The following is a 57,671-nucleotide window of genomic DNA, read 5'->3' on the forward strand; positions in this document are numbered from 1 at the left end:
CGAGACTCGCACCTTCTCCCCCTCCGGGACGAAGTCGATCAGCTCGGCGTTCTCGGTGAAGCCGATCGTCGTATGTTCGCTCCGCTCCAGGTGTTCGAGTGCGCCCTCCATCGACCACAGGAAGTCGAACACGGGCGTCCACGACCACGGCGGGCTCAGGTCGGCCTCGTCGATCGTGAACGTAAGGTCGGACAGGAAGTAGTACCAGCGCAGGTCAACGCGGCTGACGACCGCGAGGTCCACTCCTTCACGGTTCTCCTGGCCTTGGTCCACATACGGGCCGGTCTGGCGATATTCGATCTTGATCATTGGACTCCCGTTGACGGGATCGCGACCGGACCTTCATAGTCCGCGCATGAGATCGGCGGAGCCTGACTCCTCACCGGACGCGGCTGGAACACGGCGCGCAGGCGGGCAGTCAGCGCGGGTACGTTGATCTGGACTTCACGCATCGACGCCGCCGTTTGCCCGGCCAGGCGCTACTCGAGCGGCTCATCGGCCGAGGCTCGGCACGTGGTCCGGTCTCGTCGTCGTAGCGGTCGAATTGGCGCAGCGCACGGTCGGCGTTCGGTTAAGGACGGTGCGTCACGTGGCCTGCTCCTCAGCGCTCTTCATCAGCCGACGCAGATGCTCGTCCGTCCATCCGGTAATGCGGGCGATGGCGGCCTGGGCACCACGCTCGTCGGTCTGACGGAGGAAAACAACAGCCTCGGCCTGCAGGTCTGCGCGGGCTGCGTCGAGCGCGGTCTCGGCTTCCCTGTAGCGCTGGGCTGCGAGTTCGAGCTTGGCGGTGTCCATGGGCGCGAGCTTCCCACACGACAACTCGGTCTGTGGTCCGCTCTGCATGATGGCGAGGCCGGCGACCACCGCGAGCCACTTCATCACGCGGTCCACCGCGGCTGCCGGAGACGCGTTCATCATCGCGGATGCCGCCCGGGCAATGCCTCACACCCTGCGGGTGATCGACGGCGAGGGCGAGACGATCGCCGAACTGGAGATGGTCGTCGGCCTCGACGACGACCTCGCCGGCGAAGCGACCCGGGTCGCCAACCGGCCCCACGACCTGCTGACCCAGATCCATCCGTCCCTGGAACGAGTGCTGGGGCCGCGGTTGCGCACCCGGCCGTCCTCACGTTGCTGGAACGGTTCGGATCACCGGCTCAGATTCGCAACGCCGGCCGGCGCCGCCTGGTGAAGCCGTTACGGCCGAAGGCGCCGAGGATGGCCGAGCGGCTGGTCGACGACATCTTCGCCGCCCTGGACGAGCAGACCGTCGCCGTTCCGGGCACCGAGGCAGCCGCTCTGATCGTCCCGAGCCTGGCCCAATCTCTGACCGCCGTCCTTGACCAGCGCAAACTCCTGGCCGGGCGGATCGAGGAACTCCTGGAGGCTTACTCTCTTTCCAAGACACCTCATGGTGCTAACTCGTCAAGGCGCCGGCTGCGGTGTTCGAACTACTGCAGGTAGAGGGCAGCCAGACGCGGCAGGCGGCGAGCCATCTCGTCTGAGTCGTCGAAGTCGAAGGCCCAGGCAGGGTCCAGCTGCGGGTAGCGGATGGTGGGTCCGCCCGCGGGAAGCTGGTCACCGGTCGCCGTGATGTGTGCGTTCCAGGCGATGACCAGCATGTCCTCACCTTCCAGGTCGTCGCCGTCTGCTGCGGCGGCTTGAACGATGGGCAGTTCTGCGAGGGCATCAGGATTAGCGACTGCGCGCTCGAAGACGTCACGCCCCTGGGCGATCAGCCAGCCGCGGAAGTAGTCGAAGCCATCGTCGGAGCATCCGCCGTTGGCGATGTAGGCAGCGGCCCACAGAGGGTTGGTGTACGACTCAACCATCAGGTCCCACAGCACCTGCTCAGCGGTGATGATGTCCTCGACCGGCCGGGCGGCCAGCAGCGAGGTCGCTTCGTGGGCGACCGCTTCGCTTTCGTGTGGGGTGATCGTTCGGTCGCGGGCCGCCGCGATGAGCTCCCAGAACTGCTCCTTGTTCATGGCGGGAGAGCATGCCACCTCGTACTGACAGAAGGAGTTCTCGACCGTTGGAGATCAGGCTGCCGCCTTCTCTGCCTCCAGGCTCGGGGTCGGAAAGGCGACCAGCTCATCGAAGGGCGTGTGCTCCTGGAGGCAGCGATAGAGCTGGCCGAGCATCCGGTTGAAGAGGTTGCGCAGGGCGGCCGCGTGCCAATCTCCGTGGACGTCGCGTCGGCGCCGTGGCGTCCTGCTGAGCGCGGGCCAGGACGGCGACGGCGCGGGCGAGATCGCTGTCCTGTGGCAGGGGTCGATGGGCGTGTATGTCGGTGCGGAGGATGTTCGCCAGGACTAGGGCGTCGCCGGGGTCGGATTTCTTGCGGGAGACGGAGTGGCGGTCGCGGTAGCGGGCGGCTGCCATCGGGTTGATCGCGAACACCTGGCGCCTGCCGGTCCGCAGCACGGCGACCAGCAGGCCGCGGGACGTCTCGATCGCGATCGGGATCGGGGCTTCTTCCGTGTCGCCGTACTCGGCGAGCAGGTCCATCAGCAGTTGGTAGCCGGCAGCGTCGTCGGTGATGCGGCGTTTGGCGAGCAGCTCGCCGCTGTCGTCGACCAGAGCGACGTCGTGGTGGCGTTCGGCCCAGTCGATACCACAGTAGATCAAGTTGTTCCCTCCCCATGGCGCGGATGTTGCGCTGGTCACGAGCGCATGCGGGCCACGCAGCGACCTAATTCCAGGGCTCAGCCGCCAGGGCTGGTCCGACACCTCATCAGCCGTGTTCGTGGCACCAGCTCACCCCACGGGCCTCGGTCTACTCGGGAGCTCGGGCTCGCGTCTATCAAGAGGTCACCGTGCGGAGGGCTCGCACCACCAACTCCAACGAGTGATCAAGCCGACGGTGTTGACGGGCCTGTGGCCGTAAGTGCTGCCGATCTTGGAAGAGGCATTCTGCGCCCGGTCCTGACGAGGCATCCAGCAACAGTCCACAGGCCCGCCAACGTCGGATGTGGTGGCGGTCGTGAAGACGTCGAGCGTCGCCGCTCTCTGCGACGCCCACAGGCTCGCCACCACTACAAACACCAGGACCGAGCACCGGTCTATCCGGAGGCTTCTATCAGCCGGAGTGGCAACAGAAGTCACGGTCCCCGTGTTCGAACAGGCCCAGCAAGACCCCATGCGTGGTGGGTGATGCTGGATCCGTCAGTAACGAATTAGGTCCTGACGTCCATGCCGGGAGTCGGCGTCAGGACCGGAGCCAGGATCCTCATTGAGGTCGGTGACGGCAGCACCTTCCCGACCGCAGGCCACCTCGCCGCTTACGCCAGGCTCGCACTGAGGACCCGCGGTTCGGGGTCCTCGATCCGAGGCGAACAGCCGTCTCGGAGGGAAACAAGCAGCTCAAACGGGCGTTCTTCCTCTCCGCGTTCGCTGCCCTGGGCGACCCTGCATCGCGGGCCTACTACGACAAGAAGATCGCCCAGCGAAAGCACCACGCGCAGGCCCTGCTCTGCCTCGCCAGACGACGGGCGGACGTACTCTTCGCCATGCTCCGCGGCGGAACTTCTACGAACCGCAACCTGTCAGGGCGGTCGCTTCGCAGACCTAGACCCAATGCCGTTGCTTTTACGGGTTCGCCGGTTGGGGTCTTATGACGAGAACGGCTTGCGTGCCGGTGCGGGTCGGCTGCGGCCAGGCACGATGCTCGGCTCGTCTGAGGTGGTAGTTGGACATCTTGCGTTTCACGACGCGGGGCTGGCTGCGGAGCCGTCTGACAGGCAGGAGTCGTTCCAGGAGGTCCTGCTCGAGCATCACCAGTGCTCTGACCAGGAGGTCAGGGGGAAAAACTGCCCGGCGTGACGGTCACGCTGCGCCGGGCAGAGCGCAGGGTCTCGGTGAAGGAAACCCGATCAGGGTCCAGGCCACGGGTGGCAGCCGTTCTCAGCATGAGCTCGCGCAGTGCGTGGTGGACCAGGAGGTGTGCCCAGATCTGCTGACGGACACCTTCGGGTGTCTTGCTGCTGAGGACGACGCGTGCGCCGCGCTGGTGTGTCTTGATCTCGGCGAAGACGGACTCAATCTCCCAGCGCTCGCGGTAGAGCGCGGCCAGTTGCCGGGCCGGATACCGTCGGGCGTCCAGCAAAGTGGTGACCAGGCGGTATCCGTCACCCCCGTCCGCGCCAGCCTGTTCTTTGACCCGGTAGGCCAGGACACGCACCACGACCGGTTCATCGCGGGCGGGGCCACTGCTCGCCCGGATATGAGAGAGCCACGACCCGTCACGGAACTGCCTGATCACCGGCAGGACGCGGTTGGCGGGCACTCGCCACACCAGGTCGGCGCCGGTCGCGGTGAACGCCTGCCACAACGGGACTCCGAGGAACTCACGATCGGCCAGGACGAGTTGGCCCGGGCCGACCGACCGGGGCAGGCGGGCGACCAGGGTGACTTCCCCGGTGCGGCAGCCGGCGAGTTCCGCGTCCAGCACCGCGTGACTGCCCACCTCCACCAACGCCGCCATCCGCACCTGCGGGAACGCACTCCTGCCCGACCCACGGCCACTGCCGGGACGTCCGAAAGCGGCTTCGTTCGCCTCGCTGTCCGCGACGTCCCAGCAGGTTCCGTCGACGGCCAGCAGCCGTAAGTCCCGCCAGAACGCACCGGGAGTCGCCTCGGTGGCCATGGGCTTCGCGGTGGTGGCGAACAGCACCCGCAAAGGCTCGGATCCCAGGCGCTCCCGAGCCCTGAACAGCGAGGACTTCGCCGGAACACGCCAGGTACCCAGCAGGCCCACACCCCGCAGTCCCTCGACGAGGTGCCGCATCACTTCCAGATACGGAGCAGGCGAGAACAGGGCCAGCCCCAGCACGAAGTACACCACCAACCGGGCGGGAAGCAGCCGCTGACGCTGCTCAGAACGCCCACACGCGGCCACCACCCGATCCACCAAACCTGGCGGATACACCCAGGTCAACAAGCCAAGACCCGATAAGTCAGACACACTCGCAGCCACCCGAACCACCCCCGAGACCCACTGCCAAGCAGACTACGCCCACAGCAAAGGCAACGGCATTGGACCTAGACCTTGGTCAGGAGGTGATCCGTGGGGGCGTAGTCGATCTTCCAGTCGGCATAGACCCCAACGGCGCCGTCCTTCCGGCACCGCAGCCCAACGGTCACCCAGCGGACCGATCCGTCGTCGGCCAGGGAGAAGGCGACCGCGATCTCGAACTCCTCGCTCCCGCACGGGCAGCATGCCTCGCCCGGATCCGCGTCCTCCCAGAACTCCTCGCTATCCGCGATGAACACGCGGCCTCCGCAACCACCGCACACCCGCTCGGCTCCGCCCTCGACATCGTCGACGAGCACGAAGAACACGCGCCCACCACATCCGCCGCAGACGGAAGCAACGATCTTCACCGGACGGCCGTCGGCAGCGTTCCCGAGAAACACCGCGAGCTCCGCAGAGACACCCTCGCCAACCTGATCATCAGCATGCACAGGCACATCGTTCCAGACGCCCGAACCAGCACCCATCCACCTTGACCAAAGACATTAGGGGCCCCCTAATCGTCGTCCGGTTGGCCTAGGCAATGCGTGTCCCGCCGAATCGCCCTTTCGCTGACGGATGTCAAACGTCAGCCGCCGCGGCCATCACGGGCCGAGGTCCTTCGGCGCGCATACCACCCGACCGGCCGACCTGACGTGCCGTCGGCTGCCGGGCCCGGAAGTCTAGACTCCGTCAGCAGCCACCGCGCCTGCCCATCCTTCCGGCACGGGCGCAAGGGCCCATGCACGACGGAGGAGGCGCCATGCTGCACCGCTCCGGCAGGACGTCCTGGAGACGCTTCGCCGTCGTCCTCGTCCCGTCCCTCGCCGCCGCGGCGGCCCTGGGTATCGGCATGGCCCAAGGAGCGCTGGCCGTGTCGTTCTTCATTTCCGGTCAGCGCTTCCAACTCGCCGCCGACACGCTGCGCGGCCGGGGCGTGAGCATCTACCCCATGGTCGACGTGACCCGCAAAGGCGCCCTCGTGCCGGTCGTGGTCCTGGGTTTCCGGCACGCGCAGATCAACAGACTGTGTCTGTCCGTGGTCATCCCCATCCCCGTCCTGGGCCCTTACACCCTGGTGGTGACCGGCGGCATCGGACGGCCGGTGGAGGCGGCGAACCTGTTCATCGACGCCACCTCCGTCGCGGCCGCCCAGGCCGACACCAACAACATCGACATCGGTATCGCGGCAGGCGCTGTCACCAAGGGACCGATCAACCCCCAAGACAGGAAATCGCGCTGGTTCGACCCCAACGTCTTCGCCCAACAGGCACAGTCCGTCGTACTCAAAAACGTACGCGTCATCACGGTCGCGAACTCCGCCGGCATCCTGAACATCCCCAACTTCAGGATGCGAGTCGAACAGGGCGACCAACCCTGCTTCTGACCCCCCACCGAGGCGCCCCCGCACCCCCTCCTTTCTGCGGCCGGTCTCTGTCCGCGGCGGGCGAGCACACCGTGTGCGGCTCGTCCCGCAGCACCCCCGCCCCCCTCTTCTTGTTCAGTCCTCACCTTCGCGAGAGACGTTTTCCTGGATCCGATGTCCGGCCCACGCCCGGCACGGCGCGCCACGACGGCGGTCGCCGGCGTATGGCGCGGGTTCGGATCCTGGCGGAGCGAACGGCCCTTCAGGGCAAAGTCCTTCACCATGACGGCGGGATTGCCCATCATCTACTTCCCCTACACGGACCTGGATCCGCAAGGCATCGTCCTGGCCCTGTTGACCACATCCGGGGCAGGGGTCCTCATCATCGGAGTACTGCTCGCCGTGCTGGGCCTGTCCCTGTGGTTCCAGCAGCAGCACCGCGTCTTCGCCGGGTTCACCACCCTGCTGCTCTCCCTGACCTCCTTCCCCCTCGCCAACTCCTGCGGACTGTTCACGTGGGGTTGACCTGTGGCCTGATCGGTGGCTCCCTCGCCTGCTCTTGGATGCCCGCACCCGACTCGCCCACAGCGGAGGAGGACCGCGAGAGCCCGCAGGACTGGGAGGAAGGGGCGGAGTTGGAAAACGTGCCGGACCCGGGTGGGCGAAAAGGGGAAGGACCAGCAGGAACAGCTGGAGGGCCTGGACGAGCGGAAGGACCGGAAAGGACGGGGGGACGCAGCACGCCGGACCGTGCCGTGAAGAAGGCCACGGGCCATGTCATTCCGCGGGCTGCTGGCCTGCGAACCGGGTTCACCACCTATCTCCTTCCGTCAACAGGACACTGCGACAGGCCTGACGCCCGAGGCCGCACAGTCCCGGGGCGTGACGTGCCTGCACGAGGGCTGCCGTAGCGGCAGTAGCACGCGACCCTTCTCCCAGAGACAAGAACTTTCCACGAGCACCTGCCCGCCCCGTCCAGGCCCGAACCGACCGGCCGACCGCACGGATTCAGCAGCGCGTCAGCCACCGCGACCTGGACAAGTCCGGAGATGGACGAACCGCCGCCCGCCGACACGGACAGCGGACAGTCACGACCGGCCGTCGGGTGCGGCCGCAGTACGCCCCGCGCGGCGCACGGCACGAGCGCGCGATCCCTCCCCCGGCCGGACACAACCGCTGATCCCCAGGGGCGAAGCCCGTCCGCGATACAACCGGGCTCAAGCGCACCCGAGTTCGGGAGGCGTCCGGCGAACCCGCACTGCTCGCTCGCTGGTTGGGGCACCCTTTAGAGCCTTGCAGCCTGACGTTCAGCGTGGGTGAGCCCACCCCGCGTGCCGGCCGGTGCACGTTCCGGCCACCCCTGAAGGTCTTCCGAGAGCCGCCGGGGGCAGACGGACCCACCCGACACGAACGTCCCAGCGGCCGCCCGGATCAAGTCACCGGCTTCCGGTGGGCATGCGAGCGCCCGGGAGCGCACGCGGGTGCGCGGGACGGCGGCGGCTGAGCCGCGGCCTACGCCGATGGGACGCCGGACTCATACCGTTCGGGCAGTGCGCCCCCGGGGTGCGGGCTCGTGCAGAACTGCCCGGGGGCGGGGCCGTTAGACTCATTGACAAGCGGCCGGTCGAGGGCGGGAAGAACCAGCGGTGCCCAACACACTGCAGGAACTGATCAAAAGCAAGCTGGATCAAAAAGGGTGGTCCTACAGCGATGTAGCGCGCCGTGGCGGCATCTCCCGCTCGACGGTCCACCATCTCGCGACGTCCGCGCGGCTGGCGCAGATGCCCCAGCAGGCCACCTTGGAAGGCCTGGCCCGGGGACTGGGAGTACCGGTGGCGCCGATCCACCGGGCCGCGGCCGAAGCCGCGGGCGTGCATGTCTACTTCGAGAACGCACCCGAGATCGCCGACCCCGAGGTGGAGATCCTCATCGCCAGCGTTCACAAACTCAGCCCCACCGACCGCCGGCACGTCGCCGTCCTCGTCGAATCCCTGCTCCGCGCCGGCGAATCCTGACCTCCCTCCCCTTCCACGGTTCCTCTTATTCCTCTCCTGCTCCCCGCCCGTGCGGGAGCCTTCGGGGCCGGGGCAAGCAGGCCCTGAGACGGGATCCAGGGGCGGGTGACGGCTTGCAATCGACCTGGGTCAGGGCCGCCGGGTCGCGGCAGTTGTGATCCAGTCGATGACGGCCTGCACAGTGGGGTAGTCCAACTGCGCCAGCCTGACGACCGCCTGCACGGCGGGCGGGTCCATCGGCACGCACCCTGCGTCCAGCGCGCAGTACAGCAGGACCTGGTGCGCCTGGGTCGCCGACAGAGGCCCGCCGTGATTCATCTCGCTCCGAAGTGTGGGGGCGATGGGCAAGGGTGGGGTGATGTCCATGTCTCTTCGTCATAGTTGGATCGGATGTGACGGGTCGAAGTACGAACGGGCGGGTCGGCGGCCGCCGAATCGTGGTCCGGGCGGATGTCTCATATGTGCGCCGGGCTCGGGGACGAGTGCGCTGCAGGGGTCAGTGGTGCAGGAGCGATGCCGAGTGCGGGTTTTGGCCGGGGGTGGGTGGTCAGGGTTGGCGGGTGAGGCGTTCGAGGGTGTCGAGGAGTGCCTGGCCGTGGTGGTCTGCTTCCGGCCGGGCGTGGTGGACGAGTTCGCGGCGCAGGGTGTGCCAGAACGCCTCGGTCAGGGAGTGCTCGTACCAGTCGCCGACCGTCCCGGAGCCGGGCGCGCGGCGCAGGGCGTGGGCGCGGGCGGTGAAGGAGCAGCCGGCCAGTTCACCGGCCGTGTCCGGGGCGGGGGGTGTGGCCGCTTCCTGGGCGATCGCCTGGTCCAGTGCCTGCTCGATGAGGTGGCCGGTGGGGCGCCTGCCGGTGGAGAAGGCGATAAGGCGGTGGGTGGTGGTGTCCAGGACGATCGCAGCCCACCAGACGGCGTAAGGATGATCGGGGCTGTCGACGTCGATGATCCAGCGCCGGCCCCCCACCCCACCAGCCGGCCCGCTGCCCGGACCGGTGGCCGGCCCGCCGGCCGGCCCGGGGCCGTGGTAGCCGACGCGTCCCGAACGGCCGCGCAGGCCCGCCTGGCCCATCAGGCGTTCCACGGTCTGATGGCTGACGTTGATGCCGTAGCGGTGACCGAGTTCCTGCCGGATACGGCGGTATCCGAAGACGGCCCCCGAGGAACGGTGGATGTCACCGATGATCCGGCTCAGCCACGCCTGGCGCAGCGAGCGCGCCGACGGAGTACGTTCCCGCCAGGCGTAGTAGCCGGACTCGGACACCCCCAGCAGGCCGATGGTCATCCGGGCGGTGAAACCCTCCCGGGCCATCACCGCGATCATCTCGTACCGTCTTTTGGGGGCACCACTTCCTTCATCAGGTCGATCAGATGCCGACAGGCCGCGACCTCACCCTCCAGCACCTCGATACGGGCGCGGGCCTGCATCAACTCCGACTGCGAGATACACGTGCGGTGCCAGCGATAGACGGTCTGCTGAGGCAGCCCCAGCTGCACCGCCACATCCCTGACGGAACGCCCCTGGAAAAGAAGCTGCAGAGCCTGATCGCGCACATTGGACGGATGAGAACTGCTCACCGGACCTCACACGGGAAAAGAAACAAACCACACCCGACCGCGCCCCGCACCCACTCACCCGCCCACGCCAGGCCGTGCCACCGAACACGACGGCACGAAACAGGGCGACGAAGGGGGCCGAGGGCGAAGCGGGGATGGGGCCGGTCGGGGTGCAGGAACGAAGGACAGAGGGGGTGCTCCCCTCCCGGGGGCTCAGGGCTGCGGTGGGAGTCCGCAGCCCTGAGCGCTTGAAAGGGGGCCTCAGCGCACGTGGCGGTACATCGTCACATGCGGAGCGAAATCGGCCAGCGGATCCGAACCGGTCGCCCTCGGCGCCCGCGCCATCTCACCGTCCAGCACGGCCTTGACCCGCCGCGCGAGCACGTCCGCCTGCCGGGTCACCTCCGCCACCGACACCCGCGAGGTCTTCAACGCCTCCACCTGGTCCTCGATGACGGCCAGTTCACGACGTGCGGCACTGCCCAGCGTGAACGCCCTCGGCGTGGCCACCACGAACTGATAGGCCCCGGAGAACGTCTGACACCCCGGACAGTGCTCATTGACCGCCTGACTGAGATTGGTCGCATTGATCAGCCGCGCATTGCTGCCCGCCGTGGTCACGATCTGGAACGACAGAGCAACCGACCGGCACGGCGCATGGACCGAACAGCCCACCGACTGGGCAACCGCCCGGTTGTAGGCGCTCACCGCGACCGACGGCCCGTACTCGTGAATCCGGAACGACTCATCGAACTGATTCACCCGCGTCCGATCCGCACGCGCCTGCGCCAGATCCACAGCGATCGCCGCACCACCCGACCGGCCCGCCACCGGACCCGCCGCCGCCGTACCCGTGGCCGCCACGAGAGACAACGTCGCACTCGCCGCAACCCCCAAACCAAGACCGACAGCCGACCGCGAACGACGACGCGTCGAAGGCTTGCGATGGTTCATGAAAATTTCCTCCTGCCATAAAGGCGGTAGAGCAGACGCCGGACAAGGCCAACGGCCCCACGACGCCCACACCGAAAATGACCTGCGTGAAGGCGAAGACGAAACGTCAGACAGGCCACCCCCGAAACCCCGGGGAACCCAGTGACCGGATGGATGCAGTGAAGGGGGGTGACCGGACAGCGGGGTCACCGGGCGAACGGAGTGGATGGGGTGACCGGGTGGATGGATGGGCGAACGCGAGAGGTGGCGGGATGGACAGGCGAGGGGGGTGGCGGGGGTGTTGGTCGTGGTTGGCGGTGGGGTCGGCTGTTGCCTGCGGTCCGCCGCGACCGAGCGGGCGTCAGGTGCCGCCGCGACCCGGCGGCCCCGGCAGCGACGGTGACGTGCCCGAGGGTGAGGGTGACCGTGTGGGCGAGGTGGAGGTGGACGGTGAAGGTGAGGGTGAGCCGGTGGGGGGTGTGCCGGTCACGGACGGGGTCGGGCTGCTCCCCGACGGATCCGGCGTGGGGTGGGTGCGCGTAGGGGACGCACTCGGCGTCCGGGAGACGCTGCCCGGACTCGAGGAGGCCGGGGCGGGGCTGGAGGCAGCGGACGACGGCACGGTGGCCGGCCGGCGGGACGGCGGAAGGGCGGGACGGCGGGAGGGGTGCGAGGGGGTGGGCGAGGGGCTGGCCGTGGAGGTGGTCGGTGCGGGGTGCGGGGCGGGCACACCGGGCTGCAGCACCGGGGTGACGGGCGCGGCCGCCGGGAGCGGCTTCGGTGTCAGCCCCCGCACCCAGGCCACCCCCAGCACCGCACACACGGCCACCACCGCCCCCGCCACTGCCAGCCGCATCACCGGCCGGCCCTCCGTGGCCCGCAGGCCCGCACGCCACACCCGCACCAAGATCCGGCCCGCCAGATAACAGCCGCCCGCCATCGGACACAGCAGCATCAGCGTGCCGACCACACCCACCAGCCCCGCCCACACCTGCAGATCGGCGAACGCCTCGAAGGTGCCCGACACCTGCGCGGCTAGCGCCCGGCCCGCGGTCGCCACCAGTCGGGGGAGGTTCCACAGCACATAGCCGACCTCGGCGAGCAGCAGCGGCACCATGACCGCCACCCACACCGTCACCACGATCCGCGCCGACCGCTTCAGCCCCAGCAGCGCGGCCGCCTCCCGCCGCCGCCCCGGCAACAGGCTCATCAGGATCGGCTTGACCTTGCCGTACAGATCCGGGACACCCGCCAGATCACCCAGAATGTAATAACCGTCCAGCCGAACCAACGGCATCAGCTGCTCCAGCACCTCGAAATGCGCCAGATACACCGCAGCTAAAAACAACGGCTGACCCGTCAACAGATAAAGGCCGGTCAGCACCAGCATGAAAATGACGTTGAAATACACGCCCCCCAACCCCGTCCGCAGCCGGCCCGCCCTCCCCACCCGGTATACATCCGTGACATCGGTATACATCGACGGCCAGATCAAGAAGATCCCGCAGCCGATCTTTCCCGGCACCGCGCCGCTGTAATGACACGCCGACGCATGCCCGAATTCATGAAACACCAACGATGCCACAGTCAACACAAACAGAATCAACATCCACAACGGCTGCTCCAACACCTGCAGCACCGCCGTGATCCCCCCGTGTACCCCGAACAACCAGCCATCCATCACCACCGCCGCCACCAACACCAACGCCACGATCAGCGGGGAATGCAGCCACCTCAGCGCCGCAGCAATACGAGCCACCCACCGCTCACCGAAAACGACCCGGTGACCCTTCAACGCCAACAACAAATCCGACCGTGGAGCCGCGCCGCCACCCCCAGCGGACGGGAGCGTCACCCCCATCGGAGTCAACTTCCGCTCCACCAAAAACACCACATCCTCGGCCGACACCTCCTGCCCATACCGGCCGCTCACCCGATGCGAAATCGCCTCCGCGTCCCGCGCACCATCCACAGACCCGGCCACCAGATACAAAAGCTGCGACACCTGAATGACCTGCCCATCCCCCCTCCGCAGCAGAAACTTCCGCACCACAGAGCCCGACCCTTGATACTCCCCCAGCAACTCCAGACCCTCGCACAGCTGCGGAACCATCACCCCCGCACCCGACGACACGGGCTCAGACGCACCGGAATCCGAAAACACAGCAGAGCCCGAAGGCACAGGCGTACTCAACGGCACAGCCGAAGGCACGGTGGAATGCGTGAATCCGACAGGATGCTCAGCTACAGAATGGTGCGAGGGGCCTGCGGACTGCCCAGGAACGGCCGTGCCCAGCGGCACGGTTGAGGGCGCGTCAGAGTAAGAGGGAGAGGCTGGGTGTGGGAACATGCCGGCACTCTCTGACATCGTCGAATCCGCGCTCCTCGACGCGTCCACCGCAAACGCCGCGTCCGCTCCCTGCACCGGGTACGCCGAAGGTGCCGGGTGCGTGGTAGACGCCGGGTGCGTGGAATGGGTCCCGTGCGCGGACGGCGCCGTGGGCGTCCTCGGCACGACACGCGCCTCGCCCACCGGCGGTGCCGAGTACGTGGCCGCACCCGAGACACCGGCCTCGACGGCGTCATGACGCACCGTCAACTGGTTCCAGATGTGGGCAGACTGACGGTGCCTTCCGCTACGACCACGGTTCCCATCGGACGCCGTCATTCACTACTCCAATACACGTACAGGGGAAGGCGATCCAGCCACCACCACGACCGTCCCCGGTCGACATGACCAACGAGGGCTGGCACGGCCGAAACGGCCGACGGGCTGTCGAAGCTGAACCGGCACAAGGGACAGGAACCGCGTCTGAGGGGTGCAAGCCCGGGCGGTGCACCGCATGTCGCGGCGGCAACCGCACGCGCCGAGCGACCACACGGCAGGCAGAGCAGGCGGCCTGGACAGAGAAGACAACGAGGCACAGGGTGGCTGGGATGGCGTCAGACCTGAAGCCCATGCCGATTCCGCACGAACATCCCACCCGCAACCCGCACACCAGACCACACACGGCCCGCGTCAAACACACCGCAAACCAGATGTGCGACTGACGCCCTTCGGACGGGACCGGCTGCCGCGGTCGGCGGAGTCCAAGGTCACGTCCCGCAGTGGGCGGAGCACAGGACCGCACGCCCTCACAGCGGGCGGGATGCAGGACCGCATTCGACAGTAAGTGAGCGGGATACGGGCCCAAGTCACACAGCAGGTGAGACACGGGCCGGGGAGCCGCAACCGGCGGGGTGCAGGGCCGCGTTCTGCTGCACGAAGCGGCCCTGCACCACCAGCGGGCCTTACTGGTGCACGCTGATGGCCTGCGAAGCCTGAGACTGCGCGACCGCGTACGGCGAGCACGAGTTGACCGCCTCGGACTCGTTGTGCGCGTCCACGTGAGCGACCTTCTTCGTGATGTTGGTCATCTTGGTGAAGTTGAACGAGAACTTCCCCAGCGCCTCCCGCCCGGGCAGCAGCTCCGCGGTCTCGGCCTCAAGCTGGTCCATGTTCATGGAAGAAACACCTTTCATCCTGTCAAGGGAACGGTCGAACAGAACGGGCACCGAGCCCAGGCGGCCGAAGAGTGAACCCTCCGAACCGCCGCCCTGGGCCGCGTCCTGCACCTGCGGAGCGAGAGCCAGGCCGGCGGTGAACCACACACCGACCGAACCTCCCGCACCGCAACAGCGTCCGAACGAGGGGGACCCACCGCTCCGCAGCCGGGTCATGCGGGAACCCGGCTGCGGAGCAGCGGAAACGGCGGACCCATTGGCACAAGGGCCAACAGGTCATGACCAAACCCCGCCGTCCAAACACTCCGAACAATTTGTCCGGAGGCCCTGGACGGTAGCCGAACCTCACACAGAAACGCAAACCCCCCATACCCGACAAGCGTTCAAAAACGCACAACCGTTCACACCGCACACCCGCAACCGCAAGCTCCCCCAACCCACCCCCGTAGACACGCGATCGCCCCGACCACCCACCCAACAGTGGTTATGAGGCCGACGGACTGGCTACTGAACGAGGCGAACTCGCAGGCGACCAGCTGCATTTGCGCTGCAAAGCCGACGGACCCGGAACCAGACGCGATGGTGGAGACTCAACGCCCAACAGCCACCTGTATCCCCGGCAACTCCGACCCCGCCAAAACCACTCCAGCAGAATCAGGCCTCGCATACAGAGCAAGCAGAGCCACAACCCACGTACAGTCCAACGAGTTCGCTGCCCACCGAACAGAGCCGCCGTAGTCCCCCAGCTCCCGGGACAACTCCCCGCTCCACGGAGGCACTCCACAACCCGACAAACCCATGCCGCGCCCCCAGTCAGTCAGACCCCACCAACTGTGGCGCCGTCAACGCCGCACTTCTCAACGCCCCGAACACCAACCCCCTTCGCCAGTGCCGGATACCCCAGATCGCCCCGTGCCGCCGGGCAGCGAGAGTCGGCGGACCGGCACGACGACGTGCCCGGGGCCGGCTTGGTCGCAGGCTTGCAGTCATGGAACCGGCAGGGCCCTTGACCGCCGACCGGACCGGTCCCTGCGCCGCCGCCCCCGCCGGAGGGCTTCAGCCGATACGCACCCCTGCGCCGCTGACACGAACGCGCGTATCACCTGCTCGCAGTGTCACCGTGAGCTCGCCGGGACGGCCCAGGTCCTCACCCTGGCGCAACGTGAGAACAGCGTCCTCGGCGACCAGGCCCAACTCCCGGGCGTACGCACCGAACGCGGCGGCCGCCGCGCCGGTCGCCGGGTCCTCCACGACGCCGCCGACGGGGAACGGGTCGCGAACATGGAAGACGGTCGCCGACTCGCGCCACACCAACTGCAGTGTCGTCAGATCCAGGCGGTGCATCAGGGCTTCCAGCCGCGCGAAGTCGTAATCCAGATCCGCCAGGCGCGCGCGGGTCGCCGCCGCAAGGACAAGATGGCGGGCGCCTGCGAAAGCGATGCGGGGCGGAAAAGCCGTGTCCAGATCGGCGGGCGGCCAGCCGAGTGCGGCAAGCGCCTCGGCCAGGTCGGCGTCGGCGATCTCTTCGAGGTGCGGCTCGACGCTGGTCAGCGTTGCCCGGAGCAACCCGCCTTCTCCCACCACGTCCACCGGCACGGTGCCCGCGCGCGTAGCGAACACCAGTCGGCCGGGACCGATCCGCTCGGCAAGCGCGACAGCAGTTGCAACGGTGGCGTGCCCGCAGAACGGGACCTCGGCCTTGGGACTGAAATAACGGATGCCGTACGCCCGCCCCAGCTCGCCGTCCAGCCCCTCCGGTGGCGCGGTCAGGAACGCGGACTCCGAATACCCCAGCTCCGCGGCGATGGCCAGCATGTCAGCGTCGTCGAGGGCGCCGGCGTCCAGCACGACACCGGCCGGATTACCACCCTCAGGAACACCGGAGAAGGCGGTGTAACGCAGAACCTCAGGCCGCTGCACATTCATCGTCATGCCCCCGGCAACACGAACCGGCACCGCCGCCATTCCCGGACGGTGAAGACCGGGCCGCCGAGAGGTCCTCCCCCGCTCGCCGACGGCGCCATCGCCGTCCCGATCACCTGCCAGACGGAACTCGCCGAGGCTCGACCGGAAAACCGCCGCTTCAGATCCCTACAAGCACCGTCGTCGCCCCCGAAGCACATGCGTTCGTGCCCTCAACCCCGTGGCCGCCACACGAAGCACTCGCCGCCCAAATACCGGAATGCTCAGCCAGGCCCTGGAGGACCCTCGACCGGAACATCGAACACCGACTCGGCGGCACCCTTGCGTACCTCTCGGCCAGATCCTCGTCCATCAAAGCGCCGCCATTGATGTCGTCGCTCTGTGCATCGGCGTGAGGCAAGACATCACGCCGGGCATCGACGGGCCTGGAACACTCAACCCCGCATCAGCCAGACGGCTGCCGGACAGGCCCTACAGCACTGCCCCAATTGACGGCGCACCAATGCCCGACCGCCCGCCAGGGAGTGTCCCGCCCCATCAGGGGCAAGCGCTGGCTAGGCACCGGCGTACGTCACCTGGCGTGAAATCGAAGGGAACCTCACCATGTTGTCCATAGTCTCGGCGGTCCTGTTCTTCATCGCCTTCCTGATCAACGCAGCTGACATCTCGACCAACGACACGTTCACCTCGACGAACATCATGCTCATCGGCCTCGCCGTGTTGGCTCTACACCTCGCGGGGCTGGGCAGCGGCTGGCGAGTCCGGGGCCGCAGACGCTGAAACCCGCTACCCGGCAGTCAGCGAGAGGCCGTCAACACGCGACAGCCCCTGGGCGGATGAGCGCGCGATGATGCGTGCTCCGGCCTGACATGACCGAGCCGGCCACCGGTCGGCGACCTGCTGCGCCTCCTCGAAGTGACGCAACATCGCCGACCCCGCGTCTCGATGTGTGTCTGGCTCCGGACGACTTGGACACCTGGTCACAGGTCCTGCAGGAACTCGCAGCCGGGCGGAATGCCGTCTGGATGGATGACGGGCGCAATCCCGAGATCCGGTTCGACCTGTCCGGTCGCGACGGGATTGCCGTGTTCGTGGTGGCGGACACGGCTGCATCGGGACCATCCGTCCGCGTCCCGGTGCGCCTGGCCGGCGGCAGGGCCGAAGAGCACCACGAACGGCTGCAGCACGTCCGTGCAGCTTGGCCCCAGGAGGTTGTGGAGACCTCTCCCGGCGCCTACGAATGGCGGCGCTGAGCTGTCGAGAATCGGCGCTTGCAGATGAGTACGGTCCCACGGAGGTGATCAACGGTCGCCTCGAACACTTCCGTGGGATCCGTGCTCGGACTCCGCAACCTGTCCAACTACGTTGCACGGTCGCTGCTGCTCGAGACCGGCGGCCTCAGGCCGCAACTGTCCCTCGACCGTGAAGAGTCCCATTGAAGACCGGTCAGTCCACGAGCAGCACGAGTTTGCCGCGCACAGTCCCGGCTTCGCCGACGCGGTGCGCGTGGGCCACCTCGGTCAAGGGGAAGGTCTGGCCGACCTGGATGGAGAATCGTCCACTTTCGGTCATCTGAGCGACCTGGGTCAGCGCGTAGGTGGCGCGGCCGGTGTCGCCGCGGCTGAAGCGGACGCCCGTCCGCTGCGCGCCGCGGAAGTCGGCGACCGTGATGACATGCTCGGGCGTACCCACGAGGTCAACGAGTTCGGGAAGGACCCCGCTGCCGGCGACGTCCAGTGCGAAATCGACACCCGACGGCATGATTGCCCGGACTCGTTCTGGCATCCCGTCGCCGTATGCCACCGGCTCGGCCCCGAGCGAGCGGAGAGCATCGTGCGTGCCTGGACTGCCCGTGCCGATGACGCGCGCGCCGCGCTCAACGGCGAGTTGAACAGCGGCACTCCCGACGCTGCCGGATGCCCCGTTGATGAGCACCGTGCTGCCCGCTGTGACGTCGAGCTGGTCAAGCGAGCGCGCTGCGGTCTCGGCTGCCGCGGGGATCGCTGCGGACCTCGCATAGTCGAGCGAGTCCGGGATCGGGGCCCAATAGGACAGCACGGCCAACTCTGCTTGGGCGGCTCCGTACGGTGAGGCTCCGAAGACGCGGTCGCCAACCGCGACACCCGAGACATCGTCGCCGATCTCGTCAACGAGACCCGCAGCCTCATAGCCCAGAGTCTGTGGAAGTTCCTGGTCCATCAGGCCCTGACGCTTTTTCCAGTCGCTGCCGTTGATCCCCGCGGCACGGACCTTGATCCGTATCTCTCCGGCACCGGGATGGGGATCGGGCAGGTCAACGATCTCGAGAACCTCCGGGCCGCCGAACCGGCTGAACTGTGCTGCCCTCATGACGCACTCCTTCCGCGGAAGAAGTGGCGGATCGTCCGATACCGCGTGTGCGCGTACTCCCTGTCCGGCTGTTTGCTCGGCCCCAGAGCACGTTTCTACTCCGATACGTCCGACCCTACGTCATGACCGCCCACGCGCGGCGAGCCCCCTTTGGAGCCGCCTCGACCCACACAACCCGCCGGCTCCCATACCCGCCGACGGGAGGAGGCCCGGCTGTAGAGAACCCACGAGATCCCTGATCGAGACCGTGGGAGCTGTGACGAAGCTCTTCATTTGTCCAATGAAGCTACATAGGGGGCAAGCTTGGCAGGGGCCACCACCCACATGACACGTTCGATGCCCCGCTCCGACACATCGGCGGTCAGCAGAGCCACCGCCTCGCCATGTGCTGTAACCAGGGCAGCCGGCCTACCGTTGGCCTCGACCCAGCGGATTTCCGTCTCGGGCCAGAACCGCGGGGCGTAGGCAACAAGGGTCTTCGATACGTGCGGACGCCCGACAACCGGAACCTTGGATGCCCCACGCTTACCAGCGCTGTCGGCATAGCTGACCACGTCAGCGGTGAGAAGTTCTTCGAGCGCCGACAGATCGCCTGTACGTGCCGCGCTGACGAACGCCTCCAGCAGCTGTCGATGGACGTCGGAACTGACAGGCTCCTTGCGTTCTGCCGACAGATGCTTGCGGGCCCGGCTGACCGACTGGCGCGCGTTGGCCTCGCTGGTCTCGAGGATGTCCGCGATGCGCTGGTACGGATAGTCGAAGGCCTCCCTCAGAACGTAAGCGGCCCGTTCCACGGGCTTCAGCTTCTCCAGGAGGAAGAGAACCGCCATGTCGAGGACCTCTGCCCGTTCCGCACCCAACTGGGGGTCCGCCCTGGTGTCCACCGGTTCTGGAAGCCACGGGCCTGTGTAGGACTCCCTCCGCGCTCTGGCGGACTGCGCACAGTTGATCGCCAGACGAGTGGTGATCGTGGCCAGGAACGCCGCCGGTTCCTCGACGACGGCACGATCTGCGGTCTGCCAGCGCAGCCATGCGTCCTGGACGATGTCCTCGGCCTCCGCGGCACTGCCGAGCACGCGATAGGCGATGCCGAAGAGCCGCGGACGCGCCGCCATGAAATCCCTCGTCGCCTGGTCAAGGGAGTCTGGGTCGTCACAGGCGCGCATACGTTGCCTCCTGGTCTCAAATCCACATTACAAGCCGTCGCTGCGGCGCGCGTCGCGATGCGCAGTTGCCCCTCTCCCTGCGTGCGGGGGCTCCCACGAGGCGCTGTGTCCAGTCCCTCGGCCAGCCACAGCACGGGCACACGGCGATCCGCAGCACTGGATGAGGCGTCGGCGTTCCCGGACAGGGCCACGACTCCGTCATGACCGGGGCAGATCCATCGAGGGCCCGTAACGCGCCCGGCAGTGAAACCGCAGGCAGCGGCGAACAGGACCGATTTCCGACTCCACGGAATTCAGGTCAATAAAAGACAAGAATTCACCCAGCGAGAGCCATTCAATTCATTTGCTCAAACAGGCCGGACATGCAGTTGCGCCACGAGGAAGAATTCGCCTGGACGGGTGTTTCAAGAAGGACCGGAACTCAACGCCCCGCGCCCATGCGAATAGGCTGTTGAGCTGCATCTTTACGTAGGACTCGTAATCCCGACCGCCTACCCCCGCACGCCTGACCGCCTATCAGCCTGCGCAGTGAGGCATGGAATTCGAGGTAGCGTCTGACGCAGCAGCAGGGAAATGATCGAATTCCTGCTGTTCGAAAGGAGAGTTCGTGAAGACCATTGCTAGGGCTGTGGCAGTCGCGCTGTTGACTGCCGGAGCCGTTGCCGTGCCCCTCACGGCAGAAGCCAGCGCCACCCCGCTGCCGGGATCGGTTTCCGCGGCGCCCGCCATGTCCGCCCTCCATCGCGGCGACAGTGCGCGGATCCACCACCCCTCCCACTACCGCAACAACGGGGATCTGCGCCGCTACCACGGCGTCGACCTGCGGCGGTACCGCGGCTACGATCGCGACTACTGGCGCTGGGACAGGTACCGCAACCGCTGCGACCGGCACTCGGGCTGGGACCTGGGGCGCTACGGAGGCGGGCGCTACGGAGGCGGGCTCTACGGCCTGTACTCCAACGGTTGGGACTGCTGCCGCTACTGACCCAACAGCACATCCACCTTCCATGAAGCCGCGTCGCCCGCCGTCGAATTCCGCCGACGGCGGGCGACGCGTGTTCCCCCACAAAAAGCAGAAGACGGGCCTCTAGCCCGCCAACCCCGCCAGACCACCCGGCCCACAGCCGGTACTCAGTCGTCGTCGGACAGCCTGTAGACCGTCAAAGCCGCACCGTCGACCACCACACCCGCACCCGCACGCCCCGCCCGCAAACGCGGAATAGCCCGGCCTACGGCACGCAACTCAACCTCACTCAGAACAGCCGAAGCCGCCTGCACCATATCCAGCAGCGCCTGCTCCGGCACACCCCGATGCCCATTCCCGGACAGCAAAATGACCGGCTCACCCGTACTGCCACGAACGACAGCAGTCACCGAGGCACCCTGCACAATGAGCACCCGCCGCCCCTCTCCCCGGCACGGACAACCAACTCACCGATCCTGGCACGCCCACACAAAAACCCACGCACTCCCCGACGCCCTTGGGCGTGTTGACGCCCATCAACCAAGAAAAACCCCCGAAAACCCCGGCACACGCCATAACCACCTCGCTTCGGCCCCGTCCGCCTGCGAGCGACCCCGGCAGGTGACCCGTCCGGCACGACGACGGTGCGGAACGCGGGCGGAAGCAGGCGCGGAGTTCGCCTTGTCCGCGGCGCGGGTGACGCATCCCTCACGGGCCCTCGCCGGACAGGACTGGACCGGCACCTCCGCCCGGGCGATCGTGGGCGACATGAACGATCACCACGCGGCGCCCGTCGATCCCGACGCCATCTCTGAGCCCGTCCTCGCCTCCCGTTCCTCCCGTATCACCGGGGCGCCGAGGCCGGACCGAGCCACGGGTGCCGGCCCGGCCGTCTGCGAGGGGACCCCGGGCGAGGAGGTCCAAGAAGTCCGCCGTTTCTGGCAGGGGCTCGGTCTTCCCGGTCTGGTCGACGTCCACACACACTTCATGCCCGAACGCGTCCTGCACAAGGTCTGGGACTACTTCGACGCGCAGGGGCCCCTGACCGGCGGGCTCGCATGGCCCATCACTTACCGCGCGCAGGAGGCCGAACGCGCCGCCCTGCTACGGGAATTCGGCGTCAGGACCTTCACCGCCATGCTCTACCCGCACAAGCCCCGGATGGCCCAGTGGCTGAATGGATGGGCCGCCGACTTCGCCCGCCGTACCCCAGAGGTCCTGCACACCGCCACACTCTTCGCCGAACCGGGCGTCGACACCTATGTCCGCGAAGCTCTCGACGAAGGCGCCCGCGTATTCAAGGCACACGTACAGGTCGGAGGCTACGACCCCGCCGACGAGCTTCTCGACCAGGCCTGGGGAACACTGGCCGAGGCCGAGGTCCCCGTCGTGATCCACTGCGGCTCCGGGCCCGCCCCCGGCACACACACCGGCACCGGGCCGATCGCACATGTGCTCGCCCGGCACCCTCGACTACGGTTGATCATCGCGCACCTCGGCATGCCCGAATACGAAGAGTTCCTCGACCTCGCCGAACACTACGAACAGGTACGGCTCGACACGACGATGGTGTTCACCGACTTCACGGAGACGTTCATGCCGTTCCCCCGCCGGGCCCTACCTCGCCTGGCCCGACTCGGCGACCGCATCCTCCTGGGCACAGACTTCCCCAACATCCCCTACCCGTACCCGCACCAACTCCGTGCCCTGGAACGCCTGGACCTCGGACCCGCCTGGCTACGAGCGGTATGCCACGACAATGCCATCACCCTGTTCGGCCTCTGAGAGTCGAACACGCGCCACATCCCGTGAGTGGGAAGTCGGAGGCCAGGCAACCCTGGCACAGGCACGACGGGCAAGCCCTGCGCGAGCGTGCCTTGCCTGACATCGCTGCCTGGATCGACGCAACCCGGCACGCAGTCCAAAACCCGGGCCCGAGCACCGTACAGCCGCTCCCTGCGGCTCGCCGGCAACACCGTCGCCCAACGGGTCGACGGACTGTCCTATCCCCAGACCACCATCACACGGTGAGCCAGTGAGCCGGAGAGTCGATCCGTCACCTCCAGGGCAACCGCTCACCCCACGGGCCGCCGGCTGCGGCAACCCCGCGTGGACCGGCAGCCCGTGAAAGGGGCCGCGGCACCCTCAGGTGCCAATCCCTGGCCCAACGGCGACCAATGAACACCACCCGGCCCCGATTAATGACGGCCTTCGTGCCCGGAACCACCAGTCACGACGGCTACGGGCGCACGGCGCACCGGCACCCGGCCCTCTCACACCGGCCATCTACTGCACCGGGGCACGGCACTTACCCCGATCCCGAAAGACAGAGGTGACCGGGAGGTGGTGCGCCCCTAGTCCGTGCGCCCCGGCTCACCCCAGAGCGACCACCCCCCAGTCCCCTGCCGCGTCCAACTCCTCCTGCAACTGGATCGCCTGGGTGATACTCCCGCCGAGCGTCTTGCGGATGATGGGATCGGTGATCCCCCACGCATCCATCGCCTCCTGCGCGGACAGCACCGACGCCACCACCACATCCTTCTCCACCGACTGCGGCCCGCGCTGCTCCGGGATCAGACCGCTCTCCACCAGCATCCGGCGATGATCAAGATTCAGGACCGTCGCCCAGGTCGTCAGCTGCGAAGGAAGCGGCAACGTCTTGCCGTCCAACGTCCGACTGATCGTCGTCAAACTCAGACCGGTCACGGCCGCCAACTGCGCCCGGCCGCCCTGCCGCCGCCGCACGTCGTACCCGGCCGCGGTCGCCACCGCCGTCAAAAACGCACCGACCCGCCGCGCCTGCGCCTGCCGCCTTGCCCGACTCCCGTGGGGGGGATCTTCCATACTCCGCATCCCCGGAGAGTAGCGCGCCGACCCCGGAGGGTAGCGCACATGCCAACTACTGCCCCCCAGTTGCACTCCTGCACCTTCGCAGGTCACAGCCCTAGATCCACAAACACACAGGCCACATCACCAACACCGAACTCCTGTGCGCATCAAAATACCCTTGCGTCACTCCAAGCCGACAACTTGCATACGTTGCGTGCGCGTGGGCCAACCGCACAAAGGCATTCCCAGAGGGGGTCCCAGACCATGCTCCGCCTACACATGACCACACTCCTGGTCAAAGCCAGAGAACACAGCGACGACACCGTCGCCGCCGTGGCCGAACGCACCGGCATCAGCAAATCCACCCTCCACCGCCTCGCCGCCGGCACCAAACAACCCAGCCTCACCACCCTCTGGACCCTCCACCACACCTACGACATCCAACTCGACACCCTCATCTACAACGACCCACACACCACTTCGGCCACACACCGGCCGGCCACACCCAACTGACGCCGGAACACCTCAGCACTCGTCGGTCGGGCCGCAGCAGCCCTGCACCACCACACGCCCAGCCGCATACGGCCGACACCGGCACCACCCATGCCGGCCCGGCCCCCGGGACACCACTCAAGTCCACGTCACGCATCCACGCCGACCCGGCACAACTGCGGTCCAGGTCGAGCGAGTCCCGGCGCCCCCGCTCAGGCCGGTGCCTCACCGGCACCGCCGCAGCCCCGCCCCCGGCATCACATCGCCTTGATATCCGACCCGCGCCGCCGCAGCCCCCGGCCTGGGGACCCAGCGTCCACCACGCCGCGCTCCGGCCTCACACACTGCGGGCCGGCCATCCCACCTCCGGCCGGCGGCCATCAGCCCGGTCACCCACCCATCATCCACCCAAGAGAGCAACCCTTGATCACCAAGACACCCACCACGCCACGTCACAAAGAGGCCGAACCCGCCCTCATCGCCCGCGCCCAACAAGGTGACCCCGACGCATTCGGCGAGCTCTACCGCATGCATCACGACATGATCGCCACCTTCATCAATCACCGCGTCAAGTCCAACCCCACCCTCACCGAGGACCTGACCGCCGACGTCTTCGTCAAAGCCCTCACCAAGATCACCACCTTCACCTGGACCGGCACATCCATTCGCGCCTGGCTCTGCACCATCGCTCGCAACACCATCGCCGACCACTACAAAATCGCCGCCACCCGTCGACTCACCTACGTCGACCAGATCACCCATGTCCACGACACCTGGACCGCCCCCGCCAACACCGCCGAAGAGACCGCCCTCGCCACCCTCGCCGTACACGACCTCCACCACGCCCTCGGCAGCATCACCCCCCGACAACAAGCCGTCATCCGCCTCAGGTTCCTCAACGAACTCACCGTCACCGAGACGGCACAGACCCTCGGGACCACCAACGCCGCCGTAAAGACCCTCCAATGGCGCGCCCTCGACACGCTCCGCAAGACCTACGCGATCCCGAACCCCTCACACCCACAGAAACCGCAACGAGAACACACAACGGAGAACCACCACCCCCGGAGTCCGCACACCCCCCGGCCCCTGTGCGGCACTCAGACCTAGCCGACCAGCAGGACAGGCATCTGTACAACGCAGCGCCGACAACCGAACACCCGTCACACGGCAGAAGGAAGAGTCAGATGACCACCGCTCCCGACCACCACGCCGACATCGAACAAGACCTCACCCGGCGCCTCGCCGAACTCGCCCGCGCCTTCATCGCCGACCTCTCCGCACGAGGCCACCTCACCCACACCCCCCACCAACACCAAGCCACACCCCCTCCAACACCCCGAGCACCCAGTCCCGTTGAGACGAACCTCAACACCGCCGAAGCGCTCACCCCGCGACCGGAACAACCCGGACCACAACACGCGCCTCACGCCCAGACCCGTCCGCCCCAAACTCTTGCCGATCTGCACGCCCTGCACCCCGACCCGCCCCAGACCCTCGCCGACCTCCTCGCCGCCCACCTCACCACGAACGGCGCACAACACACGCCCAGCGACCCACCCGACAAAATCCCAACCCCCACCGATCCACCGGACAACCGTCAGGCCGTCACCACCCTCCTCGCGCCACAGCACGTCCTGCTCGGAACAGACCGCACACCCGTCAGCATTCCCACCCCCAGTCCCATGCTCCGCGGTGCCATCACCCTCCCCCGCACCACTCACCGCACACCTCGCTGGGCCCGCACCACCACACCCGACGAAGCCCATACACCCGATGAAGCCGGCTCACCCGACGGTGCGCCGTCCGACACTCGAACACCCGACAGAGCCCACACCACCGACCCCGACCCGGACCGCGCCCGGCACACGGCCGCCACCGCCAGACACCTTCACACCAACCACGCCCACCGACTCGAACTCGCCCACATCACCCCCCACCACGACCACATCACCGTCCACATCAATGCCGCCACCCTCAACGATTGGGAGTACTGGCTCACTGCCATCAACGCACTCGACACACCCACCCACCGCATCGGCACCACTCAAACCACCACCGGACACATCAACGACACCCCCATCCACCTCACCGCCCATCACGTCCCTCATCTCCTCGACCAGGCCACCCAGGACGCCAAAGATCCCTATTACCACCACGGCCGCATCTACGACCTCGCCCAGCCCCACATCGACCGCCACGGGCAAACCTGGCACTACACCGGCCAACGTCAATCGGACAGCACCCCCCTTCTCGCCCTTCCCGGCACCAACCACCCCCCATATCCCCCCACCGCCATCACCACCACCAACGGCCCCCTCACTCCCACCCACACGACATCGGACGACGGCAACGCCTGATCGCCGACCACCAAACGTCATCGATCCATAACGACGCGACCGCGCTCCCCCGCGACCTGCAGGCCCCTTACAGGCCGTTCCTAGTTGGTTTGTGTCCTGATGCGGAATCGCATGCTTCCCGATGCCGCATGGGAGCGACCGGGCATGAGGGACGGTTCAGCCGTCCAGAGATGCAACCGGTGCCGAGGGTCTCGCCCCCGGTACACTCTGCAGCCGAGATCACCACCGCCGAACCCGAATAGCGCAACTCCCCCATAGGTCCGCCCTCGACAGGGCCCCGGACCCGACAGAAATTCAGTTGACCTGGCCACGGGTCAACGCTGCACTGTGGCGGGTACTACGAGCCGTGGTGCCGGAATTCCGGGGAGGCAGCAGCAATGGAGATCCGTCCCACAACCGAGCAGGACCTCGACGTTTTCGTCGACACACTCCATGCCGCGTTCGGACGCTTCCCGGAAACCCCGACCGAGAACGGTGGGGTCTGGTGGTCGGCGCTCGAAATGGACCGCAACCTCCTTGCCCTGGCGGCGGACGGGCGGCCCATCGGTACCGCCGGTGCGTACTCCTTCGAACTCACCCTGCCCGGTGAGGTCCTCGTTCCGGCCGCAGGAGTGACCGCCGTCGGCGTCCTGCCCTCGCACCGACGCCAAGGCGTGCTCAGCGCAATGATGCGGAATCAGCTCGCCGAGCTGCGGACACGAGGTGAGTTCCTGTCCGTGCTACTGGCCTCGGAGGCCCGGATCTACCGCAGGTTCGGCTACGGACCGGCGACCTATACGCAACGGCTCACGGTCCCGCGCCGGCAGGCTGCCCTCGACCTCCCCCGGGCTCACGTCACCGCCGACAGCTCCGCAACCGGACTGGACACCGGCTCGATCGAGCTGCGGCGGCGTGCCGAGTGCGTCGAGATCCTGGAAGACGTCTACGACCGCTACCGCCGCGCGCAGCCCGGTGCGCTGTCCCGTCCGCATCGGTGGTGGGCCTTGAGCGCGGGACAGCCTCCGGTGGCTCCGGCTCCGCGCTACGTAGCCGTCCACCGGGACGCCGACGGCGTGCCGGACGGGTACGCCAGCTACTCGGTCACCGATCCCAACACCCTGATCGTCGACGAGACCATCGCGACCGACGACGCCGTTTTCACATCCTTGGCCCGGTTTGTGCTCGAACACGACCTGGTCAATCAGGTCGTGTTCAAGCACTTCCCACCGGATCACCCGCTGCGCTGGCAGCTTGCAGACTTCCGCGCCGGTCAGGTGAGTGACGACACCGACTGGCTCTGGGTACGGCTGCTGGATGTCCCGCGGGCGCTCACCGCGCGCGGCTGGTTCGTGGACGGGGAGCTCGTCCTCGATGTCAACGACCCGTTCCTCGGCGAGCACGGCCGCTACCTACTGACTGTCCGGAATGGCAAGCCCACGTGCGTCCCGACGGACCGGGAGCCCGATCTGTCCCTGGACCTCAGCGACCTGGGCTCGGTCTACCTCGGCGGCACCGCCCCGAGCACGCTCATACGTGCCGGACACATACGAGCCCATCGCCCCGGCGCGGCCACCCTCGCTGACGCCCTCTTCCGCGCCGAGCGCTCGCCGCACTGTCTCCATTGGTTCTGACCGCACGCTCGCTGGGACTCCTGCGGAGGAGACGGGAGTGTCCGCAGTCATCCACCGAGACCGAAGGTCAGTCCTTTTTGATCGTCGCTCAGGGACCTTCTTATGGCGTTGACCAGTTTCACCTGCGCCCTTGCAGCTCCCTGTCTGGCCTCCTCGAACTCCTCCGGACTCATCGGGTCCCGCACCGTGTCACGACTGCGCGCCACTCCGTTGAGGAAGGAGTTGATCGCGCGGCCGAAGTTGTCGATCTCGGTCGCGACTTCGGGAGGCGCGACCAGGCTTACTCTCATCAGGGCCGCGCTCCACTCACCCCAGTCGTAATCCCAGCCGCGTCGATCGGCGTGTGCCCGCCTGAGTTCCATTGTGAACTTGGCATAGTGACCGAACAGCTCCCGATATGCGATCAGCTGCTGGTCACGTAGCCACTGACGGTCCTGTGCGCGACGTGTGACGATACCGCCGACCAGAACGCCCATCGTGGCGAAGAGAGCCCCCGCAGCCGTCGTCACCAGCGTGTCAAGCACCAGACCCCCCGGACCCCTCGACCGTTGGCGAGACGAACGTACTGACAGCCGGGCTCCGTTGACAACGAACTGCGGGCGGGCGGACGTATGAGTGCCGCCCGCCCGCCACGACCGAGCGGGTCAGCGGTTCGTCGTGAATACCGGTGCGGAGGGCGTGGAAGAAGGCGTAACCGCGCCGCGCCCCGGGATCCCCAGTGCCGTAACCGCCCCCGCAAGCGACAGCGCGCTGCTGACCGTCATCGCCGCGGTGAACCCGTCGGTGAAGGCGGCCCGACCCGAATAGTCGCCCGTCCGGCTGAACGCGAGGGCCAGTACCGCGACTCCGAAGACGCCGCCCAGTTGCCGGCCCGTGTTGAACACGCCCGATGCCTTGCCGAGTTGTTCGGGGGTGACGGCGTTGAGGACGGCGGTCTGGGTGGCGGGCATGGCCATACTGACGCCGGCTCCCGCGATGAGCATCGGGGCGATCAGTTCCCAGTACGGCAGGGAGGGTGTGGCGACGAGGGCGAGCCATCCCATGCCGGTCGCCTGCAGGGCCAGGCCGAGCGAGGCGAGCGGTCGTGCACCGATCCGGATCGTCAGACGTCCGGCCAGGGGTGCCACGATCGTCACGGATGCGGTCCAAGCCAGTAGATGCAGCCCGGAGGCCAGTGGGCGGTCACCGCGCCCCGTCTGGAAGTACTGCGCGGCGAAGAACAAGGACCCGTAGAGGGAGGCATAGAGGAACAATCCCGCCGCGTTGCCCGCCGCGAACCCGGGCAGCCGGAACAGGCGCAGCGGCACCATCGGCCGGTCGGCGACCCGCTGCCAGGACACGAAAGCGGCCGCGCAGGCCGTACCCGCGATCAGTGTCCCGACAACCTCGGCACTGCCCCACCCGGCGGCGGACGAGCGGACCAGACCCCACACCAGTCCGAGCGCGGCGCCCGTGACCAGCACCAGCCCGCCGGCGTCCACGCGCCCCGCGATGCCCCGACTCTCCGGGACCCGGCGCAGGACCAGCGGGATGACGGTCAGGCCGATCGGGAGGTTGAGCCAGAAGATCCACTGCCAGGCGAGCCCCTGTGTCACCGCGCCGCCGACCACCGGACCTGCCACCACTGCGAGCCCGGTGAGTCCTGCGAACAGCCCCAGCGCTCGCGGCCGTTCCTGCGGCGGATAGACGGCACTGAGCAATGCCATCGCCAACGGCATCACCAGGGCCGCGCCGGTACCCTGCACCGCCCGTGCCGCGATCAACCAGCCCACTCCCGGCGCGAGCGCGCAGGCCACCGAGGCCGCCGTGAACAGCGCCAGCCCGGTGGTGAACACCTTGCGACGCCCGAACCGGTCGCCCAGCACGGACCCGGTCATCAGCAGGACGGCGAAGCTCAGGCTGTAGGCATTCACCGTCCACTCGAGTTGTTCGATCGACGCGCCGAGATCCAGCCTGATCCGACTCAGTGCCGTCGTCACGACCGTGGCGTCGAGCGCCACCATCACCGAGGCCGCGGACGCGAGCCCCAGTACCCATTTTCTGTTCATGCCAGTACCGACCGGCGGCCCTTCCCGATTGGTCGGCCCCGGTCCGACGAATTCCGGCGGCCCGGCGGGTCTGTACAAGAAAGGGAGGGACATCGCGTGACCGTGATCGAAGAACAGCGTGACGAATTCATCCGCCTGACCACGCCACTGAGGCGTGAGCTACTCACCCACTGCTACCGGATGCTGGGGTCGTTGCAGGATGCCGAGGACCTGGTGCAGGAGACCTACCTGCGGGCCTGGCGGGCGTACGGCGAATTCGAAGGCCGTGCCTCGCTGCGTACCTGGTTGTACCGGATCGCCACCAACGCCTGCCTCAACGCACTACGGCACGGCAGCCGCCGGGTGCTCCCCGCCGGACTCGGCGCCCCCGCCACCGACCCGATCGCGTCGACCGCCCGGCATCCGGAGATCGCCTGGCTGGAGCCGATTCCCGACGAGCGCGCCGATCCCGCGGCGATCGTCTCGGGGCGCGCCGGTCTACGGCTGGCTCTCATCGCCGCCCTGCAGCATCTGCCCGCACAGCAGCGAACGGTGCTGATCCTGCGCGACGTACTGGCCTGGTCGGCCGAGGAGTCCGCCGACGTCCTCGGCGTCAGCCCTGCCGCCGTACACAGCGCACTGAAGCGCGCCCGAGCCCGTCTGGAGCGGCTGGCCCCGGCGATCGACGAGATCACCGAGCCACCCGAGCAGGAGCAGCGCGACCTGCTCGACCGTTACGCCGCCGCCTTCGAACGCGCCGACATCCCCGCCCTCACTCGCCTCCTCACCGAGGACGCGGTCTGGCAGATGCCGCCGAATCCCGCCTGGTTCGCCGGCCGCGACCACGTCATCGCACTGCTCACCGCCCGCCTGCACGGCAGGCCGGTCCGCCTGCTTCCATTGCGCGCCAACGGACAGCCCGGCTTCGCCTCGTACGCGGCCGGCAGAGCCTACGGCGTCCAGGTCCTCACCTTGCGCGGCTCGGCGATCGCCGAGGTCACGGCCTTCCATGACGCAAGTCTGGTAGCGCGGTTCGGACTGCCGTCCCGGATCGAACACCCGTCGACTCCAATGTGATCCACATCACATGCTGCGCGCCGGTCAGGGCGACTACTTCCTCTCAGGTGGCTGGTCTGCATATCCAACCGAAACGGACCACCACCTCAGGAGTGCCCGATGCCCGATCCCCTCCACGCCATGTCAGATCCCCGCAGGACCGCCGTCGTCACGGGTGCCGGCCGCGGCTTCGGGCGCGCCATCAGCGCCGCGCTCGTCGCCGCTGGCACCCACGTCATCGGCATCGCCCGCACCGAACGGGACCTGCTGGCCGTACGTGACGAACTCGGCGAGGGCTTCACGCCCCTCACCGCGGACGCCACCGACGAGACCGTCGCGGAACAGACGATCCGCCAACACAACCCACGCCTCCTCGTCCTCAACGCCGGGGCAGCCCCGCACATGGCCCCCGTTCACGAACAAACGTGGGAGACATTCAGTCGCAACTGGCACACCGACACCCGCCACGTCTTCGCCTGGACCCGTGCCGCGTTGCTGGCGCCGTTGACGCCTGGCAGCGTGGTCGTCAGCATCTCCAGCGGCGCCGTACTGGTCGGATCGCCGCTCAGCGGCGGCTACGCCAGCGCCAAAGCGGCCGTCCAGTACCTGCGTGGCTACGCGGCCGAGGAATCCCGCCGTGCCGGGCTGGACATCCGCTTCCTCACCCTGCTCCCCCAACTGACCCCGGCTACCGCCCTCGGCTCGGTGGGCGTCGCGGGCTACGCCGCACAACAGGGGGTCGACCCGGACACCTTCGCCGCCGGCCTGCAGCCGATCCTGACTCCGGAACAGGTCGCCAAGGCCGTCACCGACCTTGCCGACGACCCCGGCAGCGTCCCGGAATACCGGATCGGCGGTGACGGCCTGCGCCCGCTCGGCTGAACAGAGAGCCACACCGGAGACGGGCTCGTTTCCAGTTCAGCATGGCGGAAGCATCCTGCTGGGGCAGCGGCCATCGCCGTCCTCTCGCTCACGTGCGAGAGGACGGCAGAACGGCCGCGGACAGCCCGGCCGGTGACCGTCGTCCACCTGCGCCCGACATGCCGAAACTGCTGGAAGCGGGTGCCGATGCCCTCTGGAGGGGTGGTGGTCCCGCCTTGTGTGCTGGTGGGCAGTTCACACACAAGGCGGGACCGGTGGTCGCACGCAGTGCTCAGGCGCAGATGCCCGCCGGCTGGTTCCGGGTCACCAGGTCGGTGTCGGTCGTCGTGGAGTCCATCCACAGCACACGACTGCCGGTGCCGGCCACCGCGTTGGACTGCTGGCCGACGCTGCAGGAGACACGACCGAGCGGGGAACCGTCCGGGGTGTACTGGTACAGCTTTGCCAGGGAGTCGTTGGGGTCGTCGAAAACCTGGCCCCACGAGGGGTAGACGGTCAAAGTGACCGCGGAATCCGAGGCGGTGAGGCCGTAGGCCGGCGTGGCACGGTTGCTCTTCTCGGGGATGACATCCGTGACCACCGCACCGTCAGGGCCGCCGAGGTGGGCCCGGCGCAATGTGGTCTGGTCCTGGTCGGTGTAGTCGGTGTCGATGAGCCAGTACACATCCGACGAGGTCATGACCGGGGTGCTGATCCACTCCGGCTGTGAGGGCGCACCCAGGGCCGTGGTCGTGCCGTTCGCTATGTTGTACATCTGGATCCGGACCCCGTACGTCCCGTCGAACAAGCCGTCCTCGATGTACGCGATCCGCCCGTTCTTCAGGGACGGTTGGGAAGCCTGGTTGTGGTCACGGGCCATCGGCACCTGCTGCGGGACGGTGGCACCGTCCTTGAGGTAGGACACCCGCTGCAGCCCGCTCGCCGGGTCCCGGAAGGACCACGCCACGGTACCGCCGTCGATGCTCACACCCGTGACCTCGGAAGGGGCGCTGAACAGCGTCTTCGGCTTACCGCCCTGCACCGGCGCCGACATGATGTCGTACGTGTGGGACCACGGGTCGTCGGGAACGTTGCCGACCGCCACCCAGACGACGTGCTTGCCGTCGGTGACCGCGCTCATGTGGCTGCGGCCGTCGTCCGGGGAGACCTGGTGCGGCCGGCCCTTGCCGTCGATGCGGCCCACCCACACCGAGTACGGGTCGACTCCGTCGGGGCTGGACTTAGGCGCTGCCCACCAACCGCCCCCGGCGCCGGGCGCGTTGCCTGTGCCCACATACTGCGGCAGCGTGCCGAGCCTGCCGAGCAGCACGTTGCTGTCCAGGCCGAGACCCTTCTCCCAGCCCGGGATGATGCCGTGCGCGTCGAAGGCGCCCTTCACGGCAGCCAGTTCGGCGCCCTTCACGCCGAGCGACCTGGCCGCGGCGACGACCGCGTCCCTGCCCTCCTCGAAGCCGTCGAGTGGGGTGATGTACGAGGTCAGCGCCCGGTAGACGATCTTGTCGGCCGACGCGCCGCCGAGGCTCTCCCGGATGTCCCACAACGCGCCGCTGAAGATGGTGGAGTTGAGGTGCACGCCGCCGTTGTCACCGGCTGCGCCGAGGGGCAGGCCGAGGAAGTGGGCAGTCGTGGCACCGTCGTTGAGGTCGCGGAAGGCGCACTCCTCGGGCGTCCGGGTGCGGCACAGGTCGCCGCCGATCAGTCCGGCCTCCGGGTCGCTCATGGCGGTGTGGTTGACGGTGACGTCGATGACGTTGCCGAAGTAGTCGGCCAGTGCCTCGTTCATCGCTCCGGACTGGCCCGAGTAGACGAGGTTCGCGGTGTGCTCGACCACGCCATGGGTCATCTCGTGACCCACCACGTCGAGATCGGAGGCCAGCGAGCGGTATTCGTCGTCCCCGGTGCCGTACACCATCTTGGTGTGGTCCCAGAAGGCGTTGACGAACGGGCTGCCGTAGTCGGTCACGCCGACCAGGGAGTTGATCGCCATGCCCTGGCCGTCGAGGCTGTCGCGGTGGAAGGTGTCGCGGTAGAACTCGTACACCTTCCCGGCCGCCCAGTGCGCGTCGACCGCGCCGACGGAGGTCAGCTCCGGTCCGACCTTCGAGGTGGGCGAGGCGAAGGGCACGACGCCGTCCGGCCATACGCCGGAGACATCCTGGTACCAAAGGCTGGAGGCGTCCCAGGTCTGGATGACGTTGTGTCCCTTGGTGCCGGCCATGTGCGCGGTGTCACGCAGCAGATAGGCACCGGTTGCGGCGTCCTTCGTGAGGTACAACGGCACAGTGGAGCCGTTGAGCAGGGTGCCGCTACCGGTGATGCTCGCCGCCCCGGAGCCGGATGCGGATCGGTCGGGCCTGCTCTGTTTCGCCGGCGTGCCGCTCGGGTGAACGCCCGCAGCCTGTCCTGGCGCGGTGAAGGTGGGCAACCCGCCGGACTCGAACAGCGCCGTACCGGTGACCGCGTCGACGTACACCTCCTGCACCAGCGGTGTGCCGGTGGCAGGGTCGGAGCCGCTCACGGTGACATGGCGGGCGAGGACGCCCTTGCCCGTGGGCAGGATCGTCAGCCCACGGTCGTCGCCCGACAGGGCGGCCGTGCCGTTCTTGGCGTGGCTGGGGCGGTAGCCGCCCCTGTCCAGCTCGCTCCGCACGTGCCGTACCGCGTCGTCCACGGCGGTCCTGGCGGGGAGGGTCCTCTGGTCGGTGTCGACATCGAGGTCGGTGAAGTAGGAGCCGGACGTGCCGGTGACCGTCCGCTTCCCGCTCTTGTGGGTCATGCGCACCACGTACTGGGCGCCCAGGACCGGCACACCCCGGTACTTCTGGTCCAGACGCACCGTTTCTGCGCCGTCGGCGTCCGCCGTCACGGTGTCCGCGACCAGGTCCCGGTCGGGTGAGGGAATGTGGTACCGGTTCTTGTGACCCGCCAGATGCGTACGGGCCGCGGTCGCAGCAGACACGGACGCGTCCACCGAGTCGGTCAACCCGTCCACCAGCGCGGGAGTGTCCGTCGTCGGTTCCGCGGCCTCAGCACCCACGATCGGTGGCTGGTCCGCATGTGCCGGCGAAGTCATGCCGAGGGACAGCAGGACCGTCGCAGCGAGCAATGCGATCGGACCGGTGTGGCCGGGTCTACGGCGTACGCGATGACGTATGTGTGATGGCATGGACAAGTGCCTCCGACGGCCCGGCGCAGCCCGGGCCCGGTAGTGGGGCGTCAGTTGAGTGGCGCACCAGCGCGCCCGCGGCTCGCCCTGCATCTTCACTGCCACATGCGCAACATGACAAGGAAAAGCCGGGGGGTAAAACGCGCAGTTGCGCAGGTGTGAAACCGGCCCCCTGGTGAGGCACCAACAGGCGGACACCAGGCGGCTGCTTCGGCGCCCCGGTTACCCACGCGTACTGGATGAGCCGCACACCGGGGCCTGCGCAGGGGTGTTCAGGGGACGGCTCGGCACACTGACGACTCCCGTCGCGACACGAACTTTCTCGCCCCTGACCAGCGGTTACGGGTCACGCCTTGAGTCGGTTCATGAGTGGCTCTGCATATCGACTGCTCGAGCCGACCCCGCATGCGCGGGACCTCGGGCAAGACTGACATGGCATCTGAAACTCATCGAAAATGATCAACATCTGCCAGGTAAAGATCTGTTCATGATCCATACGAATCTCTTGCAGAGGCAGTTCTTGCTGTCACGATCACTCCCGCTGCAATCCGCAGTCGGAGGCAATGTGGCCTCCAGCCTCCTTGTATCGGCGGCCGTCGACATCGACAGACGGCCGAACGGAAGGACCCGGGATTGATTTCCTCCAGCAACAGGGCTGCGCCCCCACAGGGTTCGCACCGACCCCGACGGCGTCTGGCCGCGACCGTGGTGATCACGGCCGCAGCACTCGCGGTCTCGGCACTGCCCGCCTCGGCCGGCGCCGCCGCCACTTCCAATGCACCAGGGAACGCTCGGACGGTGGGAGCGCTCCCGCAGATCAAGGCGACAACCAGGCCTGACGCCAGGACTGTTAACCTGTCGCCCGCTCAGCGTCGACGGCTGCTCGACCAGGCGGCCAACGCAGCACCGGACACCGCCCGTTCACTGAATCTCGGCCCTCACGAGAAACTGGTCCCGAAGGACGTCATCCAGGACGCCGACGGGACGGTTCACACCCGCTACGAGCGAACCTACGCCGGACTGCCCGTGATCGGCGGTGACCTGGTGGTCCATCAGCGGCACGGGGCCCACACCGTCACCTACGCCACCAAGGCGAAGCTGACCCTGCCGACGACCACCGCCAAGGTGCCGGCCGCCACGGCGAAGAAGTCGGCCCTGAGCAAGGCGACGGCGAAGGGCACCCGCAGAGCGGGCTCGCACTCGGCCCCGAGACAGGTCGTCTGGATGATGAGCGGCAGGCCGAAGCTGGCCTGGGAGACGGTCGTCACCGGCGTGCAGCAGGACGGGTCCCCCAGCGAACGTCACGTCGTGACCGACGCCGCGAGCGGCACCACCCTGGAGAACTCGGAACACGTGGAGTCCGCGCAGGGCAACAGCCTCTACAGCGGACAGGTCACCATCGGCTCCACTCTCCAGGATGACGGCACCTACGCCCTGATCGACCCGGCGCACGGCGGTCACCGGACACTCGACTCGAGCGTCAACTCCAATGGGGTGCTGTTCACTGCTGACAACGATGTCTGGGGCGACGGAACGGTGGCGAATCCCCAGACCGCGGCGGTGGACGCGGCGTACGGCGCGCAAACGACGTGGGACTTCTACAACGACCGCTTCGGCCGCAACGGCATAGCCGACGACGGCCGCGGCAGTTCCTCCCGGGTGCACTACGAATCGCAGCAAGGGGTCCCCCTCGCCAACGCCAACTGGCAGGACGGCTGCTTCTGCATGAGCTACGGCGACGGCGCGGACGGACAGCATCCCGTGACGTCCCTGGACATCGCCGCCCACGAGATGACGCACGGCGTCACCTCCTCCACGGCCGGCCTCGGCGACTTCGGTGAATCACCGGGCCTCAACGAGGCGATCAGCGACATGATGGCCGCCGCGGTCGAGTTCTACGCCGACAACCCGAACGACGTGCCGGACTACACGATGGCCGAGCTGGACAACCTGCACGGCGACGGCAAGCCCATCCGCTACATGGACCGCCCCTCAAAGGCCGGCATCAGCTCCGTCGGATACGCGCCGCTGGACTACTGGACGCCGCAGGCGAAGTCGCAAGAACCTCACATGGTGGCCGGCGTGGGCGACCACTTCTTCTACCTGCTTGCCGAGGGCAGCGGGCAGAAGACCATCAACGGCGTGAACTACGACAGCCCCACATACGACAAGCTGCCGGTGGCGGGCATCGGACGTTCCGGCGCCGCCGACGTGGTGTACCGCGCCCTCACCGTCTACATGACCAGCACCACCGACTACGCAGGCGCCCGCACAGCGACGCTCCAGGCCGCCGCCGACCTCTACGGCTCGCAGAGCAGCGCCTACGAGGCCGTTGCCAACGCCTGGGCGGCCGTCAACGTCGGAAACCGTTTCGTCAATCACATCGCCGTGGAGCCGCCGCCGACCGAGCCGGTGGCTGTCGGTCAGCCGGTCAGCCGCCAGTTCAGCGCCTCCAGCACCCGGCCGGGGCCGCTGACCTACTCCGCCGAGGAGCTGCCCAAGGGCCTGTCGATCAACCACACCACGGGCCTGATCACCGGTACGCCCAAGAAGGCCGGGGACTACAAAACGGTCATCGCCATCCGAGATGCGGCCGGAGACACCCGGAAGCTTGCGTTCACCTGGACCTCTCTCGAATCCGGCGGACACTTCTTCGTCAACCCCAGCACATATCCGATCCCCTTTGAGAGCAAGGCCGAGTCCCCGCTGATCGTCCAGGGGAAGCCGGGCCATGCCCCGAGTGACCTCAAGGTCGCGGTCGACCTCGACCACCAGTTCAGCAACTTCATGATCATCGACCTGATCGGCCCGGACGGCACCGTCATTCCCGTCAAGCCGTGGGGGCCGGGCTGGGAGCCCCTGCCCGAGCTGCACGAGACCTACACGGTCGACGCTTCGGCGATCACGAAGGTCGGCACCTGGAAGCTGCGCGTCACCGACGGCACCCCGGGCATCTACAGCTCCTGGGACCCGGGCCATCTCCAGCGCTGGAGCCTGACCTTCTAAGGCTCCGGCCCAGCAGGTCGTAGCCCAAGACCAGCCGGTAGGGAACGCAACGGCCACCGCTTGGTCGCCGGGGGTCATGCCCCTGAAGATCATGCGGTGGCCGTGAGCCGCCCCGCCCTGGGATCGCCCCTTCGGCTTTCGGGGGCGCTTGCCGACAGCTACCTCAACTACCCCGCATCGCCGGAAAGCGCGTCCTGGCGTTCGCCGTGTGAGCGTGCATGACCAGCTGCGCCCGTGCGTCGTCGCGGTCGGCGATGGCCGCGATCAGTTCACGGTGTTCCACCCACGCCTGGCGCGCGATGGGCGTGTAGTACCGGCGGACCCTGCGCTCGACATGGGCCGCCAGTTCCGCGAGCACCGCGTTCCCGGCGAGTTCCATGACGCAGGCGTGGAAGGTGGCGTTCGCGATCACGACCGCGTCCACATCCCGGGCGGTGACCGCGGCCTCACCCATCGCGCACAACTCGTCCAGTCGTTCCAGCCCTTCGTCAGAAGGACCCACCGCGGCCAGTCGTGCCGCCTCGGTCTCCAGCAGGGCACGGACGACGAAGAGTTGGTCGGTCTCGTCACCCGTCGGCTCGTGGACGAAGGCACCCTGGGCGGGGCGAAGGTCCACCCACCCCTCGGTGTTCAGCCGCTGCAGCGCCTCGCGGACAGGCTGCCGGGACACCCCGAGGAGACCCGCGAGCTCGCCCTCCACCAAGTGCCGGCCAGGCTGCAGTGAACCCGAGCTGATCAGCTCCAACAGCGCCTCGTACACGCGCTCACGCAGCGGTTCCGGGCGCTCCAGCCTGGGCACTGATCCTCGCGGCAACCCGTCGAACACCATCTTGGCCCTCCCGGAGCTCACCCATTTCATTGATCAATGGAACTCGCCTGGCATCAGGGAGAGTACCGAACCCGGGGACGAGCCACGGCCCAGGGGCGCACGAGGCCCCTCGAGCTGGTCACGTTCCGGGTCCTCCGCCTGGGCGAGTTGAAAAGACCAGCGACAGCGGACGCCGTAACGCCGTACAAAGCGCACTGCAAGTGAGAATGACTGCCGTGCCCCTCGGAGGTGCGTGCACGGACGGATGGTTGCGCGGCGACGTAGACCTGGCCGGTGGCCCGAATACCCTTGTACCAGGCCACCGTCCGGCGCGGGGAGCGCGGACAACTCCCCGCGGGTGGCATGGTCCGGCCGACGCGGTGTTTCGGCCGACCCAGACACGCGACCACCTTCCACCGTCCCCATGCCCTTGATGCCCGGGCCCTCGAACGAGAGGCTCAGTCCGAAGCCTTCCGCTCACCGGCCGGGCGCCTGCGCCAAGCACGTTCGGTCAGCGACGGCGGCTGCCAGGCGCCGTCGGCCTGATAGAGATCCGTGCCGGGCGCCACGATCTCGTCGATGCGGTCGAGCACCTCGTCCTCAAGCAGCAGGTCGGCTCCCTTGAGAAGAGAGGTGAGCTGCTCCATCGTGCGCGGACCGGTGATCACCGATGTGACGGCCGGGTGCACCAACGGGAAGGCAACAGCCAGTTCCGGCAGCGTGCAGCCCACCTCCTCGGCGAGAGCGACAAGCCGCTCGACGGCCGCGAGCTTCGCGGCGTTGCCAGGGATGGCGGGGTCGAATCGGTGCGGAGTGAGCGCGGCGCGGCCGGTGGTGAGGTCGACGGGCCGGCCCTCGCGGTAGGCACCGGACAGAAAACCCGAGGCGAGCGGTGACCAGGTCAGCACTCCCATGCCCAGGCGCTGCGCGGTCGGCAGCACAGATCGTTCGATGCCGCGCGCGAGAATCGAGTACGGCGGCTGCTCCGTGCGCAGCCGCATCAGTCCGCGCCGCTCCGAGACGTGGTGAGCCTCGACGAGGTCCTCGGCGGGGAACGTGGAGCAGCCGAACGTCCGGATCTTGCCTGCCCTCACCAGGTCGCTGAGGACGGACAGCGTCTCCTCGATGTCGGTGGTGTGGTCGGGACGGTGCACCTGGTAGAGGTCGATCCAGTCCGTGTCCAGCCGCCGCAGACTGTCCTCGACGGCCTTGAGGATCCAGCTGCGCGAATTGCCGCTGCGATTGCGCCCCTCCCCCAGCGGAAAGTGCACCTTCGTGGCGAGCACGACGTCGTCACGTCTGCCCTTGAGCGCCTTGCCGACGATCTCCTCGCATTCGCCGGCCGAGTACATGTCGGCGGTGTCCACGAAGTTGATGCCGGCGTCGAGCGCCGCGTGGATGATGCGTGCGCTGTCCTCGTGGTCGGGGTTGCCGACGGCACCGAACATCATCGTGCCAAGGCAGTGGGTGCTGACCTCGATACCGGTCTTGCCGAGGACTCGATAGCGCATATCGGTGCTCCGTCTCAGATGAGGGCGGGTTGTGGGCTTCAGCCTAGGAGTTGGAGTGCACTTGACGGCAAGGCCACGCCTCATCGGACCGCGTTCGCTGTGACTCCCGAGGTGATCGCCCCGGGTGGCCCCGAAACAGTCGACACGACGGAGATCGCCTCGGGTCGTCCGACCCGTCTCCGGGCCTGTCACTACCCCACCGCAGGCCGCGAGGGCTCGAGTGCTTCGGCCCGACGTCCTGGTAGTGCCTTGAGATCACCCGGTCACAACCCTTGACGCGTCGACAAATACGGACGAAGAATTGCCGCCGTCCACTGACAACGTTGTCTTACCCCGGGCAGAAAGGCGTCCAGAGTGCCACACGGACCCCTGCAGATCGACCGCCGTCGTTTCATCCAACTCGTCGGCGCCTCCGCCGCCCTCGCGACCGTCCCCGTCGCCCTCGGCACCCGCCCAGCCGGCGCCGAGGAGCACTCGAGCGCAGTGTCGGACGAGGTGGCGGAGACCTACTACCGCGTCCTGCTGAACCACACGCACTGGTCCGAAACGCAGTGGGACCAAGCCCGCGGCTACTACACGGACAAGGACTTCGGTTTCGCGGTCGTACTCGGGAACGCCGTCCTGCTCACCCACGGTTCCTACGACGGTGATCGCGCCGGAGTGGATGAGCAGACGTTGAGGACCAGGACCATAGCCACGATCCAGCACTTCGCCGCGTCCAACCGGCTTACCGGTGGCACGCAGTGGGGCCGCACGCTGTTCTTCGACACCACCTTCCAGTTGTACTTCGTACTGGCTGCCCGCCTGTTGTGGTCCGATCTCGACGAGGCGACCCGTGCCAACGTCGACACCATTGCTCGTGAACAGGCCGCCTACACGACGAAGTTGGGGACGGGCAATGACCCGAACTCCGGCAGTTGGACCCCCAACGGGCTGACGGGCGGCTATCAAGGCGACACCAAGCTCGAGGAGATGGGTGTCTACGCCCAGTCCCTTGCACCCGGTTTGGCCTGGGCCGCCGACGATCCGCGGCACGCGGACTGGGAAGCCGCGTTCGGCACCTGGTCACGCAACGAGGCCGGGCTGCCACAGGCGGACCTCGCGAACCCGGCCCGCGTCGACGGCAGATCGGTGTCCGACAACACGGCCCGGAACCTGTACGACACCTTCATCGTCGAGAACCACGGCTCCTTCGGGCCGCACTACCAGGAAGAACTGTGGCGCACGTCGGGCCGAAACGCCGCGCATTTCATCACCGCGGGACGCCCCTTGCCGCAGGTGCTCACCAACCAGCCGAACGCCGACCCACTGTGGCGCACCCTACTGGGAGTGATGAGTGACGCGGGCGAGCCGCTGATGCCCATGGTCAACGACCGCGAGCACCTCTACGGCCGAGACGTCATCCCGCTCGCGTTTCTCGCTCAGGTGGGTGGCGACCGAGCGGCCGCGCGGGCCGAAGTGGCCCTGGCGGAACGGTTGGAGGCCTACCAGAAGTACCCGCCCGAGTACCGGCTGGCCAAATTCTCGGGTGAGCCGAAGTACGAGCCGGAAGCACGCGCCGAGCTGGCCATCAGCTATCTTCTGCACCTGTGGGCGGCGGGGCAGCACCGCACGGTCCGGCCTCTGTCCCACGACGAACTGTTCCGACAGGCCTCGGGAGTCACCGACTTCGGTACCGGACCGGGTCTGGTGTCGCACCAATCGACCGCGGCCTGGGCCGGGGCCGTCACCAAACCGGGCTTCGTGAAGTTCGCCTGGCAACCGGCCCACGACGACTGGCTGTTCCGGCTCAGCGGATCGACCCCGATGTTCCTGCCGACGGTCACCGCGCAGGTGACAAGCCGCCAGGTGCGGACCTATACGAGGCTCCGCGACGGGTTCCACGGCAGCGCCACCGTGCTGCGGCTCGGTTCGGGGTACGCCGGTCTCACCACCCTGCCCTCGGGCGCCGTCGTCTATGCGACGACGGGTATCGGCGCCGGCGAGGGACATCTCGAGGTGCACAACCTCACGATGCCGGGCATAGCGGGTCTGACCGGCTCGCGCACCTACCGATTCGCGGAGGGCACCGCCACGGTCACCGCACAGGACGCCCGTCCGTCTGCCACCACACCACGCGTGGACGAGCTGACGTTCGGGCGCACCGAGGTTCGGCATCTACGTATGCTCGGCGTCAGGCCCGACCCGACCTACGGCTATTCGCTGTACGCCTTCGAGGCGCGCGACGGGGCGGGCGGCGCCGACCTCGCCCAGGGTGGGACGGCCACCGCCTCCTCCTTCGACTCGGGCAAGGAGCCGGCACTGGCCGTGGACGGGAACGCCACGACCCGATGGGCGGTCTCACGTGGCGACCGGCCCCGCGCGGACAGCTGGCTCGCCGTCGACCTCGGCGCCGCGCACGCCGTGGACCGAGTCACCCTGCGTTGGGAGGCTGCTGCCGGACGCGCCTACACGGTGCAGGGATCGGCCGACGGGCAGCAGTGGTCGGATCTCGTCTCCTGGCCCGTACCCGATGTCGCCAGCCGGGGCGGCTGGCTCGACATCGACGGCCGCGCCGGCGTCGTCGTGCGCGGTGCAAAGCAGCAACTCGCCGTCTACGACGACACCGTCATCCTGTCCGACGGACCGGCCGCCCCCCTCCTGGTCGAGGGACTCCCGAACGCCTCAGCCGACACCCTGCGGAAGCTTGCCCAAGGCGCCGTACCCCAGTCCCAGGACGACGCCGTCCGTGTGGCTCTCACAGAGGACCACCTCAGCCTGTTCAACCTGTCCGACGGGAAGATCACGACCCGCGTCGACCTTCCACAGGACCGATCCCGCGTCGTGCTCTTCGAAGGTCGCCAAACAGTGACTGCGCAAGGCAGTTCCTACGAGGCGGAACTGGATGCGGGCACGGCCGTCCTGTTGCCGCCGCGGCTGACGCTTCGACCGCTCTCCGGCGGCTCATTGCCCGTGGGCCTGGTTGCGGAGGTCGTCGACGGCGCCACGCTCAGGCTCACCGGCCCGTCGTGTCGTATCCAGGTGGCCGGGCAGGGCGACAACGAGGTGGCGGTGGTCCGCGCGGGCCGTACCACCACCGTCTCCCTGCGGCGCGCCGACGCCTACCCGCTGAACGACCTCGCTCTCGGCCGTACGGTCTTCCCGACCAACCCCTTGCCGCCGGGAATGTCGGACCCCTCGGCCGCCGTCGACGGTGATAGGGAGACGGCGTGGGTTCCCGGCTCCGATGGCCGCATGGTCGTCGACCTCGGGGCCCAGCTCCCGATCCGCAGTATCCGCACGGAGTGGACGGGGGGTCGGCTCCCCGCTCTGACAGCGGAGCTCAGCAGCGACGGCCTCAGCTACACACCGGCCGGGCGGCTCACCGGTCACGGCCGGACGCGGCAACTCGCCACGGATGCCACCGCGCGCTACGTGGCACTGGCGACCGACGCGAGCGGGAAGAACGACGCCCGGCTGATCAGCCTCTCGGTGATCTGACGGCACCCCGGGACTCCGGCCGACCGGCCGGAGTCCCGGTCCGGCGCGGATCCCGTCCCGGGTCTCCGACTTCTGACTCATCCGGCAGCCCTCCGGACGTGTAGAGCCCAGGAGGTGCGCTCACCGTGACGGCCAAGCGACGCGGCAAAGCCGTGACTGTCCCAGCGGATTGAGACGGGGGCGGGGGGCACACAGAGCAGATGGGCGTCCTTCTCGCGTTGGCTTCTGCGGTCTGCTACGGCTTCGTCGACTTCGCCGGCGGGATGCTGTCCCGGCGAGTCCACTTCGCCGTGGTCACCTTCCTCGGACAGACCGGAAGCCTGCTGCTCGCGCTCGCAGCCGCTCTTCTCTTGCCCGCCGATGCGGTCCGGCCGGCTGACGTGATGTGGGGAACGCTTTCCGGGGTGGGAAGCGCCACGGCCATGCATTTCCTCAACCGCGGGCTGAGCCGAGGTGCGATGAGTGTGGTGATACCGGTGAGCGCCGTCACCGGGGTGGCCCTGTCCGTGTTGTGCGGTGTGTTCTTCCTTGGTGACCGTCCCACGCCACTGGCCTGGTTGGGCATCTGTGTCACTGTGCCCGCCCTGTGGCTCGTCTCCGCCGGCGGCACTGGCCGCGGAGACAGCGAAGGGCCGCAGTCCGGACCGGTACTGACAGACGGTCTGATCGCCAGCTTGGGGGTGGCCGCGCAATACATCGGCCTCGCCCAGGCGCATCCGGCGAGTGGTCTCTGGCCCGTGGCTGCCGGCCGCCTTGCAGCGGTGCTGCTGTTGCTGCCGATCACCTGGCGCCACACTTCCGAGTTCAGGCAATCCGCCAAGTCGTCGGGCTGGGCAGTCCTGATCGGGGCGGGAGCCGCCCTCGGTCTCATCCTCTATCTCTGGGCCACACGACTGCAGATGCTGGCCATCGCTGTCGTCCTGGCCTCTCTCTACCCGGCAGTCCCGACAGCCCTCGGCCTCGCGGTGCTGCGCGAAAGGGTCACCCGTGCACAGGCGACAGGACTGGTAAGTTCGGCCGCCGCCGTCATCCTGCTCAGCCTGGGGTGAATGCCCCGCTCTGTTCTCGTGCCAGACCAGGCGACCCGACCGAGTCGAAAACTCCCATTCAGCCGACCGGATTCGCCAAAGTGTCGTGAGAATGCCGAGGGCCTGCGTCCGGCGCCACGGTGGATTAGTGTTCTCGACCATGACCGTGCTGCATGGCGCCTTCGTCGTCCTCCGCCCCACCGTCACAGAGGACATTCCCGCTTTGGCCGCCATTCGGGCCACGCCCGAGGTACGCGCACGGTGGAGGGTGGAGGACGACCTCAAAGCAGACATCGCAGCCGATCTCGCCGACCCCGGCGTCGACATTCTGACCATCCTCTACCAGCAGCGGACGGTCGGTTTGATCCAGTGGTACTCCGAGGAGGATCCCGACTACCGCCACGCAGGTATCGACATCATTCTCGATCCCGCGGTGCATGGGCGCGGTCTGGGCACCGACGCGGTTCGCACACTGGCCTGCCATCTCGTCGACGACCACGGGTTCCACCGTCTGGTCATCGATCCTGCGGCCGACAACAGCCCTGCGATTCGCTGCTATACGAAGGTCGGTTTCCAGCCGGTCGGCATCATGCGACAGTACGAGCGCGGCCCGGACGGCACCTGGCACGACGGTCTCCTGATGGATGTCCTGGCCGCCGAACTGGTGCGCTGACCGACCTCATCCCGCTAGAAGCAATCCGCAGCTGCCCGTATGTGCGGGTGACTGCGCCGAGGGTGCGGGGGCGGGTGCCGGCTGCTCGAGGTGGAGCACGACAAGGCGAAGAGCGCCCGAGATCTCGGATGGTATAGACCGTACGTTCGATTTGTAGCGATCGAATGCTGCGCCGAGCCGTGATCGGCACCCCACCACGCCGGCGCGCCCCTCGTAATACCCGATCGCCCATCACTGCACGTAGAGCACCGAACCGACCGAGGTCACCACCACCCCGCTCCGACCGTGCCTGACGTGAGAGAGGTGGGTTTCGGTGTGAGACTGGGCGCGGAAGGGGTGATCCCCGTGTCGGACCCACCGCATGCGTCCGCCGGCCCCGACGCCGCGATCGACGAGAGTCGACTGGAAGAGCTGATCATCGAGGCGCAGACGGCTCTGCCGTTCGAACTGCCCGGCCTGGCGAACCGGTGCGCTGCAGCTCTCGGCCTGGACTCCGCCTTGATCTACCTCGTCGACCTGCAGCAACAACTGCTGATCTCCCTCGACGAGGCGCTGGAACCGCTGCCGGTGGACTGCTCCTCGGCCGGCTGGGCATACCGCACTGTTTCCCCGCGAGTGGTCGAGTCCGATGGCGGCGTAGTCGTCTGGATGCCTCTGGTCGACGGTGCGGAGCGGCTCGGTGTACTGGCGCTGCGGACGACCGCCCTCGATGGGGTGCGGATGCGCCGCAGCCGGATGCTTGCCCATCTGTTCGCCATGCTGATCACCTCCAAGCGCACCTACAGCGACTGGCTCGCCGCCCGCACCCGCACCACGACCATGCGACTTCCGGCAGAGATGCTGCGGGCGTTCCTGCCACCGCACACCGTCGGCAGCCGCAGATGTGTCTCGACCGCAGTCCTGGAACCGGCGTACAAGATCGCCGGCGACGCCTTCGATCACTCGGTCGTCAAGAACATCCTCCACACCATGATCCTCGACTCCATGGGGCACGATCTGGCCGCCGGACTGGCGACATCGGTGGTCATGGCGGCGGCGCGCACCTCCCGTCGCGGTGGTGGTGACCTGACGGACATAGTCAACTGCGTCGACCAGTCACTCGCCCGATGGCGACCGGATCACTTCTGCACCGGCGTGCTGTGCCGGCTCGACGCGGAGACCGGGGTGCTGCACTGGGTCAACTGCGGTCACCCGCCGCCGCTGCTGATCCGGGCCGAGCAGGTGGTCCACGGCGTGCTCGACAGTCCACCGCAGCCCCCGTTCGGCCTGGCCGGACCCTTCGCTCCGGGCGCCCGGGAAGTCCACGAGACGACGCTGAGGCGGGGCGATCAGGTCCTGCTCTACACGGACGGTGTCGTGGAGGCGCGTGACGCGAACGGAGTGGAGTTCGGCCTGGACCGGTTCACGGACTTCATCATCCGCTCCTCCGCGGCCGGCCAGCGCCCGGCCGAGGTGCTGCGACTCCTCATCGACGCCATCCTCGACCGCCAGCGCAACCAACTGCGGGACGACGCGACCATCCTCCTCTTCGAATGGCGCCCGCAAGTCCACTGAAGTGGCGCTACGCCTGTACAGCGGGGGCAGGACCGCGACGCACTGACGAGGCGAGAGCCTCGGCGGTCGGCCGACAGCCGGCCGAGTCCGCTTCCGGAGTCGTAGAGGAAGATCACCAGATCTCGTACGGCCCGGTCCGGGGGCAGTACGGGGCGAGCGGTCGGCATCAGGCCTCCTCGGTGAGAGCGGCCGCCAAGTGAGTCAGTCCGTACTCGTAGGCCCGGTCCACATCGCCGCCGAGGTTGAAGGCGTCGGCCAGCTCCATGCTGATGAAGCCGTACGCCCAGGCGGTGATCGTGCGGGCCGCCTCCAGGGCTTGAGCGGGGCCGGCCAGTTCTGCGGCGATCTGCAGGACGGGGGCCGCCGCGCGCGCCAGGCGGGCGGGATCGGGCCTGGTCGGCCCCGGGGCGCCGGCGAAGATGAGGTGATAGGCGGCCGGGCGGGCGTGGGCGAACGCACGGAAGGCCCGAAGGAGGTCGGCCAGTGTCTCGCGGGGGTCGGCGGCCGACGGTACGGCGTCGAGGTGTTTCTCCAGGTCGAGGAGGGTCTCATCGGTGACGAGCAGGACGAGCGCGTCGCGGTTGCGGACCCGCTTGTAGAGCGAGGGGGCGCGAACGCCGACCCGGTCGGCGACAGCCTGCATCGTCAGCTGCGCGAGCCCTTGCGACTCCAGGATGTCGCGTGCTGCTCCGACGATGGCCTCGAGCGAGGTGCGTTCGGGCGTCGGCATGCCTTCCCCTTCCGTACTGGTGCGGTGTCGTCTTCATCATAGCTATTGGCCATAGCCATGATGGCTATGTATCGTAGCCATCGTTCCCGGTTCGACGAGGAGAAGGTTCATGAAGCTCGATCAGCAGCTGTATCGCATAGGCAACGACATCGTGGCGGTCTACCTGGTCGTCACCGACGACGGCGTGACGGTCGTGGACGCCGGAATGGCCGGCCACTGGGGTGAGCTGACTGCCGAGCTCGCCGCCCTGGGCCGGACTCCGGCCGACATCCGCGGCCTCGTGCTCACCCATGGCGACACCGACCACCTCGGCTTCGCGGAACGGCTCCGTCGCGAGTACGGAGTACCGGTCTTCGTCCACGGCGCCGATGCCGCGCGCGCCCGCGGCGAGGTGAAGGTCAAGAACACCTGGGGCAAGGCGAAAATCGGCGCCACTGCCGGTTTTCTCTGGTACGCCAGCCGCAAGGGCGGCCTGCGCACGACGTATCTGACCGAGGTGTCGGAGGTGGCCGACGGCGACGTGCTCGACCTGCCGGGCGCGCCCCGCATCCTGGGGATGCCCGGACACTCACCCGGCAGCATCGCCGTCCATGTGCCCGCGGTCGACGCGGTGTTCGTCGGCGACGGCCTCACGACCCGGCATGTGCTGACCGGACAGCACGGCCCGCAGCCGGCACCGTTCACCGATGATCGGGACCTGGCACTCGAGTCGCTCGACCGGCTCGGCGAGCTGCAGGCGAAGTGGGTCCTCCCGGGACACGGCACCCCTTGGAACGGGGGCGTTCAGGAGGTCGTCCGCCAGGTCCGGGCCGCGGCACGACCGCAGTAGCGTCCGGGTGCGCATCTGCACCGGTGCCGCGACGTTCGGGGTTGTCCATGGTGGGCGGCCCCGGTTGTCGTCGGGCAGCGGGGTACGCGCCGAGGCGCCGGACGTCAGGGTCCATCGACTGTGTGGGGCGGAACATCGTCGATGCCCGCCAAGACGGCCCGGGAGGGCACTCTGCACATGACGGAGACGTCTGCCTCGTGGGGGCCGGGGGTATGAGAGGTGGCCCCGGCGTCCAGGTCACACGAGATCTGGTTGCGACCCCGGCGGGGGAGCATTTCGACTGCGGCGGGCCATGGTTGACCGTGATTCACCGGTTCACCAGCTCGGAAAACGCCGTATGCGGATGGGGCTGACCTGACAAGGCGCCGCCCCGGGCCGAAGTGCGATCGGCGCTGCTGTCTCCCGTGGCTCCCCTCCGTCTCCCCCCGGATCGGGCATGCAACGGGCACGGCCAGGTTTCGGTCCTGCATGGGGTTGAAGGGACCTCTGGCCACCCGCGCGACTCAGCTGAAGCGAGCCGCTGATGTCCCCGCGCCGGCGCGCGCACTGTGACACACCGCTCGTATCGTGGAAAGACAGACAGCGGCGGCAAGGCAGGAACGTCATGTCGGAACCGGAGGTCGACTACGCGGCGGTGTTCCAGGCCCTCCCTGGGGCGATAGCACTGCTCAGCCCGAAGATGATCTTCGTGGACGCCAACGAGGAGTTCTTGCAGATCCGGGGTCTCACCCACGAGCAACTGATCGGTCGCTACCTGCCCGACGACCACCCCGCGAACGACCGGCCTTTCCTGCTCAAGATTTTGGCGTCACTACGCCGGGTGGCGGACACCGGTGAGCCCGACACACTGACGCTGGAGCGCCACGACGTGCCGGACCCCGAACAACCCGGGGTATGGCACGAGCGGTATTGGACCCTGACCAACGTTCCCGTCTTCGGCTCGGATGGGCGGTTGACACTGTTGCTGCGCCGCGTGGAGGACGTCACCGAACTCACCGAACTCATTCGGGCCCGTGAAGTCGCGCTGACCTTGCAAGAAGCCATGCTGCCCGCGCCCCGCCCGGTCGGCCGCCACCCGGCGGCCGTACGCTACCGACCCGCCGCCGAAGCACTGAACGTGGCCGGCGACTGGTACGACCTCATCGACCTGCCCGGCGACCGCATCGCCGTCGCGGTCGGCGACGTCGTCGGCCACGGCCTGCCCGCTGCCTGCATCATGGGACAACTGCGCAGCGCCCTCAGTTCCGCTTCCATGGTCGCCGAAGGCCCCGCCCGCGCCCTGGAAACCGTCGGCCTCTACGCCCGCACCATCGACGGCGCCGAGAACACCACCGTGGCCACGACCTTCATCGACTGGGACACCCACACCATCACCTACAGCAGCGCCGGCCACCCCCCACCCGCACTCCTGCAAAGGGACCGAACCGTCGAGTTCCTCGACCAGGCCACCGACCCCCCACTGGGCGCCCGCCCTCAACACGCACCCCGGATCCAAGCCACCACAACCTTCCACGAAGGCGCCCTCCTCGCGCTGTACACCGACGGCCTCATCGAACGCCGCCACGAAGACATCGACACCGGCCTCGCCCGGCTCGCCGACTCCCTCACCCGCCACCAAGCAGACGACCCCGAAACCCTCGCCGACGCCGTACTCACCGACCTGCTCCCACCCGAGGACGCCACCGACGACACCGCCCTCGTCATCGCCCGCCTATGAACGCCGCCCCCAACACCCGCAAACCCGGCCACCCCGCAGACCACAGTGAAGGCACCGCGATCGTGCGGCCAGGGTCATGATCCGGCCCGATGACGAGAGACGTCGGCACCCCGTGACATACGTCTGCGTACGCGGACGTCCGTTGTCATTGCCGTCAGATGGCCCTCTGGGGCCGATGACCACGGATGGTGCGAGACTCGGGCATCTTCCGATCCGTAGCCGGACACAGATCGGCCACCGAAGGCAGTCCCCTTCCGTCATGGCACGACAGTGACACGGCTCCGACTTGGCTGTGCTTGCACTTCATAAAATAGGAGCATATGCTCCTATGTGTTTGATCCCCAAAGCGCCGCTTAGGAAGCGAAATGATCAATGCAGAACGATCTGATCAGCCGGAATGCTGCGTTCGCCGCCGGTGGCTCGCATGAAGGCCTGCACATCCTGGGCAGCGGCAACCTGATGGTCATCGGGTGCGTCGACTCCCGTGTCGATCCGAGCCACGTGCTCGGGCTGGACCTCGGCGAGGTCACGGTGATCCGCAACGTGGGCGGACGCGTCAACCCGGCCGTGTTCCGCACCCTGCTCATGCTCGCGAAGGTCAGGGAGGCCCACCGCGGCAACGTCCCCGCAGCTACGCACATCGTGGTCATGCATCACACCGATTGCGGCATCAGGGACATCGCGGCGTTCCCCGAAAAGCTCGCGAACGACTTTGACATCCCCGTCGAGGCGCTGGACGGGAAAGCCCTCATGGACCCGGTTGCCGCCGTCCGGCTCGACGTCGGGGTCCTCAAGGAGGTGCTCTCGACCAGGATGCCCACAGGCCTCGTGACAGGGCTCGTCTACGACGTCGAGACCGGACTGATCGAGGTCGTCGTCCCGACCGCGAGAGCCGGGGAGGAATTGACACCGGCTCCGACGACGTCGCTTGACGCTGCGGAGATTTGAGCGTGCGCTCGCATTCGGACGTGACCGCAAGTCGCGATCACTTTGAGTGTCCGGCCGCGCCAGGCCGACCTCCCGGCCGGCGCCAACAGTTGATCTGCCCCGGCCCGAAGCGCCGACCCCACTCCGTGCTGTCCGCAACTCCACAAGGTGAAGAAATGATTCTTGTAACCACCGCCAACGGTGCCACCGGGCGACCGATGGTCGACTACCTGCTCGAGGACGGCTTCGGCGTCCGAGCCCTGGTCCGCAAGGACGACGCACGGGCACAGGAACTGCGCGAGGCGGGCGCCGAGGTCGTCTTCGGCGACCTTCTCGACCTCCGTGAAGTGCGAGCGGCCCTCGACGGGGTCCAGCGTGCCTACTTCAACTACCCGCTGGCCGACGGCCTGGTGGAGGCGGCCGTCATGTTCGCACAGGTAGCGAAGGAGCAGAAGCTCGAACTCATCGTGAACATGTCGCAGTTTCAGTCGCATCCCGTCGCACGCAGCAAGACCACCCAGAACCACTGGCTGGCCGAGCAGGTCTTCGAATGGTCCGGCGTCCCGACCACTCACCTGCGGCCCACGGTTTTCGCGCAGTGGCTCCTCTACATCTCCGGATTCATCCGCCGTGGCCGCTATGCGATGCCCTTCAACGGGGACAGCCGCGTCGCTCCGATCGCCGGCCGTGACGTCGCACTGACCGCCGCCAAGATCCTCGCCTCGCCCGACGAACACGCCGGCCAGACCTACAGGCTCACCGGCCCGGTGGAGTACAGCCACCGGGAGCTCGCGGCCGAGGTGTGCCGGGTGCTGGGCAAGGACCTTCCCTTTGAGCAGATCACCGTGAGCACGTTCCTCGAGTCGACCGGTCTTCTCAACGACACCGCCAAGCTCAAGCACTTCGAGGCGATGATCATCGACCAGCAGGAGGGGCTGCTGGCAGGCGTCAGCGACGCGGCCCCGAACATCACCGGCCAGCCGCTGGTTACGGTCGAGGAGTTCATCAACGAGAACCGCTCCGCGTTCGGGCTCGGCCCCGACAAGTCGGCAGGCTGACCTTCCCCGACGAGCCCGGCCGCAGCATCCAACTGCCCCTGAGTTGCCGGCATCCGCCAATGTCGTTTCGCCTCGGACAGCGCACGGACGCCCCTGCCCAGCCTGGAGGTGCCGCTGGCAGAGGTTCACGAAGAGCTGTGGGTGCAAGTCACGCTCCCGGAGGGCACGGACGTCCTTGACAAGCCCAATGACGTGCTACTGCGTGACAACCACCACGAGGTACGCCATGCCGACGACGAACGGCCAAACAGATGACGACTACAGCAACCGCCGGCTGTCGTCGCTCGTCGACGTCGGTTCGCCTCGGGCGGCCCAGGGACGGCCCGACAACCAGGGCTCGACACCTGATAGGCGTCGCCTCGGCGAACCGATGTCAGGCCAGCCGGTGCAGGAGGGAGTCGCGCTGATCCTGCTCGACCTCGGCGAGCGTCAAGTCGGGGTCGCGCTGATGAGCAAGAGCCACTTCGGCCGGCGTCGGCTGCTCCTCCTTTAGCGGCCACGCCTCGGGGCGCCAAACCTTCGACCGCACAAACGCCTTGGCGCAGTGGACGTACACTTCGTCGGCCCGCACGACCAGCGCGGTCTTCGGCGGCTTGCCGACCGGGGTCAGCCGCGCAAGCAGGTCCCCATCGGCCGTGATCCAGGCTGCGCCGTTGACACGAAGCGTCGTGTCCCGACCGGGGATGACGAAGTTGAGCCCGGCGTGACCGTTGGCCAGGATGTTGCGATAACTGTCGAGCCGGTTGTTCCCCGTCGCGTCCGGGATCACGACGTGCCGCTCGTCGAGAACCGTGACGAAACCGGGAGTGCCGCCCCGAGGGGCCACGTCACAGCGGCCATCGGCATCACTGGTGGCGACGAACACCACGGGCGAGACCGCAATGAGACGACGCGACATCTCGTCGATGTGGTCAAGTTCTTTGCGTACCGCCCGCTCTCCGGGGTCGGCGTACAGCTCTCGGAGCTGCGCCTCACTGGTCAGAGCTCGGGGTATCAGGGAGTCATCCACTCTGGCGATCATAGTTCTGCGAGAGGAAGACACGAAGGGCGAGCCCGCGCGGGCGGTGGAGCGGTCCAGTGGCTGGTCGCACCTCTGATACGACACCACTGCGTCCCCGCGAATGGACCCTGTGGCGGGACTCCCGGCCTTTGTGCGGGCTCAGCCGGCGACGAGTACAGCGACTGCCGAGTCGAACAAATCGTTCAGTGCCTCGTACGCAGCCGCGTCCGCGAGCCATTTCGGCTCCCAAGCCTCCTCAGCCAGCGAGTCCATGACGACGAAGCCGGTCGCGAAGGCGATACCTCGGTACTGCGCCACTGCTGCCAGGGATGCGGCTTCCATCTCGACGGTGAGCACACCTTCGGCCCGATAGGCCAGTACTTCCTGGCGAGTCTCCCGATAGACCGCGTCGGTCGTCCAAGTGCCGCCTACCTGCACTCGGCTGCCCCGCTTCTTGAGCACGTCGATCAACTCGACTGTCAGCTCCTCGTGCGGCCGGACGTAGCGGTCGGGCTCCAGGTAGTGGTGCGAGACGCCCTCATCCCGTACAGCCCGGTCGCAGACCACCACGTCGCCAGGAACCTGTCCGACACAGAGCCCACCAGCGCCACCAATGCTCACCACGCGCCGTACACCCGCGGCGATGGCCTCCTCCAGAACGGACGCGGCGGCCGGGCCGCCGATACCGAATCCGCTCAGCAAACCGACTTGCTTGCTCCCCACCTCCACGACGTGGAACTCGCCGAAGAAAGCTTCGAAGCGTCGTGATTCGTAGCGTTGCAGGACCTCACGTCGAAGTCTGGCGCTGTACATCATCACGACGGCGTCCGGCACGACTTGCTGCCGAAGGGCGTGCCGCAGGGTGTCGCGGGGCTGGAAGAGAGACGGCAAGGCGTGCTTGCCCGGATGGTTGGGGAAGGCCATGCGGGCATGGTCGGCGTCAACCTGCGCACAGGGCAAGCGGATTGCCGTGTCCAGGGGCGTGCCGGCCGTCGACACCCGCCGCAGGAGTTCGAACCCGTGGCGGCGCGACCGCCCGAAAGGGACCTCGTTGCTGATGGGTCTTCCCTCTGAATCGCCGCCGCAGCGCACCAGCGGGCCGTTGCCGTACGCAAGGCGCCCACCCAGCCAGGATCCGTCCGCGCCCGGTCGCCCCGGTCGACCAGGCGATCTCGGTTCCCATGACGATGGCGTTCCCTCTGCGTCCCGGGCCGCCGATCGGCTCCGCCGGCGACCGGGAACAGGGCGGCGCAGTCCCGGCCGCTCAGCCGACAGCGGGCTCGGGGACGTCGCGCAGCCCCAGCCGTAGGTGCTCGACGTGGTAGAGGGCCTGCTCCAGGAGCTCGGCGACGTGGTTGTCGTAGAGCGCGTAAACGACCGACCGGCCCTGACGCTCACCGGTGACCAGGCCGAGATTGCGCAGCAGGCGCAGCTGATGGGAGCAAGCAGACTGTTCCATGCCCACCGCGTCGGCCAGTTCCGTGGCCGCGCACGGCCCCTCCTGCAGTCGGGCCAGGATCCTCAGCCGCGAAGGCGTGGCCAGGGCCTGGAGGGTGGTGGCCACATCGGCGGCACCAACGGATTCCAGGCGCTCGCGTGCGGTGGCGGTGGTATCGGCGTCAGCTCCATGGCCCATGGCCACCATCCTACGGACATGAACGCATGAATGTGTGTTCATGTGTTCCTGTACGGTGGAGAGGTGGCACCGGCTTGCCCCGGTTGCCGTCACCTTGTCATGCCGTCGCGAAGGACTCTCGTCTGCTATGCCCTCCACCCTGACCGCGCCTTCCACGGAGCGGGCCCCGGCCCCGCGCGATGGCGGTCCGTCCCGGCGCCGCACCCGGATCTTCGCCCTGCCCGAGGCGCGCTGGGCCGCCGCTGCCACCGTCCTTTTCCTGCTCGCGCTCCCACTGCAGCTGACCGGTGCCCCTGTGTGGGCGTGGGGACCCCTGTACGCACTGGCGTACGCGGCCGGTGGCTGGGAGCCGGGATGGGCGGGCCTGCAGGCGCTCAGAGAGAAGACGCTCGACGTCGACCTGTTGATGATCGTGGCCGCGCTGGGGGCGGCGGCGATCGGTCAGGTGATGGACGGCGCGTTGCTGATCGTCATCTTCGCCACCTCGGGCGCGCTGGAGGCGCTTGCCACCGCTCGGACGGCAGACTCCGTGCGAGGACTGCTGGACCTGGCACCGGCCAAGGCCACCCGCTTCGACACCGATGGAAGCGAAGTGATCGTCCCCGTCGAAGAACTCGAGGTCGGGGACATCATCCTCGTACGGCCCGGTGAGCGGGTCGGCGCCGACGGTCGTGTCATGGACGGGGCAAGTGACGTCGACCAGGCGACCATCACCGGTGAGCCGCTGCCCGTCACCAAGGAAGCGGGCGACGAGGTCTTCGCCGGCACCCTCAACGGCACCGGCGCCCTGCGCGTACGAGTCGAGCGGGACGCCTCCGACACCGTGATCGCCCGAATCGTCCGGATGGTGGACGAGGCGTCCGAGACCAAGGCGCCCACTCAACTGTTCATCGAGAAAGTCGAACAGCGCTACTCGCTGGGCATGGTCGCGGCGACTCTCGCCGTCTTCCTCATCCCGCTCGCCGTCGGCACGGGCCTCACCCACTCGCTGCTGCGCGCCATGACGTTCATGATCGTGGCCTCGCCGTGTGCGGTGGTCCTGGCCACCATGCCGCCGCTGCTGTCGGCGATCGCCAACGCCGGGCGCCACGGCGTGCTTGTGAAGTCAGCGGTGGTCATGGAACGGCTCGGACAGGTCGACGCGGTCGCGCTCGACAAGACCGGAACGCTGACCGAAGGCACGCCACGGGTGACCGACATCCGACCGCTCGCCGGGTCCGGGCTGAACGAGGGCGAACTGCTCACCCTCGCCGCAGCCGCCGAGCACCCGAGCGAGCACCCACTGGCCCGCGCTGTCGTGGACGCAGCCCGCGAGCGAGGACTCGACCTCCCTGCGACGGACGACTTCGACTCCACGCCCGGCGTCGGGGTGAGCGCATCCGTGGACGGGCGAGCGATCGCGGTCGGCGCGCCGGCACGGCTACTCGAGCGGTCTTCGGACGCACACTCCGTCCTGGCGGCCATCGCCGCGCGCGAACTGGAGGACAGCGGCAGGACCGCCGTCCTGGTCACCGTGGACGGCACTCCCGTGGGGCTGCTCGCCATCGCCGACCGGCTGCGCATCGACGCCACCGCGACCGTGGCCTGCCTGGCGTCCCTGACCGGCACGGCGCCCATGCTGCTGACCGGCGACAACGCGCGCGCAGCCACCCGTCTGGCCGACGAGGTCGGTATCGACGACGTACGGGCAGAACTGCTGCCACAGCACAAGGTCGAGGCGGTCAAGGAGCTGGAGCATGCGGGCCGCAGGGTGATGGTGGTCGGCGACGGCGTCAACGACGCCCCTGCCCTGGCGGCCGCCCACACCGGCGTCGCCATGGGCCGGGCGGGATCCGACCTCGCGCTGGAGACCGCCGACGCGGTGATCGTCCGCGACGAGTTGCGTACGGTCCCCGCCGTGATCGCACTGTCCAGGCGGGCCCGCAGGCTGGTCGTGCAGAATCTGATCATCGCGGGTGTTTTCATCGCCGCTCTGGTCGCCTGGGATCTGATCGGCACCCTGCCGCTGCCTCTCGGTGTAGCCGGCCACGAAGGATCCACCGTCATCGTCGGCCTCAACGGACTGCGGCTGCTGCGCGAGACGGCATGGAAACGGGCAGTCCAGTGAGCCGCAGCAAGGTCTCCACGCAGGCGGGGCCCCGGTGCACGGGCACTGTGCGCCGCGGGGAGTTCGACACGGCAACCTGCGCTCCACGGTTCGACCAGGTTTTGGACAACGTATGGCGATATCGCCGCCCGATACCGACGGATGAGTCACACTGAGGTCTTGGAGGGGGGACGGACGCCTCGGCCGCTGCGCCGACGCGCCATCCCTGGGTTCGCGCTGCCTTGGGGAAGGTGGTGTGGAGCTGGTGGGGGGATTCATGACGCAGTCGCTTCCGGGGCAACGCCCTGCCCATGACGAGCAGTTCACCGGGCACGCGGGACTTCCGGTCGTTGTGATCGGCGCCGGCCCGTACGGGCTGTCAGTGGCCGCTCATCTTCGGGGAGCTGGGGTGCCG

The 57,671-nt window shown here is 67.9% G+C and carries 50 protein-coding genes and 4 pseudogenes (2 of these 54 cut by a window edge); 28 read left to right on the forward strand and 26 right to left on the reverse strand.

Annotated elements, in window-relative coordinates; translation table 11 throughout:
- Window positions 1–309: the 5' portion of a hypothetical protein gene (locus RCR19_RS40190; RefSeq protein ID WP_331270043.1), read on the reverse strand. The gene continues 147 nt to the left of window position 1, outside the view; 309 of the gene's 456 nt are visible here — the first part of the coding sequence; the start codon lies at window positions 307–309; its stop codon lies beyond the left edge, outside the window.
- A gap of 276 nt (window positions 310–585) precedes the next feature.
- Window positions 586–882, reverse strand: coding sequence for a hypothetical protein (locus RCR19_RS40195; RefSeq protein ID WP_331270346.1), 297 nt, complete (start codon window positions 880–882; stop codon window positions 586–588).
- 19 nt (window positions 883–901) lie between these two features.
- On the opposite strand from RCR19_RS40195, the pseudogene RCR19_RS40200 reads away from it, so the two are divergent.
- Window positions 902–1,462: pseudogene (locus RCR19_RS40200) on the forward strand (transposase); the annotation flags it as partial.
- Here the strand turns inward: RCR19_RS40200 and RCR19_RS40205 are convergent.
- Window positions 1,455–1,991 carry a DUF4240 domain-containing protein gene (locus tag RCR19_RS40205; RefSeq protein WP_331270044.1) on the reverse strand — a complete coding sequence of 179 codons (537 nt, stop codon included), beginning with the start codon at window positions 1,989–1,991 and terminating at the stop codon, window positions 1,455–1,457. The pseudogene RCR19_RS40200 and the gene RCR19_RS40205 sit on opposite strands and share 8 nt — an antisense overlap.
- 220 nt (window positions 1,992–2,211) lie before the next feature.
- Window positions 2,212–2,634, reverse strand: a pseudogene (locus RCR19_RS40210) (transposase); the annotation flags it as partial.
- A 546-nt stretch (window positions 2,635–3,180) separates the two neighbouring features.
- On the opposite strand from RCR19_RS40210, the pseudogene RCR19_RS40215 reads away from it, so the two are divergent.
- Window positions 3,181–3,623, forward strand: a pseudogene (locus RCR19_RS40215) (transposase); the annotation flags it as partial.
- A gap of 179 nt (window positions 3,624–3,802) precedes the next feature.
- Here RCR19_RS40215 and RCR19_RS40220 read toward each other — a convergent pair.
- Both RCR19_RS40220 and RCR19_RS40225 read right to left on the reverse strand, forming a co-directional pair.
- Window positions 3,803–4,990 carry an IS4 family transposase gene (locus tag RCR19_RS40220; protein ID WP_331270045.1) on the reverse strand — a complete coding sequence of 396 codons (1,188 nt, stop codon included), beginning with the start codon at window positions 4,988–4,990 and terminating at the stop codon, window positions 3,803–3,805.
- A 56-nt stretch (window positions 4,991–5,046) separates the two neighbouring features.
- Window positions 5,047–5,505 carry a hypothetical protein gene (locus tag RCR19_RS40225; protein WP_331270046.1) on the reverse strand — a complete coding sequence of 153 codons (459 nt, stop codon included), beginning with the start codon at window positions 5,503–5,505 and terminating at the stop codon, window positions 5,047–5,049.
- A gap of 275 nt (window positions 5,506–5,780) precedes the next feature.
- On the opposite strand from RCR19_RS40225, the gene RCR19_RS40230 reads away from it, so the two are divergent.
- The 3 genes from RCR19_RS40230 to RCR19_RS40240 all read left to right on the forward strand — a co-directional run bounded on the left by RCR19_RS40230 (window position 5,781) and on the right by RCR19_RS40240 (window position 8,398).
- Window positions 5,781–6,404, forward strand: a complete 624-nt coding sequence (locus RCR19_RS40230; protein ID WP_331270047.1) for a DUF6230 family protein — start codon at window positions 5,781–5,783, stop codon at window positions 6,402–6,404.
- Window positions 6,405–6,557: 153 nt separating this feature from the next.
- Window positions 6,558–6,908 carry a DUF6114 domain-containing protein gene (locus RCR19_RS40235; RefSeq protein WP_331270048.1) on the forward strand — a complete coding sequence of 117 codons (351 nt, stop codon included), beginning with the start codon at window positions 6,558–6,560 and terminating at the stop codon, window positions 6,906–6,908.
- Window positions 6,909–8,029: 1,121 nt separating this feature from the next.
- A complete protein-coding gene (locus RCR19_RS40240; protein ID WP_331270049.1) occupies window positions 8,030–8,398 on the forward strand; it encodes a helix-turn-helix transcriptional regulator in 369 nt (122 codons plus the stop codon).
- 129 nt (window positions 8,399–8,527) lie between these two features.
- Here the strand turns inward: RCR19_RS40240 and RCR19_RS40245 are convergent, their stop codons facing one another.
- From RCR19_RS40245 to RCR19_RS40265, 5 genes are all read right to left on the reverse strand, one after another.
- A complete protein-coding gene (locus tag RCR19_RS40245) occupies window positions 8,528–8,716 on the reverse strand; it encodes a hypothetical protein (protein WP_252125116.1) in 189 nt (62 codons plus the stop codon).
- A gap of 229 nt (window positions 8,717–8,945) precedes the next feature.
- Window positions 8,946–9,707, reverse strand: a complete 762-nt coding sequence (locus RCR19_RS40250; RefSeq protein WP_331270050.1) for an IS3 family transposase — start codon at window positions 9,705–9,707, stop codon at window positions 8,946–8,948.
- Window positions 9,708–9,715: 8 nt separating this feature from the next.
- Window positions 9,716–9,973: a helix-turn-helix domain-containing protein gene (locus tag RCR19_RS40255; RefSeq protein ID WP_331269756.1), complete on the reverse strand. Its 258-nt coding sequence runs from the start codon at window positions 9,971–9,973 to the stop codon at window positions 9,716–9,718.
- 240 nt (window positions 9,974–10,213) lie between these two features.
- A complete protein-coding gene (locus RCR19_RS40260) occupies window positions 10,214–10,906 on the reverse strand; it encodes a hypothetical protein (protein WP_331269755.1) in 693 nt (230 codons plus the stop codon).
- A 340-nt stretch (window positions 10,907–11,246) separates the two neighbouring features.
- The gene (locus RCR19_RS40265; RefSeq protein WP_331270051.1) at window positions 11,247–12,998 is read right to left on the reverse strand and encodes a hypothetical protein; all 1,752 of its coding nucleotides are present in this window, start codon (window positions 12,996–12,998) and stop codon (window positions 11,247–11,249) included.
- A gap of 235 nt (window positions 12,999–13,233) precedes the next feature.
- Here RCR19_RS40265 and RCR19_RS40270 point away from each other — a divergent pair, with 235 nt between their 5' ends.
- Window positions 13,234–13,473, forward strand: a complete 240-nt coding sequence (locus RCR19_RS40270; protein WP_331270052.1) for a hypothetical protein — start codon at window positions 13,234–13,236, stop codon at window positions 13,471–13,473.
- A gap of 703 nt (window positions 13,474–14,176) precedes the next feature.
- Here the strand turns inward: RCR19_RS40270 and RCR19_RS40275 are convergent.
- Window positions 14,177–14,389 carry a hypothetical protein gene (locus RCR19_RS40275; RefSeq protein ID WP_331270053.1) on the reverse strand — a complete coding sequence of 71 codons (213 nt, stop codon included), beginning with the start codon at window positions 14,387–14,389 and terminating at the stop codon, window positions 14,177–14,179.
- Between the two features lie 1,056 nt (window positions 14,390–15,445).
- Window positions 15,446–16,321: a PhzF family phenazine biosynthesis isomerase gene (locus RCR19_RS40280; RefSeq protein ID WP_331270333.1), complete on the reverse strand. Its 876-nt coding sequence runs from the start codon at window positions 16,319–16,321 to the stop codon at window positions 15,446–15,448.
- A gap of 594 nt (window positions 16,322–16,915) precedes the next feature.
- On the opposite strand from RCR19_RS40280, the gene RCR19_RS40285 reads away from it, so the two are divergent.
- The 3 genes and pseudogenes from RCR19_RS40285 to RCR19_RS40295 all read left to right on the forward strand — a co-directional run.
- On the forward strand, window positions 16,916–17,092 hold the full coding sequence (locus tag RCR19_RS40285; RefSeq protein WP_331270054.1) for a hypothetical protein: 177 nt from the start codon (window positions 16,916–16,918) through the stop codon (window positions 17,090–17,092).
- An 89-nt stretch (window positions 17,093–17,181) separates the two neighbouring features.
- Window positions 17,182–17,565: a DUF5959 family protein gene (locus RCR19_RS40290; protein WP_331270055.1), complete on the forward strand. Its 384-nt coding sequence runs from the start codon at window positions 17,182–17,184 to the stop codon at window positions 17,563–17,565.
- A gap of 32 nt (window positions 17,566–17,597) precedes the next feature.
- Window positions 17,598–17,751, forward strand: a pseudogene (locus RCR19_RS40295) (ISL3 family transposase); the annotation flags it as partial.
- A gap of 7 nt (window positions 17,752–17,758) precedes the next feature.
- Here the strand turns inward: RCR19_RS40295 and RCR19_RS40300 are convergent.
- Both RCR19_RS40300 and RCR19_RS40305 read right to left on the reverse strand, forming a co-directional pair.
- The gene (locus tag RCR19_RS40300; protein ID WP_331270056.1) at window positions 17,759–18,661 is read right to left on the reverse strand and encodes an NADP-dependent oxidoreductase; all 903 of its coding nucleotides are present in this window, start codon (window positions 18,659–18,661) and stop codon (window positions 17,759–17,761) included.
- Between the two features lie 269 nt (window positions 18,662–18,930).
- Window positions 18,931–19,827: an RNA polymerase sigma-70 factor gene (locus tag RCR19_RS40305; RefSeq protein WP_331270057.1), complete on the reverse strand. Its 897-nt coding sequence runs from the start codon at window positions 19,825–19,827 to the stop codon at window positions 18,931–18,933.
- Between the two features lie 607 nt (window positions 19,828–20,434).
- On the opposite strand from RCR19_RS40305, the gene RCR19_RS40310 reads away from it, so the two are divergent.
- A complete protein-coding gene (locus tag RCR19_RS40310; protein WP_331270058.1) occupies window positions 20,435–20,812 on the forward strand; it encodes a hypothetical protein in 378 nt (125 codons plus the stop codon).
- Between the two features lie 146 nt (window positions 20,813–20,958).
- Here the strand turns inward: RCR19_RS40310 and RCR19_RS40315 are convergent, their stop codons facing one another.
- Window positions 20,959–21,225: a hypothetical protein gene (locus RCR19_RS40315; RefSeq protein WP_331270059.1), complete on the reverse strand. Its 267-nt coding sequence runs from the start codon at window positions 21,223–21,225 to the stop codon at window positions 20,959–20,961.
- 334 nt (window positions 21,226–21,559) lie between these two features.
- Here RCR19_RS40315 and RCR19_RS40320 point away from each other — a divergent pair, with 334 nt between their 5' ends.
- Window positions 21,560–22,576 (forward strand): amidohydrolase family protein, encoded by a 1,017-nt coding sequence (locus RCR19_RS40320; RefSeq protein WP_331270334.1) that lies wholly within the window; start codon window positions 21,560–21,562, stop codon window positions 22,574–22,576.
- A 588-nt stretch (window positions 22,577–23,164) separates the two neighbouring features.
- On the opposite strand, the gene RCR19_RS40325 is transcribed toward RCR19_RS40320, so the two are convergent.
- Window positions 23,165–23,560: a transcriptional regulator gene (locus RCR19_RS40325; protein WP_331270060.1), complete on the reverse strand. Its 396-nt coding sequence runs from the start codon at window positions 23,558–23,560 to the stop codon at window positions 23,165–23,167.
- A gap of 339 nt (window positions 23,561–23,899) precedes the next feature.
- Between RCR19_RS40325 and RCR19_RS40330 the strand changes: the two genes are divergently transcribed.
- The 4 genes from RCR19_RS40330 (at window position 23,900) to RCR19_RS40345 (ending at window position 28,082) form a co-directional block, all read left to right on the forward strand.
- A complete protein-coding gene (locus RCR19_RS40330; protein ID WP_331270061.1) occupies window positions 23,900–24,133 on the forward strand; it encodes a helix-turn-helix transcriptional regulator in 234 nt (77 codons plus the stop codon).
- A 402-nt stretch (window positions 24,134–24,535) separates the two neighbouring features.
- Complete coding sequence (locus tag RCR19_RS40335; RefSeq protein WP_331270062.1) at window positions 24,536–25,222, forward strand: sigma-70 family RNA polymerase sigma factor; 687 nt, start codon at window positions 24,536–24,538, stop codon at window positions 25,220–25,222.
- 77 nt (window positions 25,223–25,299) lie between these two features.
- A complete protein-coding gene (locus RCR19_RS40340) occupies window positions 25,300–26,472 on the forward strand; it encodes a BN159_2729 family protein (protein WP_331270063.1) in 1,173 nt (390 codons plus the stop codon).
- 377 nt (window positions 26,473–26,849) lie between these two features.
- Window positions 26,850–28,082 (forward strand): GNAT family N-acetyltransferase, encoded by a 1,233-nt coding sequence (locus RCR19_RS40345; RefSeq protein ID WP_331270064.1) that lies wholly within the window; start codon window positions 26,850–26,852, stop codon window positions 28,080–28,082.
- A gap of 47 nt (window positions 28,083–28,129) precedes the next feature.
- Here the strand turns inward: RCR19_RS40345 and RCR19_RS40350 are convergent, their stop codons facing one another.
- Together RCR19_RS40350 and RCR19_RS40355 are read right to left on the reverse strand one after the other, a co-directional pair.
- Window positions 28,130–28,606, reverse strand: a complete 477-nt coding sequence (locus RCR19_RS40350) for a hypothetical protein (protein ID WP_331270065.1) — start codon at window positions 28,604–28,606, stop codon at window positions 28,130–28,132.
- A gap of 120 nt (window positions 28,607–28,726) precedes the next feature.
- Window positions 28,727–30,130: a DHA2 family efflux MFS transporter permease subunit gene (locus RCR19_RS40355; RefSeq protein WP_331270066.1), complete on the reverse strand. Its 1,404-nt coding sequence runs from the start codon at window positions 30,128–30,130 to the stop codon at window positions 28,727–28,729.
- 96 nt (window positions 30,131–30,226) lie between these two features.
- Here RCR19_RS40355 and RCR19_RS40360 point away from each other — a divergent pair, with 96 nt between their 5' ends.
- Window positions 30,227–31,186: a sigma-70 family RNA polymerase sigma factor gene (locus RCR19_RS40360; protein ID WP_331270067.1), complete on the forward strand. Its 960-nt coding sequence runs from the start codon at window positions 30,227–30,229 to the stop codon at window positions 31,184–31,186.
- Between the two features lie 99 nt (window positions 31,187–31,285).
- A complete protein-coding gene (locus RCR19_RS40365) occupies window positions 31,286–32,047 on the forward strand; it encodes an SDR family oxidoreductase (protein ID WP_331270068.1) in 762 nt (253 codons plus the stop codon).
- A gap of 271 nt (window positions 32,048–32,318) precedes the next feature.
- Here the strand turns inward: RCR19_RS40365 and RCR19_RS40370 are convergent, their stop codons facing one another.
- Window positions 32,319–35,084, reverse strand: a complete 2,766-nt coding sequence (locus RCR19_RS40370) for a M4 family metallopeptidase (RefSeq protein WP_331270069.1) — start codon at window positions 35,082–35,084, stop codon at window positions 32,319–32,321.
- Between the two features lie 927 nt (window positions 35,085–36,011).
- Here RCR19_RS40370 and RCR19_RS40375 point away from each other — a divergent pair.
- Window positions 36,012–38,219 carry a M4 family metallopeptidase gene (locus tag RCR19_RS40375; protein WP_331270070.1) on the forward strand — a complete coding sequence of 736 codons (2,208 nt, stop codon included), beginning with the start codon at window positions 36,012–36,014 and terminating at the stop codon, window positions 38,217–38,219.
- Window positions 38,220–38,382: 163 nt separating this feature from the next.
- Here the strand turns inward: RCR19_RS40375 and RCR19_RS40380 are convergent, their stop codons facing one another.
- The gene (locus tag RCR19_RS40380; RefSeq protein ID WP_331270335.1) at window positions 38,383–39,048 is read right to left on the reverse strand and encodes a GntR family transcriptional regulator; all 666 of its coding nucleotides are present in this window, start codon (window positions 39,046–39,048) and stop codon (window positions 38,383–38,385) included.
- A 437-nt stretch (window positions 39,049–39,485) separates the two neighbouring features.
- On the reverse strand, window positions 39,486–40,538 hold the full coding sequence (locus tag RCR19_RS40385; RefSeq protein ID WP_331270071.1) for an aldo/keto reductase: 1,053 nt from the start codon (window positions 40,536–40,538) through the stop codon (window positions 39,486–39,488).
- A gap of 354 nt (window positions 40,539–40,892) precedes the next feature.
- Between RCR19_RS40385 and RCR19_RS40390 the strand changes: the two genes are divergently transcribed.
- From RCR19_RS40390 to RCR19_RS40405, 4 genes are all read left to right on the forward strand, one after another.
- Window positions 40,893–44,018 carry a discoidin domain-containing protein gene (locus tag RCR19_RS40390; protein WP_331270072.1) on the forward strand — a complete coding sequence of 1,042 codons (3,126 nt, stop codon included), beginning with the start codon at window positions 40,893–40,895 and terminating at the stop codon, window positions 44,016–44,018.
- Window positions 44,019–44,218: 200 nt separating this feature from the next.
- Window positions 44,219–45,067 (forward strand): EamA family transporter, encoded by an 849-nt coding sequence (locus RCR19_RS40395; protein WP_331270073.1) that lies wholly within the window; start codon window positions 44,219–44,221, stop codon window positions 45,065–45,067.
- Between the two features lie 139 nt (window positions 45,068–45,206).
- Entirely contained in the window at window positions 45,207–45,719 is a 513-nt protein-coding gene (locus RCR19_RS40400; protein ID WP_331270074.1) for a GNAT family protein, read from the forward strand.
- Window positions 45,720–46,064: 345 nt separating this feature from the next.
- Complete coding sequence (locus tag RCR19_RS40405) at window positions 46,065–47,273, forward strand: PP2C family protein-serine/threonine phosphatase (protein WP_331270075.1); 1,209 nt, start codon at window positions 46,065–46,067, stop codon at window positions 47,271–47,273.
- 166 nt (window positions 47,274–47,439) lie between these two features.
- On the opposite strand, the gene RCR19_RS40410 is transcribed toward RCR19_RS40405, so the two are convergent.
- Entirely contained in the window at window positions 47,440–48,003 is a 564-nt protein-coding gene (locus RCR19_RS40410; protein WP_331270076.1) for a TetR/AcrR family transcriptional regulator, read from the reverse strand.
- Between the two features lie 109 nt (window positions 48,004–48,112).
- On the opposite strand from RCR19_RS40410, the gene RCR19_RS40415 reads away from it, so the two are divergent.
- The 4 genes from RCR19_RS40415 to RCR19_RS40430 all read left to right on the forward strand — a co-directional run bounded on the left by RCR19_RS40415 (window position 48,113) and on the right by RCR19_RS40430 (window position 52,534).
- A complete protein-coding gene (locus RCR19_RS40415) occupies window positions 48,113–48,832 on the forward strand; it encodes an MBL fold metallo-hydrolase (protein WP_331270077.1) in 720 nt (239 codons plus the stop codon).
- 604 nt (window positions 48,833–49,436) lie between these two features.
- Window positions 49,437–50,549, forward strand: coding sequence for a SpoIIE family protein phosphatase (locus RCR19_RS40420; RefSeq protein WP_331270078.1), 1,113 nt, complete (start codon window positions 49,437–49,439; stop codon window positions 50,547–50,549).
- 372 nt (window positions 50,550–50,921) lie between these two features.
- The gene (locus tag RCR19_RS40425) at window positions 50,922–51,497 is read left to right on the forward strand and encodes a carbonic anhydrase (RefSeq protein WP_331270079.1); all 576 of its coding nucleotides are present in this window, start codon (window positions 50,922–50,924) and stop codon (window positions 51,495–51,497) included.
- A 155-nt stretch (window positions 51,498–51,652) separates the two neighbouring features.
- Window positions 51,653–52,534: an NmrA family NAD(P)-binding protein gene (locus tag RCR19_RS40430; RefSeq protein WP_331270080.1), complete on the forward strand. Its 882-nt coding sequence runs from the start codon at window positions 51,653–51,655 to the stop codon at window positions 52,532–52,534.
- Window positions 52,535–52,907: 373 nt separating this feature from the next.
- Here the strand turns inward: RCR19_RS40430 and RCR19_RS40435 are convergent, their stop codons facing one another.
- From RCR19_RS40435 to RCR19_RS40445, 3 genes are all read right to left on the reverse strand, one after another.
- Window positions 52,908–53,543, reverse strand: coding sequence for an MSMEG_1061 family FMN-dependent PPOX-type flavoprotein (locus RCR19_RS40435; protein WP_331270081.1), 636 nt, complete (start codon window positions 53,541–53,543; stop codon window positions 52,908–52,910).
- A gap of 150 nt (window positions 53,544–53,693) precedes the next feature.
- Window positions 53,694–54,458 (reverse strand): nucleoside phosphorylase, encoded by a 765-nt coding sequence (locus RCR19_RS40440; protein ID WP_331270082.1) that lies wholly within the window; start codon window positions 54,456–54,458, stop codon window positions 53,694–53,696.
- A 340-nt stretch (window positions 54,459–54,798) separates the two neighbouring features.
- Window positions 54,799–55,170, reverse strand: coding sequence for a metalloregulator ArsR/SmtB family transcription factor (locus tag RCR19_RS40445; protein ID WP_331270083.1), 372 nt, complete (start codon window positions 55,168–55,170; stop codon window positions 54,799–54,801).
- Window positions 55,171–55,297: 127 nt separating this feature from the next.
- On the opposite strand from RCR19_RS40445, the gene RCR19_RS40450 reads away from it, so the two are divergent.
- Window positions 55,298–57,277 carry a heavy metal translocating P-type ATPase gene (locus tag RCR19_RS40450; protein WP_331270084.1) on the forward strand — a complete coding sequence of 660 codons (1,980 nt, stop codon included), beginning with the start codon at window positions 55,298–55,300 and terminating at the stop codon, window positions 57,275–57,277.
- Window positions 57,278–57,533: 256 nt separating this feature from the next.
- Window positions 57,534–57,671: the 5' end (the start) of an FAD-dependent oxidoreductase gene (locus RCR19_RS40455; RefSeq protein WP_331270085.1), read on the forward strand. Its footprint extends 1,146 nt past the window's final position; only the first 138 of its 1,284 coding nucleotides appear in the window; its start codon is at window positions 57,534–57,536; its stop codon lies beyond the right edge, outside the window.

This window comes from Streptomyces sp. WAC07094, assembly GCF_036320405.1.
Taxonomy (GTDB): domain Bacteria; phylum Actinomycetota; class Actinomycetes; order Streptomycetales; family Streptomycetaceae; genus Streptomyces; species Streptomyces lannensis.

Coding starts and splice junctions, on each gene's coding strand:
- RCR19_RS40400 (WP_331270074.1), top strand. CDS start 45,207: ATGACCGTGCTGCATGGCGCCTTCGTCGTCCTCCGCCCCACCGTCACA.
- RCR19_RS40235 (WP_331270048.1), top strand. CDS start 6,558: ATGTCCGGCCCACGCCCGGCACGGCGCGCCACGACGGCGGTCGCCGGC.
- RCR19_RS40330 (WP_331270061.1), top strand. CDS start 23,900: ATGACCACACTCCTGGTCAAAGCCAGAGAACACAGCGACGACACCGTC.
- RCR19_RS40260 (WP_331269755.1), bottom strand. CDS start 10,906: ATGAACCATCGCAAGCCTTCGACGCGTCGTCGTTCGCGGTCGGCTGTC.
- RCR19_RS40270 (WP_331270052.1), top strand. CDS start 13,234: ATGCCGGCACTCTCTGACATCGTCGAATCCGCGCTCCTCGACGCGTCC.
- RCR19_RS40345 (WP_331270064.1), top strand. CDS start 26,850: ATGGAGATCCGTCCCACAACCGAGCAGGACCTCGACGTTTTCGTCGAC.
- RCR19_RS40340 (WP_331270063.1), top strand. CDS start 25,300: ATGACCACCGCTCCCGACCACCACGCCGACATCGAACAAGACCTCACC.
- RCR19_RS40445 (WP_331270083.1), bottom strand. CDS start 55,170: ATGGGCCATGGAGCTGACGCCGATACCACCGCCACCGCACGCGAGCGC.
- RCR19_RS40440 (WP_331270082.1), bottom strand. CDS start 54,458: ATGGCCTTCCCCAACCATCCGGGCAAGCACGCCTTGCCGTCTCTCTTC.
- RCR19_RS40410 (WP_331270076.1), bottom strand. CDS start 48,003: ATGCCGACGCCCGAACGCACCTCGCTCGAGGCCATCGTCGGAGCAGCA.
- RCR19_RS40250 (WP_331270050.1), bottom strand. CDS start 9,707: ATGGCCCGGGAGGGTTTCACCGCCCGGATGACCATCGGCCTGCTGGGG.
- RCR19_RS40415 (WP_331270077.1), top strand. CDS start 48,113: ATGAAGCTCGATCAGCAGCTGTATCGCATAGGCAACGACATCGTGGCG.
- RCR19_RS40425 (WP_331270079.1), top strand. CDS start 50,922: ATGCAGAACGATCTGATCAGCCGGAATGCTGCGTTCGCCGCCGGTGGC.
- RCR19_RS40245 (WP_252125116.1), bottom strand. CDS start 8,716: ATGAATCACGGCGGGCCTCTGTCGGCGACCCAGGCGCACCAGGTCCTG.
- RCR19_RS40420 (WP_331270078.1), top strand. CDS start 49,437: ATGTCGGAACCGGAGGTCGACTACGCGGCGGTGTTCCAGGCCCTCCCT.
- RCR19_RS40305 (WP_331270057.1), bottom strand. CDS start 19,827: ATGCGCGCCTGTGACGACCCAGACTCCCTTGACCAGGCGACGAGGGAT.
- RCR19_RS40355 (WP_331270066.1), bottom strand. CDS start 30,130: ATGAACAGAAAATGGGTACTGGGGCTCGCGTCCGCGGCCTCGGTGATG.
- RCR19_RS40280 (WP_331270333.1), bottom strand. CDS start 16,321: ATGACGATGAATGTGCAGCGGCCTGAGGTTCTGCGTTACACCGCCTTC.
- RCR19_RS40365 (WP_331270068.1), top strand. CDS start 31,286: ATGCCCGATCCCCTCCACGCCATGTCAGATCCCCGCAGGACCGCCGTC.
- RCR19_RS40230 (WP_331270047.1), top strand. CDS start 5,781: ATGCTGCACCGCTCCGGCAGGACGTCCTGGAGACGCTTCGCCGTCGTC.
- RCR19_RS40290 (WP_331270055.1), top strand. CDS start 17,182: ATGACCGAGCCGGCCACCGGTCGGCGACCTGCTGCGCCTCCTCGAAGT.
- RCR19_RS40300 (WP_331270056.1), bottom strand. CDS start 18,661: ATGAGGGCAGCACAGTTCAGCCGGTTCGGCGGCCCGGAGGTTCTCGAG.
- RCR19_RS40320 (WP_331270334.1), top strand. CDS start 21,560: ATGAACGATCACCACGCGGCGCCCGTCGATCCCGACGCCATCTCTGAG.
- RCR19_RS40450 (WP_331270084.1), top strand. CDS start 55,298: ATGCCCTCCACCCTGACCGCGCCTTCCACGGAGCGGGCCCCGGCCCCG.
- RCR19_RS40395 (WP_331270073.1), top strand. CDS start 44,219: ATGGGCGTCCTTCTCGCGTTGGCTTCTGCGGTCTGCTACGGCTTCGTC.
- RCR19_RS40195 (WP_331270346.1), bottom strand. CDS start 882: ATGAAGTGGCTCGCGGTGGTCGCCGGCCTCGCCATCATGCAGAGCGGA.
- RCR19_RS40430 (WP_331270080.1), top strand. CDS start 51,653: ATGATTCTTGTAACCACCGCCAACGGTGCCACCGGGCGACCGATGGTC.
- RCR19_RS40385 (WP_331270071.1), bottom strand. CDS start 40,538: ATGCGCTATCGAGTCCTCGGCAAGACCGGTATCGAGGTCAGCACCCAC.
- RCR19_RS40380 (WP_331270335.1), bottom strand. CDS start 39,048: ATGGTGTTCGACGGGTTGCCGCGAGGATCAGTGCCCAGGCTGGAGCGC.
- RCR19_RS40275 (WP_331270053.1), bottom strand. CDS start 14,389: ATGAACATGGACCAGCTTGAGGCCGAGACCGCGGAGCTGCTGCCCGGG.
- RCR19_RS40265 (WP_331270051.1), bottom strand. CDS start 12,998: ATGGTTCCGCAGCTGTGCGAGGGTCTGGAGTTGCTGGGGGAGTATCAA.
- RCR19_RS40285 (WP_331270054.1), top strand. CDS start 16,916: ATGTTGTCCATAGTCTCGGCGGTCCTGTTCTTCATCGCCTTCCTGATC.
- RCR19_RS40205 (WP_331270044.1), bottom strand. CDS start 1,991: ATGAACAAGGAGCAGTTCTGGGAGCTCATCGCGGCGGCCCGCGACCGA.
- RCR19_RS40225 (WP_331270046.1), bottom strand. CDS start 5,505: ATGGGTGCTGGTTCGGGCGTCTGGAACGATGTGCCTGTGCATGCTGAT.